This window comes from Marinactinospora rubrisoli, from assembly GCF_042664915.1.
GTDB classification, from domain to species: Bacteria; Actinomycetota; Actinomycetes; order Streptosporangiales; family Streptosporangiaceae; genus Marinitenerispora; species Marinitenerispora rubrisoli.
Genome location: NZ_JBHTBH010000013.1, coordinates 1 through 56527 on the forward strand (window position 1 = coordinate 1; position 56527 = coordinate 56527).

49 protein-coding genes and 1 riboswitch (1 of these 50 cut by a window edge) are annotated in these 56527 nt (G+C 73.2%); of the genes, 27 read left to right on the forward strand and 22 right to left on the reverse strand.

The annotated features are described in order from the left end of the window. Nucleotides 1-406 precede the first annotated feature (406 nt). A complete protein-coding gene (locus tag ACFQRF_RS22965; RefSeq protein WP_379873399.1) occupies nt 407-1168 on the forward strand; it encodes a PIG-L deacetylase family protein in 762 nt (253 codons plus the stop codon). Between the two features lie 338 nt (nt 1169-1506). Then, nucleotides 1507-2787 (forward strand): cytochrome P450 family protein, encoded by a 1281-nt coding sequence (locus ACFQRF_RS22970; RefSeq protein WP_379873244.1) that lies wholly within the window; start codon nt 1507-1509, stop codon nt 2785-2787. On the opposite strand, the gene ACFQRF_RS22975 is transcribed toward ACFQRF_RS22970, so the two are convergent. Both ACFQRF_RS22975 and ACFQRF_RS22980 read right to left on the reverse strand, forming a co-directional pair. Then, complete coding sequence (locus ACFQRF_RS22975) at nt 2750-3358, reverse strand: TetR/AcrR family transcriptional regulator (RefSeq protein WP_379873245.1); 609 nt, start codon at nt 3356-3358, stop codon at nt 2750-2752. The genes ACFQRF_RS22970 and ACFQRF_RS22975 overlap by 38 nt on opposite strands. A 350-nt stretch (nt 3359-3708) precedes the next feature. Then, the gene (locus ACFQRF_RS22980; RefSeq protein WP_379873246.1) at nt 3709-4452 is read right to left on the reverse strand and encodes a glycerophosphodiester phosphodiesterase; all 744 of its coding nucleotides are present in this window, start codon (nt 4450-4452) and stop codon (nt 3709-3711) included. Nucleotides 4453-4703: 251 nt separating this feature from the next. Here ACFQRF_RS22980 and ACFQRF_RS22985 point away from each other — a divergent pair, with 251 nt between their 5' ends. Continuing rightward, a complete protein-coding gene (locus ACFQRF_RS22985; RefSeq protein WP_379873247.1) occupies nt 4704-5474 on the forward strand; it encodes a DeoR/GlpR family DNA-binding transcription regulator in 771 nt (256 codons plus the stop codon). A gap of 65 nt (nt 5475-5539) precedes the next feature. On the opposite strand, the gene ACFQRF_RS22990 is transcribed toward ACFQRF_RS22985, so the two are convergent. After that, the gene (locus tag ACFQRF_RS22990; RefSeq protein ID WP_379873248.1) at nt 5540-5950 is read right to left on the reverse strand and encodes a VOC family protein; all 411 of its coding nucleotides are present in this window, start codon (nt 5948-5950) and stop codon (nt 5540-5542) included. Between the two features lie 325 nt (nt 5951-6275). On the opposite strand from ACFQRF_RS22990, the gene ACFQRF_RS22995 reads away from it, so the two are divergent. Then, nucleotides 6276-6680 (forward strand): hypothetical protein, encoded by a 405-nt coding sequence (locus tag ACFQRF_RS22995; RefSeq protein WP_379873249.1) that lies wholly within the window; start codon nt 6276-6278, stop codon nt 6678-6680. A 27-nt stretch (nt 6681-6707) separates the two neighbouring features. Here the strand turns inward: ACFQRF_RS22995 and ACFQRF_RS23000 are convergent, their stop codons facing one another. Together ACFQRF_RS23000 and ACFQRF_RS23005 are read right to left on the reverse strand one after the other, a co-directional pair. Beyond that, on the reverse strand, nt 6708-7109 hold the full coding sequence (locus ACFQRF_RS23000; protein WP_379873250.1) for a hypothetical protein: 402 nt from the start codon (nt 7107-7109) through the stop codon (nt 6708-6710). A 156-nt stretch (nt 7110-7265) separates the two neighbouring features. Next, nucleotides 7266-8585, reverse strand: coding sequence for a DUF418 domain-containing protein (locus ACFQRF_RS23005; RefSeq protein ID WP_379873251.1), 1320 nt, complete (start codon nt 8583-8585; stop codon nt 7266-7268). Between the two features lie 374 nt (nt 8586-8959). Between ACFQRF_RS23005 and ACFQRF_RS23010 the strand changes: the two genes are divergently transcribed. Both ACFQRF_RS23010 and ACFQRF_RS23015 read left to right on the forward strand, forming a co-directional pair. Continuing rightward, the gene (locus tag ACFQRF_RS23010; protein ID WP_379873252.1) at nt 8960-9613 is read left to right on the forward strand and encodes an HD domain-containing protein; all 654 of its coding nucleotides are present in this window, start codon (nt 8960-8962) and stop codon (nt 9611-9613) included. Between the two features lie 156 nt (nt 9614-9769). Then, on the forward strand, nt 9770-10324 hold the full coding sequence (locus ACFQRF_RS23015; protein ID WP_379873253.1) for a Uma2 family endonuclease: 555 nt from the start codon (nt 9770-9772) through the stop codon (nt 10322-10324). A gap of 22 nt (nt 10325-10346) precedes the next feature. Here the strand turns inward: ACFQRF_RS23015 and ACFQRF_RS23020 are convergent, their stop codons facing one another. From ACFQRF_RS23020 to ACFQRF_RS23035, 4 genes are all read right to left on the reverse strand, one after another. Further along, nucleotides 10347-11027: a response regulator gene (locus tag ACFQRF_RS23020; protein WP_379873254.1), complete on the reverse strand. Its 681-nt coding sequence runs from the start codon at nt 11025-11027 to the stop codon at nt 10347-10349. Then, nucleotides 11024-12697, reverse strand: coding sequence for a sensor histidine kinase (locus tag ACFQRF_RS23025; protein WP_379873255.1), 1674 nt, complete (start codon nt 12695-12697; stop codon nt 11024-11026). The genes ACFQRF_RS23020 and ACFQRF_RS23025 overlap by 4 nt, the downstream gene beginning before the upstream one ends. Before the next feature lie 247 nt (nt 12698-12944). Continuing rightward, nucleotides 12945-14303: an MFS transporter gene (locus tag ACFQRF_RS23030; RefSeq protein ID WP_379873256.1), complete on the reverse strand. Its 1359-nt coding sequence runs from the start codon at nt 14301-14303 to the stop codon at nt 12945-12947. 123 nt (nt 14304-14426) lie between these two features. Then, nucleotides 14427-14873 (reverse strand): Lrp/AsnC family transcriptional regulator, encoded by a 447-nt coding sequence (locus ACFQRF_RS23035; protein ID WP_379873257.1) that lies wholly within the window; start codon nt 14871-14873, stop codon nt 14427-14429. Nucleotides 14874-15053: 180 nt separating this feature from the next. Here ACFQRF_RS23035 and ACFQRF_RS23040 point away from each other — a divergent pair, with 180 nt between their 5' ends. Next, entirely contained in the window at nt 15054-15947 is an 894-nt protein-coding gene (locus ACFQRF_RS23040; protein ID WP_379873258.1) for a tryptophan 2,3-dioxygenase, read from the forward strand. Between the two features lie 88 nt (nt 15948-16035). Beyond that, entirely contained in the window at nt 16036-17316 is a 1281-nt protein-coding gene (gene kynU / locus ACFQRF_RS23045; RefSeq protein WP_379873259.1) for a kynureninase, read from the forward strand. Here kynU and ACFQRF_RS23050 read toward each other — a convergent pair. Further along, nucleotides 17309-17839, reverse strand: coding sequence for a CGNR zinc finger domain-containing protein (locus ACFQRF_RS23050; RefSeq protein ID WP_379873260.1), 531 nt, complete (start codon nt 17837-17839; stop codon nt 17309-17311). The genes kynU and ACFQRF_RS23050 overlap by 8 nt on opposite strands. A 25-nt stretch (nt 17840-17864) precedes the next feature. Here ACFQRF_RS23050 and ACFQRF_RS23055 point away from each other — a divergent pair, with 25 nt between their 5' ends. Both ACFQRF_RS23055 and ACFQRF_RS23060 read left to right on the forward strand, forming a co-directional pair. After that, entirely contained in the window at nt 17865-18059 is a 195-nt protein-coding gene (locus tag ACFQRF_RS23055) for a hypothetical protein (protein WP_379873261.1), read from the forward strand. A 757-nt stretch (nt 18060-18816) separates the two neighbouring features. After that, on the forward strand, nt 18817-19716 hold the full coding sequence (locus tag ACFQRF_RS23060) for a hypothetical protein (RefSeq protein WP_379873262.1): 900 nt from the start codon (nt 18817-18819) through the stop codon (nt 19714-19716). A gap of 94 nt (nt 19717-19810) precedes the next feature. Here ACFQRF_RS23060 and ACFQRF_RS23065 read toward each other — a convergent pair whose 3' ends face one another. Genes ACFQRF_RS23065 through pdhA form a run of 3 tightly spaced genes read right to left on the reverse strand, consistent with a single transcriptional unit; the run spans nt 19811 to nt 23335 of the window. Further along, nucleotides 19811-21178: a dihydrolipoamide acetyltransferase family protein gene (locus ACFQRF_RS23065; RefSeq protein ID WP_379873263.1), complete on the reverse strand. Its 1368-nt coding sequence runs from the start codon at nt 21176-21178 to the stop codon at nt 19811-19813. Further along, nucleotides 21175-22230 (reverse strand): alpha-ketoacid dehydrogenase subunit beta, encoded by a 1056-nt coding sequence (locus ACFQRF_RS23070; RefSeq protein WP_379873264.1) that lies wholly within the window; start codon nt 22228-22230, stop codon nt 21175-21177. Before ACFQRF_RS23070 ends, ACFQRF_RS23065 begins: the two co-directional genes overlap by 4 nt. 4 nt (nt 22231-22234) lie before the next feature. Then, nucleotides 22235-23335, reverse strand: coding sequence for a pyruvate dehydrogenase (acetyl-transferring) E1 component subunit alpha (gene pdhA / locus ACFQRF_RS23075; protein WP_379873265.1), 1101 nt, complete (start codon nt 23333-23335; stop codon nt 22235-22237). 134 nt (nt 23336-23469) lie between these two features. On the opposite strand from pdhA, the gene ACFQRF_RS23080 reads away from it, so the two are divergent. Beyond that, nucleotides 23470-23940 carry an Lrp/AsnC family transcriptional regulator gene (locus ACFQRF_RS23080; RefSeq protein WP_379873266.1) on the forward strand — a complete coding sequence of 157 codons (471 nt, stop codon included), beginning with the start codon at nt 23470-23472 and terminating at the stop codon, nt 23938-23940. Nucleotides 23941-24525: 585 nt separating this feature from the next. On the opposite strand, the gene cas6e is transcribed toward ACFQRF_RS23080, so the two are convergent. After that, nucleotides 24526-25212, reverse strand: coding sequence for a type I-E CRISPR-associated protein Cas6/Cse3/CasE (cas6e, locus tag ACFQRF_RS23085; protein WP_379873267.1), 687 nt, complete (start codon nt 25210-25212; stop codon nt 24526-24528). Nucleotides 25213-25474: 262 nt separating this feature from the next. On the opposite strand from cas6e, the gene ACFQRF_RS23090 reads away from it, so the two are divergent. Further along, nucleotides 25475-26581: an ADP-ribosylglycohydrolase family protein gene (locus tag ACFQRF_RS23090; protein ID WP_379873268.1), complete on the forward strand. Its 1107-nt coding sequence runs from the start codon at nt 25475-25477 to the stop codon at nt 26579-26581. A gap of 441 nt (nt 26582-27022) precedes the next feature. Here ACFQRF_RS23090 and ACFQRF_RS23095 read toward each other — a convergent pair whose 3' ends face one another. Then, a complete protein-coding gene (locus ACFQRF_RS23095; RefSeq protein ID WP_379873269.1) occupies nt 27023-27397 on the reverse strand; it encodes a hypothetical protein in 375 nt (124 codons plus the stop codon). A 687-nt stretch (nt 27398-28084) separates the two neighbouring features. On the opposite strand from ACFQRF_RS23095, the gene ACFQRF_RS23100 reads away from it, so the two are divergent. From ACFQRF_RS23100 to ACFQRF_RS23115, 4 genes are all read left to right on the forward strand, one after another. After that, nucleotides 28085-29857, forward strand: a complete 1773-nt coding sequence (locus ACFQRF_RS23100) for an ABC-ATPase domain-containing protein (protein WP_379873270.1) — start codon at nt 28085-28087, stop codon at nt 29855-29857. A 484-nt stretch (nt 29858-30341) separates the two neighbouring features. Further along, a complete protein-coding gene (locus ACFQRF_RS23105; RefSeq protein WP_379873271.1) occupies nt 30342-31262 on the forward strand; it encodes a proteasome assembly chaperone family protein in 921 nt (306 codons plus the stop codon). Further along, the gene (locus ACFQRF_RS23110) at nt 31259-32407 is read left to right on the forward strand and encodes a quinone-dependent dihydroorotate dehydrogenase (RefSeq protein ID WP_379873272.1); all 1149 of its coding nucleotides are present in this window, start codon (nt 31259-31261) and stop codon (nt 32405-32407) included. The genes ACFQRF_RS23105 and ACFQRF_RS23110 overlap by 4 nt, the downstream gene beginning before the upstream one ends. A gap of 183 nt (nt 32408-32590) precedes the next feature. Beyond that, nucleotides 32591-33790 (forward strand): UDP-N-acetylglucosamine--N-acetylmuramyl-(pentapeptide) pyrophosphoryl-undecaprenol N-acetylglucosamine transferase, encoded by a 1200-nt coding sequence (locus tag ACFQRF_RS23115; protein WP_379873273.1) that lies wholly within the window; start codon nt 32591-32593, stop codon nt 33788-33790. A 990-nt stretch (nt 33791-34780) separates the two neighbouring features. Here ACFQRF_RS23115 and ACFQRF_RS23120 read toward each other — a convergent pair. The 3 genes from ACFQRF_RS23120 to ACFQRF_RS23130 all read right to left on the reverse strand — a co-directional run bounded on the left by ACFQRF_RS23120 (nt 34781) and on the right by ACFQRF_RS23130 (nt 37747). Then, nucleotides 34781-35401, reverse strand: coding sequence for a DUF6461 domain-containing protein (locus ACFQRF_RS23120; RefSeq protein ID WP_379873274.1), 621 nt, complete (start codon nt 35399-35401; stop codon nt 34781-34783). Nucleotides 35402-35512: 111 nt separating this feature from the next. Continuing rightward, a complete protein-coding gene (locus ACFQRF_RS23125; RefSeq protein WP_379873275.1) occupies nt 35513-36067 on the reverse strand; it encodes a hypothetical protein in 555 nt (184 codons plus the stop codon). Between the two features lie 96 nt (nt 36068-36163). Continuing rightward, nucleotides 36164-37747 carry a polysaccharide deacetylase family protein gene (locus ACFQRF_RS23130; protein ID WP_379873276.1) on the reverse strand — a complete coding sequence of 528 codons (1584 nt, stop codon included), beginning with the start codon at nt 37745-37747 and terminating at the stop codon, nt 36164-36166. Nucleotides 37748-38192: 445 nt separating this feature from the next. Next, nucleotides 38193-38425, forward strand: a riboswitch (cobalamin riboswitch). A gap of 198 nt (nt 38426-38623) precedes the next feature. On the opposite strand from ACFQRF_RS23130, the gene metE reads away from it, so the two are divergent. Then, nucleotides 38624-40927 carry a 5-methyltetrahydropteroyltriglutamate--homocysteine S-methyltransferase gene (gene metE, locus ACFQRF_RS23135; RefSeq protein WP_379873277.1) on the forward strand — a complete coding sequence of 768 codons (2304 nt, stop codon included), beginning with the start codon at nt 38624-38626 and terminating at the stop codon, nt 40925-40927. A gap of 113 nt (nt 40928-41040) precedes the next feature. Here metE and ACFQRF_RS23140 read toward each other — a convergent pair whose 3' ends face one another. Together ACFQRF_RS23140 and ACFQRF_RS23145 are read right to left on the reverse strand one after the other, a co-directional pair. Next, nucleotides 41041-42120, reverse strand: coding sequence for a DUF3558 domain-containing protein (locus tag ACFQRF_RS23140; RefSeq protein ID WP_379873278.1), 1080 nt, complete (start codon nt 42118-42120; stop codon nt 41041-41043). 526 nt (nt 42121-42646) lie between these two features. After that, entirely contained in the window at nt 42647-43717 is a 1071-nt protein-coding gene (locus ACFQRF_RS23145; protein ID WP_379873279.1) for a coiled-coil domain-containing protein, read from the reverse strand. 522 nt (nt 43718-44239) lie between these two features. Between ACFQRF_RS23145 and ACFQRF_RS23150 the strand changes: the two genes are divergently transcribed. The 9 genes from ACFQRF_RS23150 (at nt 44240) to ACFQRF_RS23190 (ending at nt 54725) form a co-directional block, all read left to right on the forward strand. Then, on the forward strand, nt 44240-45466 hold the full coding sequence (locus tag ACFQRF_RS23150) for a multidrug effflux MFS transporter (RefSeq protein WP_379873280.1): 1227 nt from the start codon (nt 44240-44242) through the stop codon (nt 45464-45466). Between the two features lie 518 nt (nt 45467-45984). After that, nucleotides 45985-46938 carry a methionine ABC transporter ATP-binding protein gene (locus ACFQRF_RS23155; RefSeq protein ID WP_379873281.1) on the forward strand — a complete coding sequence of 318 codons (954 nt, stop codon included), beginning with the start codon at nt 45985-45987 and terminating at the stop codon, nt 46936-46938. Next, entirely contained in the window at nt 46938-47618 is a 681-nt protein-coding gene (locus tag ACFQRF_RS23160; protein ID WP_379873282.1) for a methionine ABC transporter permease, read from the forward strand. Before ACFQRF_RS23155 ends, ACFQRF_RS23160 begins: the two co-directional genes overlap by 1 nt. Nucleotides 47619-47702: 84 nt before the next feature. Continuing rightward, nucleotides 47703-48560: a MetQ/NlpA family ABC transporter substrate-binding protein gene (locus tag ACFQRF_RS23165; RefSeq protein ID WP_379873283.1), complete on the forward strand. Its 858-nt coding sequence runs from the start codon at nt 47703-47705 to the stop codon at nt 48558-48560. Between the two features lie 230 nt (nt 48561-48790). Further along, nucleotides 48791-50080 (forward strand): extracellular solute-binding protein, encoded by a 1290-nt coding sequence (locus ACFQRF_RS23170; protein WP_379873284.1) that lies wholly within the window; start codon nt 48791-48793, stop codon nt 50078-50080. Nucleotides 50081-50204: 124 nt separating this feature from the next. Further along, nucleotides 50205-51191 (forward strand): carbohydrate ABC transporter permease, encoded by a 987-nt coding sequence (locus ACFQRF_RS23175; protein WP_379873285.1) that lies wholly within the window; start codon nt 50205-50207, stop codon nt 51189-51191. After that, complete coding sequence (locus ACFQRF_RS23180; protein ID WP_379873286.1) at nt 51188-52096, forward strand: carbohydrate ABC transporter permease; 909 nt, start codon at nt 51188-51190, stop codon at nt 52094-52096. The genes ACFQRF_RS23175 and ACFQRF_RS23180 overlap by 4 nt, the downstream gene beginning before the upstream one ends. A 65-nt stretch (nt 52097-52161) precedes the next feature. Then, nucleotides 52162-53595 carry a GH1 family beta-glucosidase gene (locus tag ACFQRF_RS23185; protein ID WP_379873400.1) on the forward strand — a complete coding sequence of 478 codons (1434 nt, stop codon included), beginning with the start codon at nt 52162-52164 and terminating at the stop codon, nt 53593-53595. 104 nt (nt 53596-53699) lie between these two features. Next, entirely contained in the window at nt 53700-54725 is a 1026-nt protein-coding gene (locus ACFQRF_RS23190) for a LacI family DNA-binding transcriptional regulator (RefSeq protein ID WP_379873287.1), read from the forward strand. A 122-nt stretch (nt 54726-54847) separates the two neighbouring features. On the opposite strand, the gene ACFQRF_RS23195 is transcribed toward ACFQRF_RS23190, so the two are convergent. Next, on the reverse strand, nt 54848-55009 hold the full coding sequence (locus ACFQRF_RS23195) for a type II toxin -antitoxin system TacA 1-like antitoxin (RefSeq protein ID WP_379873288.1): 162 nt from the start codon (nt 55007-55009) through the stop codon (nt 54848-54850). A gap of 298 nt (nt 55010-55307) precedes the next feature. Here ACFQRF_RS23195 and ACFQRF_RS23200 point away from each other — a divergent pair, with 298 nt between their 5' ends. Further along, nucleotides 55308-55988, forward strand: coding sequence for a hypothetical protein (locus ACFQRF_RS23200; RefSeq protein ID WP_379873289.1), 681 nt, complete (start codon nt 55308-55310; stop codon nt 55986-55988). A 31-nt stretch (nt 55989-56019) separates the two neighbouring features. Here the strand turns inward: ACFQRF_RS23200 and ACFQRF_RS23205 are convergent, their stop codons facing one another. Continuing rightward, nucleotides 56020-56527, reverse strand: partial view of a D-alanyl-D-alanine carboxypeptidase family protein gene (locus tag ACFQRF_RS23205; RefSeq protein WP_379873290.1) — the end only. Its footprint extends 746 nt past the window's final position; the window shows 508 of its 1254 coding nt (coding positions 747-1254); its start codon lies off the right edge, out of view; it ends in the stop codon at nt 56020-56022.

Genomic DNA, 56527 nt, shown 5'->3' on the forward strand with positions numbered 1-56527 from the left:
GCCAGAGCACGATCCTGCTCACGCTGTTCGGCTTCATCGCCGGGTCGGTCCTGTACAGCTGGCAGTGGGAGCTGGTCGCCGACCTGCCGGCGCTCCCGCCGTTCGTGCTCGCCGACCACATCGGCTGATTCGGCCGAGTCGTGCCTGGTCAGGGCGGCCGGGGGCGGTTTCCGTGCGGTCGGGGAAGGGCACTAGTTACGGTGCTGGCCTTCCGGTGGATTCGGGGGAGTCATGCCCGGTGGTGGTGGATCGTCCCGTTCCTCGCCGTGGCGGCGGCGCCCACCGGAGCCGGCAGCGCCGTTGCGGCCGCGGTCCGGAAGGCAGCCGGGCCGCGGAATGACCCGGGGGCCGATCACCACCGGCCGCCGACATCGGCCGCCGCGCGGAGGAAGGAGAACCGGTGAGCATGATCCGGCGGACGGTGGAGCGCCCGCACCCCATCGGCGGTCTGGGGACGTCCGAAGCCGCCTGGCGGGCGTGGCCCGCGTTACGCGAGTTCCCGGCGCTGCATCTCACCGGCACCCAGAGCGCGGTCGTCATCGCACCGTACCCCGACGACGCGGTGTTCGGCTTCGGCGGCGGCATGGCGATCCTGGCGGACGCGGGGGCGCGGCTCCGGCTGGTGGCCATCAGCGAGGGCGAGGCCCGGGTGGGCCCGGGGCGGGCCGTCCCGCCCGCCGAGGAGACGCGGAACCGGCACGCGGCGACCCTGCAGGCGCTGGAGGTGCTGGGCGCCTCCGACGTCGAGACGGTCCGGCTGGAGCAGCGTGCGGGGCCGGGCGCCTACGGTGTCGACGAGCTCGCGGCGCGGCTCACCGAGGCCTGCGCCGACTTCCAGGTCTGCATCGCGCCCTGGGAGGGCGACCGGCATCCCGAGCACGAGACCGCCGGCGCGGCCGCCCGTCTGGCCGCCGAACGGACCGGCGCCGCCCTGCTGAGCTACCCGGTCTGGCTGTGGAACTGGGCCGTTCCGGAGGACCCGCGCGTGCCGTGGCGCGCCGCCCACCGCATCGTGCTGCCGGAGGAGGCGCGCGGGGCCAAGGCCGCCGCCGTCGCCTTCCTGCTGCACCGGCTGCACCCGCCGGTCCGGCACGTGCGCCGGGAGGTCGTGCTCACCTCCACCATGACGGCGCACTTCGCGCGGGAGTCCGAGCTGGTCTTCGTGTGAGCCTCCGGACCGGTTTTCGGTCACGTTGCTCAGCTCCTCAAGAAGGTCCATAACCCGACCGTGCGCCGGGATCGTGCGGTGTGCCGTCGTGCCGCGCCGTGACCGGCCGGCCGCGCACCCGCCGGTCGGGCGCGGGCGGGGGCACCATGCCGGGCTGTGCGGGGGCCTCCAGGGATTCTGTGGTGGTACGCGGCCTGGTGCGACGGTTGTTCGTTGTGTCAGTCTCAGCGGTGTGTGCGGCCATCGGCGTCCATCGTCCCTTTGTGGGCGATGCGGGACCCACGCCGTCCGGTCGCCATGCAAGCAGCCGTTGGTCCCCCCGCGCCCGGAGGCCCCCCATGCCGCAGTCCCCGTCCGAACCCTTCGAGCTCGACCCCCTCGCCCGCGACACCCAGGGCCAGGCCGCCCGGCTCCGCGAAGCCGGCCCCGTCGTGCGCGTGCGGCTGCCGGGCGGCGTGGACGCCTGGGCGGTGACCCGGCACGCCGAGGTGCAGGAGGTCCTCTCGGGACGGCGGTTCACCCGGAACTACCGGAACTGGCGCGCCTGGCAGGACGGGGAGATCCCGGACGACACCCCGATCCTGGGCATGATCCGGCTGGACAACATGCTGCAGTCCGACGGTGCCACGCACGGCCGGCTGCGCGGGCTGGTGTCGCGCGCGTTCACCCCGGCCCGGATCAACGAACTGCGCCCGTCCGTCGAGGAACTGGTCGGCGAGCTGCTGGACGACATGGACGCACCCGAGCGGGCCGGCCGCGCCGACCTGAGGGCGGCGCTGGCCACGCCGCTGCCCATGGCCGTCATCTGCCGGCTGTTCGGTGTCCCCGAGGCCGACCGGCCGGGCATCCAGCAGATGGTGACGAACGCCTTCAGCTCCCTCGTCACGCCCGAGGAGGCGCTGGCCAACCAGCGGCGGGCCGACGAGTACTTCACCGACCTCGTCCGCCGGCGGCGTGTCACGCCCGGCGACGACCTCACCACCGCGCTCATCCAGGCCCGCGACGAGGGCGGCCGGCTCTCCGACGAGGAGCTCAACGACACGCTCTGGCTGTTCATGGCCGCCGGGTTCGAGACCACGGTCGGCGTGCTCGCCAACGGCGTGCGGGCGCTGCTCACCCACCCGGACCAGCTCGATCTGCTGCGGTCCGGCGCGCGGCCGTGGAGCGCCGCGGTCGAGGAGGTGCTGCGCTGGGACAGCAGCGTGGCGACGCTCCCGTTCCGCTACCCGGTCGAGGACCTCGAACTGGGCGGCCGGCTGCTGCGGCGGGGCGACCCCGTGCTGGTCTCCTTCGCCTCGGCCAACCGGGACCCCGAGCAGCACGGGCCGGACGCGCACCTCTTCGACATCACACGGACGCAGGCCCGCAACGTCGTCTTCGGACACGGTCCGCACTTCTGCCTCGGGGCGCCGCTGGCCCGGCTGGAGTTGAACGTGGCGTTCCCGGCGCTCTTCGACCGGTTCCCCGACCTCGCGCTCGACCTGCCGCCCGGTGGGGAGGTGGTGCCCACGCCGTCGGTGTTCACCAACCTCCCCCTCACGCTTCCGGTGCGCTACACGCCGTCGTCCGGTGCGGCGGACGTCACGTCCGCGGGGCGCCCAGCTGATGGTGGACGATGAGGTCCACGTAGACGTCGCCGAGTGCGGTGAGCGTCAGGCCGCCGGCGGGTTCGTACCAGTTGAGGATTCCGTCGAGGGTTTCGAGCACCGCACCACCGGTGGGACCGGACGCGAAGATTCCGGCCTGCCGTCCCGCCGTGATGATCTCGCCGATATGTTCCCGATATCGACGCAAATGGCGGATCATTTCACGGTGGCGCTCTGGATAGACCACCCTGAGCGTCCGCAGCAGTGCCCGCCGGAGTTCTTCTTCTGTGCGGTGCTCCCAACTGAATTCGATATGTGTGCGAATGAGGGCGGAGAGTCGCCGGACCGCCGGTTCGTCCGGGCGGTCCGCGGCGATCTGCCGGGTGACCAACGTGCGGGTCGAGCGGTTGGTGACCGCGTACACCAGGTCCAGTTTGGTCGGGAAGAGGCGGCGCAGCAGGTCGGGTTCGACGGCGGCCTCCCGCGCGATCGCGGGCATGCCGACGTCACGTGCGTCGCGCCGGGCGAAGACCCGGACCGCGGCGTCCAGCACGCGTTCGGTGAGACGGATGTCCAGAGGGGAGAGGTCGGCCGTCATGATCATCTCTAGCCTGCACCGCGGTGAGCGGACCGGGGTGCGATCGAGGGGTTCGACATCGATGGGCGGCACGCCCGGCTCGTAAGGGTGTTCCCGATTCGGTGGCGAATCGGTTTCGAGGATAGCGCGAGTCTTGGCCCGATTCGGGGAAAAACACGGATGTCGGCCGCGGAATTTGGAAAATCTCTACTTTTGCAGAGTGGTACGAGAATAATGAAGTGAATTCAGTTCGCTCGCGTGGCCCGCGATCAGTGGCAGCGGAATACGGCCACGCAGCGATCCCGCCGGGGCGGCGCGCGGCGCGGCGGGCATGCCGGAATCCCCCGCGCCGACGGCGTGGGGGATGCGAGGATCGGTCAGCGGGTGAACTGCGGCTGGTTGCCCACGAGCTTGGCCAATTCGGCGGGCTGGTCGGTGATGATCGCGTCCACGCCCATGCCGATCAGGCGGGCCATCTCGGACAGGTCGTTGACCGTCCACGCCGAGACCGCGTAGCCGTGCCGGTGCACCTCTGCGACCAGTTCGCGGCTGAGCAGTGGCCAGTAGGAGTTGTAGTAGCGCGGCCGGAGCGCCTGCCAGACGTCGGCGGGCGGCAGCCCCTGCTGGTTCCAGGAGAGCGCGAGCTGGGCGCGCGGGCGGCGGCTCCGGATGGCGCGCAGCGCCTCGACCGACCCCGAGTACAGGACGCGGCCCAGCATGTCGTGCTCGGCGACGAGGTCGTCGGCCGCCAGGGCGGCGTCCACCGCGGTGACGTCCAGCATGAGCGGCGGGGCGGTGGGACGGCTGAACTCCGCCAGCACCTCCATGAGCGTGGGGATCCGGCGGTCCCGCCCGTCGCCGAGGGCCGCCAGCTCGGCGAGCGTGACCTCGGTCACCGGACGGTTCAGCCCCCAGAAGCGTTCGAGCGTGTCGTCGTGCAGCAGCACCACGTGGCCGTCGGCGGTCAGCTTGAGGTCGATCTCGATCATGTCGGCCCCGGCCGCGGCGCCGGCGCGCAGGGCCGGCAGCGTGTTCTCCCGGAACTGGATGGGGTCGCCGCGGTGGGCGATCGCCAGCGTCATGTGCTCTCCGGTGCGCGCTCTGGAATCGATGACGGTCATGCCGGGGGTTGCTGAGGTCAAGAGTGCCAAAAACCGAGCGCTGCCGCATCTGAGAGCGGCAAAAACCCCGAAATGGCCAGCCCGCCCTGGCGGTGGCGGAGCAGGAAGGTGACCCGCGTGCGATCCGGCTCACGCCCCGGGGGCGCGGCGCCGACTGTACCCACCTGGGAGACTTCTGGTAAGAGCGACGCACCGGCCCGCCGGGCCGGCCGCCGCGCGCACGACGAGTTGCCACCGAACGAAGGCGAGAGATGATTCCGGACCAGCGCCGTGAACACATCCTGAAGCTCCTGCAGGAACGGCATGTGCTGAGCATCAACGAACTCACGTCGATGCTGGCCGTCTCGCACATGACGGTGCGGCGCGACATCCAGGCGCTGGAGAACGAGGGCAAGGTGCTCTCGGTCACCGGCGGCGTCCGCCTGGCGGCCCGACTGAAGAGCGAGCCGTCCTACCTGGCGAAGGCCCAGCTGGAGGTCCCGGCCAAGCGCGCCATCGCGCGGGCCGCCGCCGACCTGGTCCGCGAGAACTTCACGGTCTTCATCGACGCCGGCACCACCACGCTGCAAATGGTGCCGTTGCTCACCGAGAAGGTCGGGCTGACCGTGGTCACCAACGACTTCAACGTGGTCGGGCACCTCATGGAGTACCCGAACATCGAGCTGATCCACACCGGCGGGCTGGTGTCGCACCCCGACCACTCCTCGGTGGGGCAGTTCGCGGCGGACTTCCTCAGCAAGGTCAATGTCGACATCGCGTTCGTGGCGAGCAGCTCCTGGGACCTGGAGCGCGGCTCGACGACGCCGTCGGAGCCCAAGGTCGTGACCAAGCAGCAACTGCTGCGCATGGCCTCCAAGAGCGTGCTGACAGTGGACAGCACCAAGTACGGCAAGTTCGGGACGTTCCGGGTGGCCCGCCTGGAGGAGTTCGACCTCATCATCACCGACGACCGGCTGCCCCGCTCCGCAGTGCGGGAGATGTCCGAGCGCGACGTGCGGCTGCAGCTCGTCACGCCCGAATAGCCCCGGGGCCGGCGCGCCCCCGACATGGGCCCGTGGCGGAAGCGTCCGCCGCGGGCCCGTCCAGGTCAGTCCTCGCCGGTGTCCGGCTCCCGGGCGCAGAACAGCTCCAGCTGGACGCCGTCGGGATCGGCGAAGCTCAGCACGGAGCCGGCCTCGCAGTGCACGATCGGCGCGTGGTCGACGTCGAGGTCGCTGAGGCGCTCCTCCCACGTCTCCAGCTCGCCGATGCCGCCCACCTCGAACGCCACGTGATCGACGCCGGCGTGCCGGTGGTCGAACCGCGCGTTGAAGTGATCCTTGTGCTCGACGATGCCGAGGACGACACCGCACGAGTGCCGGCACGTCGTGCGCAGCCAGCGCGCGTCGTCACGGGTCTCGTACTCCCGGAAGCCGAGAACCGAACGGTAGAAGTCGACGCTGACGTCGCGGTCGCGCACGGACAGCGTGATGTGGGCAAGGCCGGTCAGCTTCGGCACGGGAACCTCTCTTCGCCGCGGCTGCTGTCGAAGCCGGCGGGGAGGAAACAGCGTGAGCACGATCGCCCAGCTTACGCCGCTGTTTCCCATACGCAAGTGCTTGTTAAGAAATGTGGTGATCGGCGGGTGAACGGCCGCGGCGCCCCACGTCGTCCCCGGCCGGGATCGCGGGGCGTCACGGCTGGACAGCGGGACGATCCCGGCGCGCGGACCCGGCGGCCGGGGCGCTTGCGACGGCGAACGGCCCCCGCGAACGTGGGACCGGCGCTCCCCTGAGACCAACGCCACGCGTCCGTCCCATCCCATGACGAGAGGCAGCGCTCCGATGCCATCCCGCACCCTGCACGTCGCCACGGTCTTCCTCGGCACCGACGCGGCCGGCCGTGACACCGGCGGCAACCCTCTCGGCGTCTTTCTGGACGGCGCCGGCATCCCGGCCCCGACCCGGCAGGCCGTCGCGGCCGACCTCGGGTTCGCCGAGACGGTGTTCGTCACCGACCCGGCGGCCGGCCGGATCCGGGCGCGGGTGTTCGTCGTCGAGCACGGATCGGTGGTGGAGGACGAGGCCACGGGTTCGGCCTCGCTGCGCCTGGGAGCCCTGCTGGGCCGGCCGGTCACCATCCGCCAGGGCACGGGCTCCCGGATCGACGTCCGCCCGCGCCCGGACGGCCTCGCCGAGATCGGCGGGCGGTGCGCGCTGCTGGGGACCCGGGAGTACCGGATCGGGTGATCGGGGCCGCCCCGGCTCGGCCCCGGGTCAGCAGCCATCGGCGGCCGGCAGCGCGCGCAGTCGGCGGTGGGCGATCACCGCGGCGCCGACCGCGGTCAGCAACGCCGCGCCCGTGCTGACGGGGAGCAGGATGCGGGCCCGCTCGCAGCCCGTGCGGCGTCCTCGCTCGGCGGCCGGCGCCGACGGCCGGGGCGGGGCGGCGCAGCCGCCGAGGATGCCCGGGGCGTCAGGCGGCGGGACCGGTGGGCGCAGACAGCCGAGGTGGCCGGCCGTGGCACGGTCCCGCGGCTCCGGTGAGCAGCACGCGGTGACGGCGGCCGGCCGGCAGGGCGGGGGAACGAGCATGGCGGGCGCGGGGGTCCCGGCCGCGAGCGTGGCGGTCAGGGCGAGCGTTCCCGCGGCGAGTTCCGCCATCAGTACCGGCTTCATGCCGTTCCCCCTCCCGCCGCGCAACCCACCTCGTGCGCGTGCCGCTCGCACGCGGCACTGCAGAGAGTATCCACCTGCATTACGCTGGGTAATCTCCGATTGTTGGGTTTTTGCGGCTTCCCAGTGGACTCTTGGTGACTGGTCCGGATCGCCCGGTTATCCGTTTTGGTGGGGAAGTGCCGGTGGTGGGGTGGTACGTCGCATGGTGCGGCCGTAGACGAGCCGCCGCAGCAGCGCCTCGGCCGGGCCCGGCAGGCCGCGGCGGTCCAGCTCGGCGGCGCCGGCCACGGTGACCAGCCACACGCCGGTCGCGAACGCCGCCATGCCCGCGCTGTTCAGGTGCCCGCCAAGCCCCAGGCCCCACGCCGCCAGGACCGGAGCGAACAGCGCCGAGTGCGCCAGGTAGCACGACAGCGACCGCTGCCCCGCGGCCGCCACCGCGCGTACCACCGGCCCGCGCCGGCCGCGCACCGAAATCCACTGCGCCACCAGGGCGAACACCGCCACGTACCCCAGTCCGCCCGCCAGTCCGGTGGCCTCCTGCAGCAGCCGCAGCGCACCCTCCTCCGCGACGGCCGCGGCCGGGACCTCAAGCGCCCCGGCGTGCGCCAGCGCCGCGGGCAGCCCGCCCAGCCAGCCGGTCGCCACGCCCAGCAGCGCCGTCCGGCGCAGCAACGGCAGATACCGGTGCGGCTCCTCCAGCACGCCGTGCCGCGCAGCCAGGAAGCCGAGCAGCATCATCGAGTGGCCGCCGAACGACAGCAGCCCACCGAGGACCGTCACGAAGGACCACGTGCCCAGCCGAGTTCCGGCCGCGGCCGGCCAGTGCGGCTCACCGGAGGCGTAGACCACGGCGGTCGGCCCGGTTCCGGAGGGGTCCCCCAACTGCCCGAGGTTCCCGCCGGCGATCGCCCACACCGCCGGCGCCAGCATCGTCGCGACCACCACCCCGGAGGCCACGCACACCGCCACCACCAGCGTCCGGTCCCGGCGCCGCACGAACAGCGGCACCAGCAGCAGGCTGGCCAGCCCGTACGCGCCGACGATGTCCCCGGCCATCAGCAGCGCCGCGTGCGCGAACCCGAAGCCGACCAGCCACAGCCCGCGCCGCCGCAGCAGCGCCACCGCGTCGGCCGGTGCCGCCCCCGCCGCGATCTGGCGCTGGTACAGCCGCATCAGCCCGTAGCCGAACAGGAAGGCGAACAGCGGGTACGCCCGCAGGTCCAGCATGGTGATCATCACGAACCGGACGGCGGCGTCGAGGGCCGAGCCGCCCACCGGATGCCACCCCGACGGGCCGTACTCCGCCGCCCAGAGGTGGAAGACGGTGTTGGACAGGACGATGAGCAGCAGCATGCCGCCGCGCGCGAGGTCGGGGGCGAGCGCCCGCTCGTCGGAGCGGACACCGCCACGTGCGGGCCGGCGCCGCCGGCCGGCCGGGGAGGCGGCGGGGATCGGATCGGGGGACCGGGACATGCCACGACGTTAGGAACGGCCGGTGCCGCCGCGCATCGGGCATCGGGCCGGGGCCCGGAGACCAAGGTGCCGCATCGTGGTGCCCTCGTGGGCCGTCGGTACCGCGCGGCATGCGTTCGTCGCCCGGCCGGATCGCGCATTCCGCGCGAAATAGCGCCGAACCGGGAACGCCGCCGGTCTCCCGCGCGTCCAGACATGCACGGGATCGCACCCATCGGCGGGATGTGCGTATTTCGCGTGACCGCCCGGTAACGACTAGGTTCGGTGGCGGATAGGACGCGCTCCGTGGCGGTCGGACCGCGCGGAGGCGGAGTGACCCGACCGCGCTCATCGCGCGAACACACGCCGGACCGGGGCACAGGGAGGAAGACGGGATGTCGCGCACGCGGCCCGACCTGTTCGACGCCTGGCGAGGTCTGGCCGGATCGGGCGCCGAGTCCCTGGCCGTCGGGGCCGAGCTGATCGCCCGCTGGGCCGAACCGCACCGCCGGTACCACACCCTGGACCACCTGCGGGCGACGCTCACGGCCGTCGACGAGATCGCCGAGGCGGCCGCCGACATCGCCACCGTGCGCTACGCGGTCTGGTTCCACGACGCCGTCTACCAGGGCGAGCCGGGGGCCGACGAGGAGCGCAGCGCGCAGCTAGCCGAACTCCTGCTGCCCCGCTGCGGCCTCACCCGCGCCCGGTCCGACGAGGTCGCCCGCCTGGTCCGCGTCACCGCCCGGCACGCCCCGGAACCCGGCGACACCGACGCCGAGGTGCTCTGCGACGCCGACCTCGCCGTGCTGGCCGGAGCCCCGCACGAGTACGAGACCTACCGGATGGCCGTCCGGGAGGAGTACGGCCACATCGCCGAGAGCGACTTCCGTGCCGCCCGCGCCCGCCTGCTGCGCGGCCTGCTGGACGCGCCCGCCCTGTACCGGACCCCATGGGCGCAGGAGCGCTGGGAGACGGCCGCCCGGGCCAACGTCGAGGCCGAGCTGGCACTGCTGGAGGCGGACGCTCCACATCTGGCTGCGCAGTAGGCGGCGGCCCTTCCCGTAGTGAGACAAGCCGGAGGTCGCTCGGCCGTCCATGCTGAAAGGGCCACGGCGTGGCTTCTGATCCGCTACGTTCCGTGTCCAGGAGGTGACGTGGCATGAGCATCGCCGCGATCGAGAGCGATTCCGCCGGGGGAGCCCTTGCTGCGCGCCTGGGAAGAGCTCGATGTCCGCCCTGGATGGCGGGCCGAGATCATCGGAGAGGGGATCACTCTGCAGGCCCCGCCGAAGGACGGGCACAACGAGATCATCGAGATCATCCTGCGCCGGCTGTACACGGTGCTCCTTCGAGAGGGCAGTCCTGCGGCCGGGACAGGTGTCCATCAGAACGCGGATATCCGCGTTCCCTTGTTGGGCGAGCTCTACGTACCTGATCTGGTCGTGCTTCCGCGCCCGTTCTCCAAGTGGGGCAAGAAGCACTTGGCGGAGGATGCGCTCCTCGTCGTCGAGGTCACATCGAAGTGGAACGCCGCGACCGACCGGAAGACCAAGCGCCGGGGATACGCCCACGGTCCGGTCCCGCTGTACCTGCTCGTCGACCGGTGGGACGAGGAGGGCCCGGTGAACACCCTGTTCTCGGAGCCGGAGAACGGCGGCTACCGGCATATCCATCACACCCCGTTCGGTGCCCCCATCAAGCTGCCGGCACCGTTCGACTTCGCCCTGGACACCTCGGACTTCCCCACCGACGAGTGAGCCCCGCACCCACCGCCCGCCCTCAGCGCGCCCAGCGGTAGCGGTGCTCCGGGCGGCCGGTCGAGCCATAGCGCATCCGCAGCTCGGCGCGGCCGTCGGCGCACAGGTACTCCAGGTAGCGGCGGGCCGTCACCCGGGCGACGCCGGTGCGTTCGGCGACCTCGGCGGCCGACAGGTCGGAGTCGGCGGCGCGCAGGGTCGCCGCGATGAGTTCGGAGGTGGCCGAGGTGAGCCCCTTGGGCAGGGTCTGGGTAGGCGCGGGACGCAGCAGGCCGAACAGCCGGTCCACGTCGCCCTGGGTGGCCTCCCCGATCCGGGTGAGCCGCTGGTGCGCGGCGGCGTAGCGCTCCAGCTGGTCGCGCAGCGCGGACAGCGGGAACGGCTTGAGCAGGTAGTGCACGGCGCCGCCGTGCAGCGCGGCGCGGACCTGCTCGATGTCGCGCACCGCGGTGATCACCAGCACGTCCACCGGATGCCCGGTCGAGGCCGGCGTGCGCAACGTGCGCAGCACCGTCATCCCCGACTCGTCCGGCAGGTACAGGTCGAGCAGCACCAGGTCGGGCCGGTGCTCCTCCACCGCGCCGAGCGCGGCCGAGGCGCTGTGCACCACGTCCACCACCGTGAACCCGGGCAGACCCTCCACGACCTCGCGGTGGTTGTGCGCCACCCGCGCGTCGTCGTCCACGACCAGGACCCGGATCACCGGGCACCCGCCGGCACACCGGTCACCGGCAGGTAGGCGGTGAACCCCGAGAAGGCCGGGGTCTCCACGTCCTCCCCGCCGTCGGCGGCCCCCGCCGGGCTGTCCACCGTCACGGTGCCGCCGCGGCTCTCGCAGGTCTGGCGCACCAGCGCCAGGCCGAGCCCGCGCGGGCCGCCCGAGCGCGCCACCTTCGTGGTGAATCCCAACGTGAAGACCTCCTCCGTCAGCGCCGGATCGACCCCCGGCCCGGAGTCGATCACCCGGATCTCGATCAGGTCGTGCGGCAGTCCGCCCTCGGCTCGGCCGTGCCGGCACACCAGCAGCTCCACCCAGCCGTCCGGGTCGGAGCCCGCCACCGAGTCCAGTGCGTTGTCGACCAGGTTCCCCAGCACCAGCAGCACGTCCTGGCGCACGTCGCCGGGCAGCCGGGCGTCGATACCGGTCGTGGGGGCCAGCCGCAGCTCGGCGCCCCGCTCGGCGGCCTGCGCCGACTTCGCCAGCACCAGGGCGGCCACCGCGGGATCGGCGATCCGCGTCGCGACGTCGGCGCTGGTGCGGGTGTGCGCGGCGGACAGCTCCTCAAGGAAGGCGCGGGCGTCGGTGTAGGCACCCAGCTCCAGCATGCCGGCCACGGTGTGGATGCGGTTGGCGTACTCGTGGCTCTGCGCGCGCAGCCCGCGGGTGAGGGTGCGGGCGCCGTCCAGTTCGCCGGTCAGCCGCTCCAGCTCGGTGCGGTCCCGGAGCGTCACCACGGCGCCGGCGTCCTGGTCGTGGATGCGCACCGGCATCCGGTTGCACACCAGCACGCGGGCGCCGACCAGGACGATCCGGTCGGCGTCGGGATCCATCCCCGAGAGCACGTCGTGCAGCCGCGCGTCGAGCCGCAGCTCGTCCAGGTGCCGGCCCTCGCAGTCGGCGGGCAGCTCCAGCATCTCCCGGGCGGGGCGGTTCACGAGGATGACCCGCCCGGCGGAGTCGAGCGCCAGCACGCCCTCGCGGATCCCGTAGAGCAGGGCTTCCCGGCCCTCCAGCAGCGCGGTGATCTCCGCCGGTTCCAGGCCGTGCGTCTTGGCGCGCAGCCGCCGGGAGAGCAGGTAGGCGCCGCCCGCGCCGAGCAGCAGCGCGCCGACGACCGTCCCGACGATCAGCGGCAGCGCGGTGGCCGCGGCGGTCTCGATGTCGGAGGCCAGGATGCCCACGGACACGTAGCCGACCACGGCGCCGGCCGCGTCGCGGACCGGCACCTTCGCCCGCACGCTGCGCCCCTCGGTGCCGTTCTCGAACCCGGTCCACTCCTCGCCGTAGACCACCCGGCCCGGCGGCGTGGACACCACATCGCCGATGAGCGCGGTGTTGGGATGTGAGTAGCGGACACCGGACCGGTCGGCCACCACGATGAACTGCGCGCCGGTGGCCTCGGTCGCCGCCGCGGCGCGTGGCGCGATGACCGAGGCGGGGTCCGCCAGCTCGAAGGCCGAGCGGATCTCCGGCTGCACCGCGACGGAGCGCGCGATGGCGAGCACCCGTTCGGTGTACTGCCGGTCGACCTCGCGGTCGTTGTGCATCACCCACAGGCCGCCGGTGACGCCGAGCGCCACGGTGAGCAGCAGGACGTGCGCGATGAACAGCGACTGGGTCAGCGTGGGGCGGCGGGCCCGGCGCGCGGTCATCGGCCCTCCTTCGTGGACACTCCCGTCGGTCGGCAACGGTCCGCGGGCGGGACGTGCGAAGTGCGAGGGTGACACCTCCCGCACCGTCCGGGGCGCGGCCGGCCTCCCGCTCCGCGGCCGCCCGGTGACGGTCGTACGCCGGCGCCGCCAGGCGGACGTCGCTGGACACGGACCCGGGCGGGTCCGTGTCCCCGCGTGATGTTACCTCCCACCCGGAGGGCGCCCGGCCCCCGGACCGGCGCAGACGTCATCCCGCCGGTGCGGCTCCGGCGCGGCGCGCGCTCCGCGCGTTCACCACGGCCAGCACGGCGGACACCGCGGCCATGACCGCGGCGATCAGGTGCAGCCCACCGTCGGTGACCTCGTGGGCGAAGACCAGACCGACGACGACCGAGGCGAGGATCGACCCGACGTAGCGGGAGGTCTGGAACAGGCCGGACGCCACTCCGATCTGGTCACCAGGAGCGGCACGGTACATCGACGACTGCAACCCCAGGTTGTTGAACGCGTTCGGCAGACCGAGCAGGACCGTCAGCGAGAGCAGCAGCGCCGGCCCGCTGTCCGTCCGGGCGAACAGCAGCCCCAGCGATCCGGCCAGCAGCGCCAGGCTGCCGACCGTGAGCACCGTCCCCTCGCCGTGCCGGCGCAGCAGCCGGGTGACCAGGGGCATGGCGAGCACCCCGACCCCGGCGATCGGGAGCACCAGCAGACCGGCCAGCCCCGCGCTGTCGCCGCGTGCCTCCTGCAGCCACTGCGGCAGGCCGACGAAGCTGAGGTAGAACACGACGTTCACCGCGGCGTTCTGCGCGAACACCGCGAGCAGCGGCCGGTTCGCCGCCAGCATCCGCAGGTCGACAAAAGGCTGGACCGTGCGCAGTTCCCGCCACACGAGGGCCGCGCCGCCCGCCACGGCGAGCGGCAGCAGCAGCCATTCCGGCTCTGCGGCCACCGAGAGCAGGAACCCGACCAGTCCGCCCAGGGCGAGCACGAAGGCGGCGATCCCCGGCAGGTCGAGCCGTGCCAGTGCGCCGGGGCCGCCCGCCGCGGCGACCGGCGGTACCCGGGGCAGCAGCACCAGCGCCAGCACGATTCCGGCCAGCGTGATCGGGACGTTGACCAGCCAGATCGCCGGCCAGCCCCACGTCTGCACCAGGAACCCGCCCACGACCGGCCCGAACGCGGCGCTCGCCGAGTTGGCGGCGGCGACCATGGCCAGCGCCGACTGCGGCGGACCTCCCGGCAGCGCGGCGCGGAACACCGCCATGGCCGAGGGGAACGCCACCGAGGTGCCGACCGCCAGCAGCACCCGGGCCGCGATCAGCACCCCCATGTTCGGCGCGAGCGGGGCGAGCGCGCAGGTCACGCAGACCAGGGCCAGGCCGGACACGAAGATGCGGCGCGGTCCGAACCGGTCGGCCAGCCGCCCCATCAGCGGCAGGCAGACCGTGGCGGCGAGGTAGAAGCCTGAAATGAGCCACGAGGCGGTGGCGAGGCCGGTGCCGTAGTGGTGCGCGATCGGGACGAGGGCGAGCGCGATCATGGAGGAGTTCAACGCGTTCAGCAGCGTGCCCAGCATGACACCGGCCACCAGCCGCCGTGGTCGCACCCGGTCCGTGACGCCGCCCCCTCCCGCCGCGGTGCCGGCCGCACGCGGCTCCGCGGCCCACTATGCCACCCGGGCCGGGCGAGGTCGCGGACCGCCCACGGGGCCGCCGCGCCCGGCCGCGGGTCACGGCGCCGGCGGTCGGCCGACCGCGCGCCAGGGCACCGGACTGGACAGCACCATCGTGCTGGACGGCTGCCCGTGATCGGAGAGCTCGTCGATCACCTCCTCGAACCGGGCCATCGACTCCACCGCGATGAGCAGCACGCAGCAGGCGTCGCCGGTGACCCGGTCCACCCGCAGAATCCCGGGCCGGCGCAGGGCCGCCTCGTCGCGCAACAGGCACAGCGGCCCGTAGCACGACATACGGACCAGGGCGGTCACCGCCAGCCCGGCCGCGGCCGGATCAACGTGCGCGTGGTAGCCGGTGATGACGCCGCTCTGTTCCAGCCGGCGGACGCGTTCGGCCACCGCTGGGGCGGACAGCCGCACCCGGCGGGACAGTTCGTTGAAGGACAGCCGGCCGTCGGCCTGTAGCTCGGCCAGGAGCTGCCAGTCCAGTTTGTCGAGCATGGTTGCCGATCATAAGGGAGAACGGAGAATCGCCTCGCGATCGCCAAGTGAAATCCGGGAATCGGAGTGCGACGCCCATTCTGGTCATGCCGGGATCCGGCCATCCTGGGGAGGCGCCGCGGACGCTCCCGCCCGTGCGCATCGCCCCCCGCCCCCCAGAACGATGGAGAGTGAACGACGATGGGCACCGCATCGGCCTCGTCCCGGAAGGCGGACCCTCGCACCCCGGCCGACGTCCGCGCCGAACGCGCGGCCCGCAACGAGGGCCGCCCCACGCTCGCCTTCGACGGCGTGACCCCCTACGTGGCCTACACCGGCGTCGACGTGCTGCTCGACCTGCAGCACCCGCGCACCCGCGAGCCCGCCGAACTGTCCTTCATCGTCACGACACAGGTCATGGAGCTGCTGTTCGTCCTCATCCGCCAGCACTGGACCGCCGCCCGGGCCGCGCTGGAGGAGGACGACGTCCCCGCCGCGATCGCCGCGCTGCGCCGGAGCACGGCGGCGCAGGACGTCCTGGTCCAGAGCTGGGACCTGCTCGCGACGCTGACACCGGTGGAGTTCAACCGGTTCCGCGACGCCCTCGGCGAGTCGTCCGGTTTCCAGTCCTACACCTACCGCCACCTGGAGTTCCTGCTCGGCAACCGGTCACCGGCGCTGGCCCGCCCGCACCGCCGCATGCCCGAGGTGTACGCGGAGCTGCGGCGCGCGCTGGGCGAACCGAGCCTGTACGACGCGGCGCTGCGGCTGCTGGCCCGGCGCGGACTGCCGATCCCCGCGGACCGGGTGGAGCGCGACTGGTCGGCCCCCTACGAGCCCGACGAGCGGGTGGAGGACGCCTGGGCCGAGGTGTACGCCGACGACCGGCCCGGCAACGAGCTGTTCCTGCTGGCCGAGACGCTCCTGGACACGGCCGAGCGCGTGACACGATGGCGGGAGCGGCACCTCGCCGCCGTACGGCGGTCCATGGGAGCCAAGCCCGGCACCGGCGGGTCGCAGGGGCTCGCCTGGCTGGCGCAGAGCGTCCGCCGCGACGTGTTCCCCGAACTGTGGACCCTGCGCACCCGGCTGTGAACCTCCGGCGGCGCACCGCGCACCGGCCCCCTCCGGGCGCCCCGTGACCGGCACGGACGCCCGGCAGCAGCGACGACGGGAGAAAACCATGCCCAGCCGCCCCCGCACTTCCTCCGTCCCCACACCCACCACCCGTGAGGCGTGCGCCGAACTCGACGCCGCCGACCCGCTCGCCGCCTTCCGCGACGAGTTCGTGCTCCCCGAAGGGGTCATCTACCTCGACGGCAACTCCCTCGGCGCGCTGCCCAAAGCCACCCCCGGACGGGTCGCCGACCTGGTCGAACGCGAATGGGGACAGGGCCTGATCCGCAGCTGGAACGACGCCGGCTGGTGGGACAAGCCCCGGACCCTGGGCGCCGCCCTCGCACCGCTGGTCGGGGCGGCGCCGCACGAGGTGGTGGTCGGCGACGGCACGTCGGCCAACCTGTTCAAGACCCTCGTCGCCGCGCTGCGCCTCAACCCGGGCCGCCGGGTCGTTCTGGGAGAGCCCGGCAACTTCCCGACCGACCTGTACGTGACCCAGGGCGTCGCCGGCCTGGTCGACGGGGTCGAGCACCGTCTGGCCGACCCCGACGACCCCGAACGGATCGCGGCGGCTCTCGCGGCGGGCGACGTCGCCGTCGTGCTGCTCAGCCACGTCGACTACCGCACCGGCGCGCTCCGGGACATGGCCGGGATCACCGCGGCCGCGCACGCCCATGGCGCGCTGGCCGTCTGGGACCTGTGCCACAGCGTCGGCGCGGTCCCGATCGACCTGACCGGCTGCCAGGTGGACTTCGCCGTCGGCTGCACGTACAAGTACCTGAACGGCGGGCCGGGCGGTCCGGCGTTCACCTACGTCGCCGAGCGGCACCACGCGGACGCCCGGCAGCCGATCACCGGCTGGCACGGGCACGCCCGCCCATTCGACTTCACCGGTGAGTACGTTCCGGCGGCCGGCGCGAGCCGGTTCCTCAGCGGATCACAGCCGCTGGTGGCGGCCGCCGCGCTGGAGGCGAGCCTGGAGATGTGGAGCCGGGTGGACCTGCGGCAGGTGCGGGCCAAGAGCCTGGTGCTCACCGACCTGTTCCGTTCGATGGCCGAGGCGGCGGGGCTTGCGGCGCTGACCCCGCGCGCCGCGGAACGGCGCGGAAGCCAAGTGGCGCTGCGCCACCCCGACGGGTACGCCATCGTGCGCGCGCTGATCGAGCGCGGCGTGATCGGCGACTTCCGCGCCCCCGACGTACTGCGGTTCGGGTTCGCGCCGCTGTACCTGCGCCATGTGGACGTGTTCGACGCCGCGACCGCGCTGGCCGAAGTGGTGGAGTCGGGGGAGTGGCGGCAGCCGCGGTTCGCCGAGCGGGCGACCGCCTCCGGGCCGGTCACCTGAGCCCGGTTCCGCCCGACCGGGAGCGGTGCGCCGCGACGTTGAACCGGTTGGCGCAGGTGAGGGTGCAGAAGCGGCGGCGGCCGTTGCGCGAGGTGTCCACGAAGACCTCGCCGCATCCCGGGCGCGCGCACCGTCCGAGCCGCTGCCCGCCCGCGCCGCAGATGGCCACGGCCAGCCCGCCGGCGGTGGCGGCGCGCACCCGCTCGACCGGGTCGCAGGTGTCGCTGATGTAGTGCAGATGCGGTGCGTGGCCGTCGTGCATGCTGACCCGGATGCCGGTGGCGGCGCTGTCCAGCAGGCCGTTGACGAGATCGATCTGGCGCTGCCGGTCGGTCTCGCCGAAGACCGGGTCGAGCCGGGCGGCCCAGCCGAGCAGCCGGTGCACCTGGTCGGTGTCGACCAGGAGGTACTGCATCTCGGCGCGGCGCAGGATCGCGTTCAGGCGGTCCAGGCTCCGGTCGTGGACGTTGACGAGGTCGGCTGCCAGGAACGCTCCCGTGCCGCCGTAAGTATTGAACTGCACAAGGCCATTACAGCAGGCTTGCGGTATGAGCAGCGAGCAGTGCACGTCGTGCCACCGGTCCGTGGCCATCGCCGGCGTCGAGTCGTCGCACGTCACCTCCGAGGGGCTGGTCCGCTACCTCCGGTGCCCCTGCGGCCGGCGGTGGGTCGACGTGGCGCGATTCCTCACCATCGTCGGCGTCGGCGGCGCGCACTGGGGAGACGCCGACCCGGGCGAGTGACGGCGGGCGGCGCGGACCGCTCCGCAGCGGCTCGGTCGGTTCTGCCCGCTCCGCAGCCGGTCGGACGGTTCTCCCCGCTCCGCAGCGGCTCGGTCGGTTCTGCCCGCTCCGCAGCCGCTCGGGCTGGACCTCCCGCCGTCCCTCAGGCGGGCGGAAACGCGGTGCCGCGGCGCGGGAATTTCCGGTGGAATGGCACGCCCGGCTGTGGCTGATGTGTTCTGTGGTGTTCGGCCGCACGTTCGGTGAACCCGTCGACACGCATGCTGACCTGCGCGTTCTGTGAAGTGGACCTCGATGTGGCGTGTTCGTGACCGCTCGATGGGATCTTTTTGGCGGGGCGGTTGACAGCGCTTTGCCCTTGTGTGGCAGGGGAATTCGCGGTTATCCGGAGAACGGCGGACCGCTTCGCCGGGATCTTTTACCTTTTGCGCTTGACCACTTTGCTTTTCTGTGGGTTAGAGTCCTCGTGACCGGTTCGAAACCGGGCATTTGCTCAGGTCAGAGCCGGTGTCGAGCCCCGGGTGCGCGAGGCGCCCCGGGATGAGAGACCCCCAATAGAGCGCGGCCCGTTGTGCCCCCGCCGGAGACACGAACCCGTGTCCCGGGGTCTGCCGATCCACCATCGGTGGTCGCGTTTCGCCCCTGGTGACTCCGTTCGACAGCGGTGATCCCGGACCACGGCGTGCCGAACCCTGCCCCTTTTGTTCGGTATGTCGCGTCTCTGCTCGACCCTCCGTTGCCGACAGATCTCACTCTCATGAACCCAATCACTGCCCCCGCCACCGACGAAGTCCTGCTGCAAGGCGAGACCAAGGCGTCCTACTTCTGGGACGACGGGTCCGGCATCAACGGCGACACCGGCGCCCCCGCGTCGGGAGAGCCCATGCAGGAGGGACTGTTCGCCAGCCCGAGCTGGCCGCTGGGAACCAAGGGATACATCGAGTACGAGGGCCAGACCCGCGAGTTCTTCATTGGCGACCGCGGCCCCGGTGATCCGTCCTCCAACTGCAACGTGATGCTCGACCTGGACGGCAAGACGTTCGCCGACCTGGTCGGCGGAACCTGGAACGAGTCCGGGCTGTACGTCGAGGGGACCGACCTCGGTCACATCAACGTCACCTACCACATCACCGAATGGGGCGACGGCCCCGGCACGCCGGGCGCACCGCACCCCATGAACGACCCGTCGCAGAAGTGCGAGTCCTTCGTTCCGGAGAGCTCCGACGCCGGAGAGGACGAGGCCGCCACGTCGACGGACGAGGAGCAGCAGGCCACCGACGCCACCGACCCGGAGGCCGAGGCGGACCAGCAGGCCATCGAGGAGCAGCAGGACGGGCTCCAGGAGATGGCCGCCCAGCAGCAGGTGACGGCCAAGGACCAGGGCAACCCCGCCCAGGAGTCCCCGCTGCTCAGCAGCACGACGGCCAGCACCAACGCCCCGCAGATGGCCACCGTCGCCCAGGAGCTGCCGATGGCCTCGGGCGCGCTGCCCATCCTGATGCTGCTGCCGGTGCTCCTCGCGATCGCGATCGTCACCAAGCGCAAGGCGATCGGCCTGGCCATGGCCCGCTACGGACAGCAGTACCGCCCGGCGCACGCCCGGGAGCTGTTCAGCAAGGAGAACCTGCGCCGTATCAACCCGTTCGCGCGGGACTGATCGCGGGACTCACGCGGAGTCGACCCGCACAGGACGCGCCCCCGCCCGCCGGCGGGGGCGCGTCCGCGTTCGTTGCGGCGGCCGGCACAGGCCGTCACAGATCGCCGAGCAGCAGTTCCGGGCGTTCGACGCAGTCCGCGACGAACCGCAGGAACCCGCCGGCCTCCGCGCCGTCGCAGACCCGGTGGTCGAAGGTCAGCGTCAGCTCGGTGACCAGGCGCGCCCGCACCGCGTCCTCGGTGTCCGGGGCGTCCGCCGGGACCCACGGGCGCCGCACGATGCGCCCCATGCCCAGGATCGCCGCCTCCGGGTGGTTGATGATGGCGGCGGAGCCGTCCACGCCGAACACGCCGTAGTTGTTGACCGTGAAGGTGCCGCCCGTGAGCCGTCCGGGGGGCAGCGTGCCGGCGCGGGCCGCGTCGGTCAGCGCGGTCAGCTCGGCCGACAGCTCCCGCGCGGACATCCGGTGGGCGTCGTGCACCACCGGCACGAGCAGCCCGCGCGGTGTCTGCGCGGCGAAGCCCAGGTTCACGTGGGCGAACCGGACCACCTCCGCGCGGTCGGCGTCCACCTGGGAGTTCAGCGCCGGGAACCGGGCCAGCCCCAGCACGCAGAACCTCGCCAGCAGCGCCAGCAGGCTCACCGGGCGGTCCGGGGCCGCCTCGTTCAGGGCGGACCGCAGCCGCAGCAGGCCGGTGGCGTCGGCGTCCACCCAGACCGTCGCCTCGGGGATCTCCCGGCGGGAGCGGGACAGCCGTTCCACCATCGTCCGGCGTGCCCCGCGCAGCGGGATTCGCTCGACGCCCGGGCGCTCGGCGTCCGCCGCCGCCCCGGCCGGCGTGGCCCGCTCCCCGGCCACGGCGATCGCGCTCTCCACGTCGCGCCGCAGGACCAGACCGCCCTCGCCGCTGCCGGCGATCGCGGCCACGTCGAGCCCATGCTCCCGGGCCAGGCGCCGCACCAGCGGCGAGACGACCGGGACACGGCCGCGGGGCGCCGCACCGGCGCCCGGCCGGGGCGGGCGTGGCGCACGGCGGGCGCCACGGGACCGCCGGGGGCGCTCCTCGGCCGTGCCGTACCCCACGAGGACCGCACCGGATCCCGTCCCTTCCGGCGCGGCCCCGCCCACGGGCCCGCCGCCCTCCGCCGAACCGCGGGCCTCCGGCACCGCCACGCCCGGCTCGGCGAACCCCGTGGCCGGCCGCGCGGGCGCGGTGTCGACACTGATCAGCGGCGCGCCGACGGCGACGGTCTCGCCAGGGGCGCCGTGCAGCGCGGTCACGGTGCCATGGAAGGGGCAGGGAACCTCGACCACCGCCTTGGCGGTCTCCACCTCCGCCACCGGCTGGTCCACGTGCACGGTGTCGCCCACGGCGACCAGCCAGGTGAGCACCTCCGCTTCGGTCAGCCCCTCGCCCAGGTCGGGCAGCGGGAACTCCCGCACGGCGGACGGGCCGGTCACGAGCCGACCCCCGTCCGCTGCCGAAGCGTGCCCTCGGCCGCCCCCGGCGCTCGGGTGCCGGTGGGCGGCACCCACTCGGCCTCCCACTGCAGGCGGCTGATGGCGTCCAGCAGCCGGTCCACGCCGGGCAGGTGCAGATGCTCCAGCTTCGGCGGCGGGTAGGGGATGTCGAACCCGCCGACCCGCAGCACCGGTGCCTCCAGGTAGTGGAAGCAGTGCTCGGTGACCCGGGCCGCCACCTCCGCGCCGTAGCCGGCGAACGTCGCGGCCTCGTGGGTGACCACCGCGCGCCCGGTCTTCAGCACGGAGGCGGTGACGGTGGCGTCGTCGAACGGGGCGAGGCTGCGCAGGTCGACGACCTCCACGTCCCAGCCCTCCTCGCGCGCGGCGTCGGCGGCGTCCAGCGCGGTCTGCACCGTCGGGCCGTAGGCGATCAGCGTCACGTCGGCTCCGGGACGGCGCACCACCGCGCGGTCCATGGGCTCGGTGCGCACCGGGGTGCCGACCTCGGCCTTGCTCCAGTAACGGCGCTTGGGCTCCAGGAAGATCACCGGGTCGGGGCAGGCGATCGCCTCGCGCAGCATCGAGTAGGCGTCGGCCGGAGTGGCCGGGGTGACGACCTGCAGGCCGGGGGTGTGCGCGTAGTAGGCCTCGGAGGAGTCGCTGTGGTGCTCGACGCCGCCGATCCCGCCGCCGTAGGGGATGCGAACGACCAGCGGCAGCTCCAGTCGGCCCCGGGTCCGGTTGCGGGTCTTGGCCACGTGTGAGACCACCTGCTGGAAGGCGGGGTAGCCGAAGGCGTCGAACTGCATCTCGACCACCGGGCGCAGGCCGCGCATGGCCATGCCGATGGCGGTGCCCACGATCCCGGACTCGGCGAGCGGGGAGTCGAAGCAGCGGTCCTCGCCGAACTCGGCGGTCAGGCCGTCCGTCACCCGGAAGACGCCGCCGAGCGGGCCGACGTCCTCGCCGTAGACGACGACGTCGGGGTCTTCGGCGAGCGCGTCCCGCAGCGCGAGGTTGAGCGCCCGCGCCATGGACATCTCGGTCATGGCCTCAGCCCTCCCGGAGTTCGTCGCGCAGGTCGGCGCGCTGGTGGGCGAGTGAGGGCGGGATGCTCGCGTAGACGTGCGCGAACAGGTCCTCGGGGTCCGGGTCGTCCGCCTCGGCGAGCCGCTTGCGGACGTCGGCGGCGACCCGCTCGGCCTCGTCGGCGAAGCGGGCCAGGTCCGCGTCGCCGGCCGCGCCTTCGGCGCGCAGCAGCGCCTCCAGCCGGCTGACGGGGTCGCGGTCCCGCCAGTACGCCACCTCGGCGTCCCGGCGGTAACGCTGCGGGGCGTCGGAGTTGGTGTGCGGGTCGAGCCGGTAGGTCCGCGCCTCGATGAGCACCGGCCCGCCACCGGACCGCGCCTCGGCCAGCGCGCGGGAGACCACCGCGTACACGGCGGCGGCGTCATTGCCGTCCACGTGGTAGCCGGGCATGCCGTACCCGACGGCCTTGTGCGCGAGCGTGGGCGCCCGGGTCTGCTTCTCCACGGGGACGCTGATGGCCCACCCGTTGTTCTGCACCAGGAAGACCACGGGGGCGTTCCAGACGGCGGCGAAGTTGTACGCCTCATGCGCGTCGCCCTCGCTGGTCGCGCCGTCGCCCATGAGCACGAGCGCGGCCGTCTCCTCGCCCTTGCGGCGCGCCGCGTAGGTGAGGCCCACCGCGTGCGAGGCGTTGCTGGCCAGCGGGGTGCACTGCGGGGCGCAGCGGTGCGGCCGGGGGTCGTAGCCGCTGTGCCAGTCGCCGCGCAGCAGCGTCAGCACCTCGATCGGGTCGACGCCGCGGGTGAGCAGCGCGACGCTGTCGCGGTAGGTGGGGAACAGCCAGTCCTGTTCCGCCAGTGCCAGCGCGCCCGCGACCTGGCACGCCTCCTGTCCGTAGGAGGAGGGGTAGACGGCGAGGCCGCCCTGTCGCGCCAGCGCGCTGGCCTGCCGGTCGAAGCGCCGCCCGATGACCATGCCGCGCAGCAGCGCCATGAGCGTGTCGTGGTCGGGGGATGGGACCACGGGCTCCGCGGTGCGCCGGCCGTGCCGGTCGACGAGCCGGATCGGCTCCAGGGAGGGAAGTGCCGGAACGGTCACGGGGCCGTTGCTCTCGGTGCGCTCCATGTCTTGAATATGTGTCGATTTGCCGCATAGTGTCCATAGCGCCGGGCGAAACCTGGGCAGATGGCCCCAAGGGCGGCTCAGGGCGCGCCGAACGTCCACCCGGTCCGCGACGCGAACGGTGTGAGGTGAGACACATGGTCGTCGATCTCGACGACGTGGACCGCCGGATCATCGCGCTGCTGCGCGCCGACGGCCGCATGTCCATCCGCGCCGTGGCCGAACGGACGCACATCTCCCGCGCCAACGCCTATGCGCGCCTCGACCGGTTGCACGGCGAGGGGGTGATCCGCGGGTACACCGCGGTCATCGACCCGGAGAAGTACGGGACCGGGCTCGCCGCCTACGTGTCCGTCAAGATCCAGCAGCATTCCTGGGAACGGTTCCGTGACTATCTGCGTGACATTCCCGAGGTGGACCACGCGGCACTGGTGTCGGGCGACGTGGACCTGCTGCTGCTCGTCCGGGTGGCGGACGCCTCGGCGCTGCGCACCTTCGTCCTGGAGCGCCTGCAGCGCATCCCCGAGGTGCGGTCCACCCAGACGATGTTCATCCTCGACGAACCGCATCTGGGCGAGGGCGAACGCGGCGCGGACACGGGGAGGTGACGGCCGGTTCGGTGCCGCTTCCGGGGGCATTCGCCGCCCGGGCCGGTCCGGGGTGGTGCCGGGTGGTAGCGTCCAGCGCCGAACGTGTCGCCGTCCGGACCGGGCGCCGCGACCTCCACCCGCGCGAGACGAGATCGGTGCGAAGAGATGGCCGAGCATGACGACGTCGTGAGACGCCGAACACTCCTTCGCGGCGGCTTGGGCGCCGCGCTGGGCGTCTCGGCGCTGTTCGGCGCCGCCGCCTGTTCGAACGCCCGGCAGGAGCCCAGCGGGCCGGCCATCGAGGTCGGCGACCCCGCCCGGACCGGCCCGGCTCCGTCCACCACGGAACCCTGTGCGGAGACCACTCCGGCCGGCGGCACTGCCCCGGGCGACGGCGCCACTCCCACGCCCACCCGGGAGCAGTGCGCGGAGACCGCCCGACACCCGTACGCGCCCACGGCCCCCGTGAGTCCCCGGACGCCTACGACACCCATGGCCCCCATGACTCCCCGGCAGCCAGCGGCCCCCCGGCCGTCGGCCGCGACCGGCCGGCCGAGCGCCCCGAGGCCCCGGCGGTGACCGGAACGCCCGCGAGCGCGCCCCTCAGCGCGCCCGGCCCAGGCTGAGCAGCCCGCAGCCGTACCCCCGCGCCCGCCCGATCCCGCTCGTCAGCGTCTGGCGGAGCCGCTCGGCGTCGGTCACCTCCAGCAGGCCCTCGAACATCGTGGTGTGCAGCGTCACCGGCGGCTGCCCGCGTCCGCGGCGGAACCGGAGCTTGCGCGCGTCACGGATCAGTACCGCGGGCCGCCCCTGCGGCCCGTCGCCGTCGGCCCTGGGCACGATGAAGCCCCACTTCGGCGTCCGGTCGACCAGCCACTCCACCTGCGCGCCGGGGTCGACGACCGGCGCGACCACGCTGCGCCCCCGCTCCTCGGCGAACCGGGCCCGGGCCGGATTCAGGGTGACGCGGAACGCCCAGCGCTGCCCGTCCGCCAGCTCGTCCAGCAGCGTCTTGTACTCGCGCGACTCGAACGGGGTGCCGGCCGCCGGCCAGCCGTACGGCTCCACCACGTGGTGCAGGTCCGGCCGGTCCGGCGACACGACCCACAGCACGGGCCGCCGCGGGTCGTCGCGGTCCAGCCGCCACAGCACCCGCGGTCCCTCGCCGCCGTTCGTGGGCGGGTCGGTGGGGAACGCCTGGAGTACGGCCGCGTGCACCTTCTGCGGGGCGTCGAGGAAGGCCGGCGCGCCCCTGCGGCGCGGATTGATGAAGGCCCGCGTCAGATACACGATCCACCCCCGATTCCTCACGGTCCCTCGGCCGCGTACCGCCCGGCTCCGGCCGGCACGCCGCCCTTCGGCTGCGCGGGACGATACTCCGAGTCCCGACCCATCGTGGCGCGGCCGTGGCGCGCGCGGCCCGGGAACACGCGTGCGCGCCGCCCGTGTGGCCGGGACCGGCCAGGGCGGCGGCGGACCGCCGTCGGGCGCGGTCCGGCGCGACGGTACGGTACGGCCATACCGCGGGCCGCCGACACGTGATGGAGACCTCATGGACCTTGTGGAGTATCGGTCGCGGGTACGCGGGTGCCTGCTGGGCGGGGCGGTCGGCGACGCCCTCGGCGCCCCGGTCGAGTTCACCGGTCTCGCCGCCATCCGGGAGCGGTTCGGCGCCGCCGGAGTCCGGGAGTTCACCGGCGGAGTCCACGGCGCGATCACCGACGACACCCAGATGACCCTGTGGACCGTGGAGGGCCTCATCCGCGCCGGGGTGCGCCGGGACCGCGGTCTGGGGTTCAACCCGGTGGGACCGGTCCACCACGCCTACTTCCGGTGGTACGACACCCAGGTCCTCGCCGGGCCGCCGGCTCGCGGTGGCGGCTGGCTGCAGGACGAGCGGTGGCTGTACGCGCGCCGGGCGCCCGGCAACACCTGCATGGGCGCGCTGGGGCGGGACGCGCCGCACTTCGGCGCCGCTGCCGCCAACGACTCCAAAGGGTGCGGCGGCGTGATGCGGAGCGCCCCGTTCGGCCTGCTGCCCTACTGGCGCAACAGCGGACCCGCAGAGCCCGACCGGCTGGCCTTCCAGTGGGCGGCCGACGCCGCCGGGCTCACGCACGGCCACCCCACCGGCAAACTCGCCTCCGGCGCGCTCGCGGTGCTGATCGCTCGGCTCGTGGCCGGCGCCGGGCTTGAGGCGGCCCTGGACGCCGCCATGACCGAGCTGGCCGCCCACGAGCACCACGAGGAGACCACCCGCGCCCTGCGCCATGCCCGTGCCGCCGCCGCCGACCGGCCGGCGACCGCGGAGACCGTCGAGGAGCTCGGCGGCGGCTGGATCGCCGAGGAGGCGCTGGCCATCGCGGTGTTCGCGGCGCTCAAGCACCCCGAACCGGGCCCGGACGCGTTCCTGAACGCGCTCGCCCTGGCCGTCTCGCACTCCGGCGACAGCGACTCCACCGGCGCGATCTGCGGGAACATCCTGGGCGCGCTCCACGGCGAGCCGGCGGTTCCGCCGGAACTCGCCTTCGAGGTCGAGGGGCGCGCCACCATCCTCGTGCTCGCCGACGACTTCGTCTACGAGTTCACCAGTCCGCAGCGCCTGCACGACGAGTCGCGTCTCGACGGCCGCTGGCGGCGCCGCTACCCCGGGGGCTGAGCGGGGCCGGCCGCGGCGGCCGTCGCGGCACCGGCGAGGTGCACGCGGCATCCGGCGCCGCAGTGGGCGCCGCGCGGGGAGTTTCGGCCGTGTCCCGAAGGCCGTCACCTCGGTCAGGCGCGCGGGCCCGGTCCCCGTTGCGAGCAGCGCCGTCCACCGGCTCGGTGCGCCGGGGCGGCCATCGGCATGTCGCGGACCGGGGGTGGCGTTGAGTGAGGCTCGCCGGCTCCGCTTCACCGGGGTGCGGCGCCTGCACGATGAGTCGCCTCCCAAGAGCCGCTGGCGCCAGCGCTACCCCGGGGGGGAAGACCGTGGCGGCAAGGGGCGGTCATCGACGGCGCGAGGCCGGCGGCCGTGGTCGGCCCGATGGGACACACGTGGGTGAACACCCCGGCGGAGTCACCCCCCGCGTCGTGTTATCCGCCTTCGCGGCCGGCGCGGTCACCCGGACCGCGCGCGTCCCGTGGCGTCCCACCTCGCACGCCGTGCCCGGCACGCCCGTGACGGCGGACGCCGTCGCTCCCGCGAGGTGCAGTGCGGCACCCAGCGCCGCCACCGGCGTCTCGCCGGCGGGTGCGCCCACGACCCGCCGGCCACCGCCTCGACCAGGAAGACCAGCCCCGGCCCGGTGGCGAGCAGCGCCGTCCACCGGCCCGGTACGAAGGCGACCACGATGGTCACCGCCACGGCGTAGTACAGCCCGTACGGCACCGGCGTGCCGGGGAGCCGGTCCAGGTCCTGCGGGCCGATGCCCGCCGCCGTCAGGGCCAGCGCCGTCACTGGCAGGTCGCGGACAGGCGGCGTTCGATGGCGCATCGCCGTCTCCTCAGCCGCGCGGCGTCCCGGTCGGCCGGTCGCCGTCCGGCCGCTCGCTCCCCGCCAGGCTGTCGCGGCGGCGGCGGCTCCGTCATCCGCCCAGGAGCGACTTCCGGCCACGCCTCTCGTCGTAGCCCGCGTCGCCCCGGCGGGCCATGGTCACGGCGCGCCCGCGCGCCGAAACGGAACGGTGAGCCGCCGAGCGAGCGCAGCCGGTGCCGCCTCTGGCCGTAGGCCCTGTTGCGGGGCCGGTGGAGTGGAGCGAGGTGGGGAGCGTGACCGGGGGTGCGGAGCGGTGAGTCGCCGAGTGAGCGCAGCCGGCGTCGCCTCTGGCCGTAGGCCCTGTTGCGGGGCCGGTGGAGTGGAGCGAGGTGGGGAGCGTGACCGGGGGTGCGGAACGGTGAGCCGCTGAGCGAGCGCAGCCGGCGCCGCCACCGGCCGTAGGCCCCTGCCGCGGGGCCGGTGGAGCCGAGCGAGGTGGGGAGCGTGACCGGAAGCACGGAGCGGTGAGCCGCCGAGGTAGCGCAGCCGGTGTCGCTTCTGGCCGTAGGCCCTCTTGCGGGGCCGGTGGAGTGGAGCGAGGAGGTGAACGCGGCCTGTGGACAACGACCGCGTTCCGCGCGGTCGGCCGCGTAGCATCCGGAAAGAGGGGAACCGACACGCTCGATAGCACAAGGGGGCACACATATGCCGGCAGGAGACGGCGGCCGGGGACGGCGGTACGGAGGCGGGCGCCCCGATCGGGGGCCGCGCCGTGAACAGCCCGAGATCGCCGGGCGCCGCGATGCCGAGCGGCTGGCGGCGGAACTGCGCCGCATGGCCGGTTCCTCCTACGGCCGGTACAAGGCGCTCGTCGGCGACTGGGACTTCGGCGACTTCACGCTGACCGTGCGGCGGGTCCAGGCCGATCCGTTCGCGCCGCCCTCCCGCATCGAGGTGCGCGTTCCCGCCCGCGTCGCCGAGCTTCCCGGGGACGCCTGGCGCACCCCGGTCCGGCGCCGCGCCACCGCCGACTACCTCGCACGGCACGCCCACCGGGTGCTGCGGGGCTCGCGGCTGCGCATCGACGCCGGCGGGCAGGAGGTCATCGAACGCGCCTCCTGCCGGATCGCCGAGGGCGCGGTGGAACTGCGCCTGGGCATCGACCTGCCCGGCCACGGCCGCCGCATCGACGCGCGCGCCGCCGAGCACGAGCTGTGCGAGCGGCTGCCCGGCCTCGTGGCGGCGCTGCCCTGGCCCGCCCTGGACACCGCCGAGGCCACCGCGTTCGCCGACACCGTCGAGGACGCCGTCGCGCTGCGCGACCGGCTGCCCGAGCTCGGCCTGGTGGCCTTCGTCGCCGATGCCTCGATGCTGCCGCGCCGCAGCGGCGTCAGCGACCTGCCCATGATCGGCGACGCGGTGCCGTTCCGGTCGCCCGAGAGCCTGCGCGTCACGGTCAAGCTGCCGCACAGCGGCGAGATCAGCGGGCTGGGCGTTCCCGAGGGCATCACGCTCATCGTCGGCGGCGGATTCCACGGCAAGTCCACCCTGCTGCACGCGCTGGAGCGCGGGGTGTACGACCACGTGCCCGGCGATGGCCGCGAGTTCGTGGTCACCCGAGCCGACGCGGTGAAGATCCGCGCCGAGGAAGGCCGCAGGGTGGAGCGCACCGACGTCAGCGCGTTCGTCCGCAACCTGCCCACCGGCGCCGACACCGTTGACTTCCGTACCGAGAACGCCTCGGGTTCCACCTCGCAGGCCGCCAACATCGCCGAGGCCCTGGAGGCGGGCGCCGGCACCCTGCTCGTGGACGAGGACACCACGGCCACCAACCTGATGATCCGCGACGCGCGGATGCAGGCCCTCGTGCACGGCGACAGAGAGCCGCTCACCCCGTTCGTCGACCTGGTCCGTCCGCTGCACCGGCGGTTCGGGGTCTCCACGGTGCTGGTCATGGGCGGCAGCGGCGACTACTTCGATGTCGCCGACCAGGTCGTCATGCTGGACGAGTACCGGCCCTACGACGTCACCGACGGCGCCCGGAAGCTGGCCGCCGACCGTACCGACGCCGAGTTCCGGATGCCCACTCCCCGCGTGGTCGACCCTCGGTCGGTCGACGCCCACGACCGCGGCCGCCCCCGGGTCAAGCGCCGCGATATGGACGTGCTCACGTTCGGCTCCTCCGACATCGACGTCCGCGGCCTCGTCCAGCTCGTCGACCCCAGCCAGGTCATCGGCGTCGGCCTCGCCCTGCGCACCCTCGCCGAAGAGGGCCTGCTCGACGGGGAGCGCACGCTGGCCGACGCGCTCGACGCGCTGGACGCCCGGGTGGCCGAGTCCGGGGTCACCGCCATCGGCCGCGGCCACGCCGGCGACTACGCGCTGCCCCGCCGGTTCGAGGTCGCCGCGGCCCTCAACCGGCTGCGCACCCTGCGCGTACTGCGGCGGACCGCCCGGCCCGCCGCCGACGGCGACTGACGGTGGACGCGGGCGGGTGCGGCTCCGGCGGCCCGGGCGGCTGGTTCCAGGGGGAGCCCAGCGAGGGCGGTGAACGGCGAGGACGCGGACACGGCACGTGCGCCCGCCCACGGCGAGGCACCCGTACGCATGGGCGCTCTCTTCGTCGAAGGACGCGCTCCGGCGGCGCGCGGTCGGCGGCACGCGCGCCCGGCGTGCGCAGCGCTCAACGATCCACCCGCGTCCGCCGGGCGGCGTTCGGCACGCGCCGTCAGTGAGCCGCGCCCTCCGCGCGCCCGCGCCCCGGCGTCCGTCGGCGGTCCGGCGGAGAACCCCGGTCGGCGGCCGAAACGTCGCCCATGCGGGCGGGTCGGTGCAGGTCGGTATTCTTGAGGGTGAATTCCGGGCGAGGCGGACGCCCCGCCGCGTCCGTGGACGTCGAGCCGCCCTCCGGCCGGCGAGCCGCCCCCGAGATCGCTCCGCGTGAGAATGGAGAGCCTTCCAGGTGCGAGATCCCGCAGATCTCTACGAGTTGCGCCCTGATGTCCCGGACATCTCCGGGGCCGTCCTGCTGGTCAACCTGGACGGGTACATCGACGCCGGCGCCGCGGGTCGGCAGGCGGTCCAGAGCCTCCTCGCCGGTGGCGACGCGACCGAGGTGGCCGTCTTCGACATCGACCGGCTGCTCGACTACCGGTCCCGGCGCCCGGTCATGACCTTCGACGGACGGAGCTGGAGCGGCTACGCCGACCCCGCCCTGACCCTGCACCTCCTCCACGACGCCGAGGACACCCCCTACCTGCTCCTGGCCGGCCTGGAGCCGGACCGCGAGTGGGAGCTGTTCGCCGCCGCCGTGCGCCAGCTCATCGACCGCTTCTCGGTGAGCCTCACGGTCGCGTTCCACGGCATCCCCATGGCGGTGCCGCACACCCGTCCGGCCACGGTGACGGCGCACGCCACCAACACCGACCTCATCTCCGACCACACCCCGTGGACCGGCGAACTCCAGGTGCCGGGCAGCGCGGTCAATCTGCTGGAGTACCGGCTCGGCCAGGCCGGGCACGACTTCATCGGCTTCGCGGTGCACGTGCCCAGCTACCTCGCCCAGTCCGAGTACCCGCGCGCCGCCATGACCGCGCTGGAGTTCGTCTCCGGGGCCACCGGGCTCGCGCTGTCCACCCACCCCCTGGAGGACGCCGCCCAGGCCACCGACACCGAGATCGAGCAGCAGGTCGAGGCGTCCGAGGAGGTGCAGCGGGTCGTGCGCAACCTGGAGCAGCAGTACGACGAGTTCATGGCCTCGCACGGCAACCCGGCCGGCGACCCCCTGCTGGCCGCCGACGAGTCGGCCCTGCCCACCGCCGAGGAACTCGGCGCCGAACTCGAACGCTTCCTCGCCGAGCGCGATCGCGGGGCGGAGGGATGACCGGGACGGCGGGCCCCGTGCTCTACCAGATGCTGTTCCACGCCGTTCTGCGGCACACCGACGCCGAGCGCGTCCACGGCCTGAGCGCCGCCGCGCTGCGCGGCGCCACGGCGGTCCCCGGTGTGGCGTCCGTCATGTCGCGGCTGCTCGGCGCACGGGAGCCGGAGCTGCGGGTGCGCGCGCTCGGCCGCGAGTTCGCGGGTCCGCTCGGCATGGCCGCCGGGTTCGACAAGAACGCGCGTCTCGTGGACGGCCTCGCGGCCCTGGGCTTCGGCCACGTCGAGATCGGCACCGTTACCGGACGGCCGCAGCCCGGCAACCCCCGCCCGCGGCTGTTCCGGCTGACGGCCGACCGTGCCATCGTCAACCGGATGGGCTTCAACAACGAGGGCTCCGCGGTCGTGGCCGAGCGGCTGCGTGCCCGGGGCCGGCGCCGCCGGTCCGGCCCGCCCGTGGTCGTCGGCGCCAACATCGGCAAGACCAAGGCGGTCCCGGAGGAGCAGGCGGTCGAGGACTACGTCGCCAGCGCCCGCCGGCTCGCCGACGTCGCCGACTACGTGGCCGTCAACGTCAGCTCGCCCAATACTCCCGGCCTGCGCGACCTGCAGGCCGTGCACCACCTGCGCCCGCTGCTGACCGCCGTGCGCGCCGCCCTGGACGAGGCCGGGCGTCCGGACCTGCCGCTGCTGGTGAAGATCGCCCCGGACCTGGCCGACACCGACGTCGACGCCGTCGCCGACCTCGCCCTGGAGCTCGGGCTGCACGGCATCATCGCGACGAACACCACCATCGCCCGCGAGGGCCTGGTCACCCCGCCCGAGGAGGTGGCCGCGGCCGGTGCGGGCGGTCTGTCCGGCGCACCGCTGAAGGCCCGTGCCCTGGAGGTCCTCACCCGGCTGCGCGCCCGGGTGGGCGACCGCCTGGTGCTGGTCGCCGTCGGCGGAATCGAGACGCCGGAGGACGCCTGGGAGCGCATTCGGGCCGGCGCCACGCTGGTGCAGGGATACACCGGTCTCGTCTACGGCGGTCCGCTCTGGCCGCGCCGCATGCACCGGGGCATCGCCCGCCTCGCCCGCGCCGCCGGATACGCGTCGGTCACCGACGCGGTGGGCAGCGCCGTCGCCGAGGACCGCGCGGCGTCCTGACCGCCGGGCGTCGGCCCGCGCACCCGCGACCGCAGGTGGGTCCCGCTTGGGGCGCGGGCCGCGCGGTGCTGTTGATGGGACTCATGGGACAAGTGGGTTAATTGTGGCGAAAGTGGCCATCCGGCGGTACCGGAAGGACTACCATCGCGGCGGAACGTCCGCCCTTCGTCTGATGGGGAGCCTGTGAACGACCTCGACCCTGCGGCGGCCGAGCGGGCCTTCCGCCTGATCGTGACGGGCGGCGGAACGGGCGGCCACACCTACCCCGCCCTCACCGCCGTACGGACGCTGTGGGCGCGGCTCGCGGCGCGTGGGCAGCCGCTCGACGTGCTCTGGGTGGGCGCGGCCGGGAGCCTGGAGTCGCGCGTCGCCGCGAGCGAGGGGATCGCCTTCTCCGCCGTCGCGACCGGCAAGATCCGCCGCGCGAAGAACCCCGTCAAGATGCTCACGCCCGAGAACGTGCGCGACATGACCAACGTGCCGCGCGGCGTGCTCCAGGCGCGGGAGCTGGTGTCGGACTTCCGGCCGGACGTGGTGCTGGCGACCGGCGGCTACGTCGCGGTCCCGGTGGGCGTGGCCGCGTGGCTGTGCGGCCGCCCGCTGGTGGTGCACGAGCAGACGGTCCGCCTGGGCCTGGCCAACCGGGTGCTCGCGCGGGCCGCGGCGCGGGTCGCGGTGTCCTCGGACTCCACCGTGCCGCTGCTGCCGGAGTCCGCCCGCTCGTCGGCGGTGGTGACCGGAAACCCGGTGCGCCCGGAGGTGCGGACGGGCGTGGCGGAGAAGGCCGTCCACGCGCTGGGCTTCCACGGCCACGATCCGGCGCTGCCCACCGTCTACGTCACCGGCGGCGCACAGGGCGCGGTGCAGATCAACGAGACGGTCGGGGCGATCCTGCCGTGGCTGCTCGGCCACGCCAACGTCGTCCACCAGTGCGGCGAGGCGAACGTGGCCGCCCTGCGCGAGCGGGCCGCGTCCCTGCCGGCCGACATCGCCGGCCGCTACCACGTGACCGGGTTCGTCGGCGGCGAACTGCCCCATGTGCTGGCACTGGCCGACGTGGTCATCTCCCGCAGCGGCGCCGGAACCATCGCCGAGCTGACCGCCCTGGGCAAGGCGTCCGTCCTGATCCCGCTCGCCTCTTCGGCCGGCAACGAGCAGGCCCACAACGCCCGCCACCTGCAGGAGACCGGGGCCGCGGTCGCGCTCGTGGACGAGGTGACCCCCGACACCCTGCGCGCGGCGGTCACCCCGCTCCTGACGGACCCGGCCCGCCGCGAGGCCATGGCCGACCGGGCGCGCGCCCACGGCAGACCCGACGCGGCGGAGCGGCTGGTCGACTTGCTGCTGTCGGTGACGGGGGAAGCGAACGGACCCGTCGGCTAGGGCGTGTCTGGGAAGTCGGAGCCATTCGTCGATGACCGCGATCAGGGCGGTGGCCTCGTAGCTTGAGGCGAGCTTGTCGTAGCGGGTCGCGACCGCCCGGTCACGCTTGAGCTGGTTGATCCCGCGTTCCACCGTGTTGCGGTGGCGGTAATCGGCCTTGTCGAAGGCAGGCGGGCGGCCGCCGCGGCTTCCCTTGCGCTTGCGGGCGGCGATCCGGTCGGCGGGCTCGGGGATGGTCGCCTTGATCCTGTGCCTGCGCAGGTAGGAGCGGATCACGCGGGAGCTGCAGGCCATTTGCGGTGCACCGGTGGCCGGTCGGTGGCCGCCGGTTCGCGGCGGGCCGGGCGCATGAGCGTGTGCTCCGGGCTGCCGTGGCCCTCTCCACTCCGGTCCCGGCGGAGCCGTTGCCGCAGCCAATGGGGAGCGGTCGCGGCGCGCACGGCCGCGTGCGGAGCAGGTGCGCCGTTCGCCGAGTTCGTTTCGGCAGGTTGCGGCGAGCCGGAGAGACCGCGCATGCGGCGCTCTCCGTGGTGGTGAGCGCGAGCCGGGCGGTCCGGCAGAAGGAGCGGTGGGAGGTGTCCGCGCCGTGCCCGGCGGTCTCGCCCGGGCCGGAGCGGTTCACCGTCATGGGGAGGCCGCACGGCGCGTCGGGGCGTTCAGCAGCCGCGGCTTCTCGTGCCACGTCGGAACGGCCGGGCCGGTCGCACACGGTGGCGGTGAGCTGCGGACCGGACGCGACAACCGGCGTTCGGGTCCGCGTGTTCGCACCGGCCGGGCCGAAGGCGGGACATGGCGGTCCGGACCATACGGGAGCGCGGCGCGAAGGGCGTACCGGCCGGTCATCAGCACGCCGGCCGTGGGCGCCCTTCGCCATGCCCGCGGCCGGTTCGGCGAACTCCCGTCAAGGTAGGGGGACGCTCGTTCCGGTGCGCGGCGGGAGTGCCGCCCGGCCGGGAATCGCGGCGGGCTCGCGGTCCCGCCTGCGGCCGCTCAGCGCGTCGCGAGCGGCACCGCGCGGTCCAGCTCCGCGCCCAGCAGTGGGCCCGTCAGGTGCGCCGGGCGGACCCGGACGCCCGTGACGCGGTCCGCGATGGCCAGGACGGCCGCTCCCGGCTCGGGGCCGTCGCCGGGCTCCGGGGGCGCGGGCAGCACGCCGACGGCCGTCATGTGCTCGACGAGGGCGTCCGGGCGGGTGCCGCGGCGGATCTCGGGGGAGCGGGCGTCGAAGCAGGTCTGCAGGACGCCGTCGATCACCCAGCGGAACTCGTAGCGGTGCTCCATCACGACGCGCACCGACACCATCTCGGTTTCGGCCGACAGTGTGCGGTACACGTCGGGGCGCGCGGCACGGCAGCCGGTCGGTTCGATCACCAGCGCCCAGCCGGCCAGGCTGAGCACGTGGGCGGTGCACGGGGGAGCGAACTGCGAGCACAGGTCCGCCTCGACCGCTTCGGCGATCGGCAGGCAGCGCATGTCCCGATCGTCGGCGCCGAGGCGCCGCAGTGCCTCCGTCTTGCTGAGACCGCGGACATAGGACAGGCAGTACGCCTCGGCCAGATCGGGCTGGGCTTCCTGCAGCCACGCGTAGTCGCGGGCGTACGCCACGGACATCGGTCCGTCCCTTCGCAAATCCGTGAGTCGTGCCGGCGGGGCGCCGTCGGCTGGGGTCGATGTGCCGGCACTGGCCGGATTCCCGCCGTGCGGGGAGACAAGCGGGCCGGTTCAGGACACCGCCCGGTGGTTTGAGTCCCGATGGGAGGGTATCCCCGGCGGCGCGGGCGACGCCACCATCACCAGGATGCGCCGCAGCAGCTCAGTGGGCGTGGCGCCGGCGTCGATGACGACCCCCGCCTCGTCGTCGTGCAGCGGCTCCAGCCGGGCGAGCTGGGACTCCAGCAGCCGGGAGGCGCGGGCGGTCCCGGGCCGCTCCCGGATCCGGCGGGACAGCAGCTCCCGTCCGGCCGAGAGGTGCACCACGTACAGCCCCGGGTCGCCGCGGCGCAGCACGTCGCGCTGGGCGCGGGCCAGGGCGGGGCAGACCAGGACGACGGGCGTTCCGCCGCTGCGCTGGTCGGCGAGCCAGTCGGCGATCCGGCTGATCCGCGCCCCGTGGCCGGCGCCCGTGGGATCGGCCGCGTCCTCCAGGTAGGCGGCGGCGAGCGACCGCGCGACCAGGCGGGCCACGTTCGCCGCTCCGGTGCCGGTGACGCCCATCACCACCAGGGCCCGGCGTGACCGGAACGCCCGCCAGCCAGCGCCGTCAGTACTACCACCCACGCCGCCCCACCCTACGCGGGTTGCGGGGACGGTCCCGAATCCGGGCCGTCCCCGGCAAGGTCGTCTTCGCCACACCACGGCGGGCGGGGCCGCAGGTCAGTTGCCTGCGGCCGCCGACGGGTCGGGCGACGGCGTGGCGCCCCCGCGCGCCTCGGCCGCGGCCTCCTCCTCCGGGTGGGCGTGCCGGTAGCTCTGCCCGGGCTCCGTCGCGCCGAGCAGCTGGCTGACCGTGACAAGGGTGTAGCCCTTCTCCCGGAGCCGCCGGATGATGTCGGGAACCGCGTCGATCGTCGTCGAGTGGATGTCGTGCATGAGGATGATCGCCCCCGGCTCGGCGTGCTTGACCGCCCGGTCCGCGACGATCTGCGCCTTGCGGTCCTTCCAGTCGTTGGTGTCGACGCTCCACAGGATTTCGGCGAGGCCGTGCTCGCCGCTGACGGTGCGGACCCCCTCGCTGGTGGATCCGTAGGGCGGGCGCATCAGGACCGGCCGGAAACCGGTCTCGCGCCGGATCAGCGCGTTGACGGCGCCCAGCTCGCTGGCGATCTGCTGCGCGGACGCGGCGGCGAGGTCGGGATGGTGCACGGTGTGGTTGGCGAGTTCGTGGCCCTCGGCGTACTCGCGGCGCACCATCGGACCGTACTCGCGGATCGGGCCGCCGGTGAGGAAGAACGTCGCGCGCACATCGTTCTCGCGCAGCACGTCGAGCAGTTCCGCGGTGCGGGCGCCCGGACCGTCGTCGAAGGTGAGGGCGAGGCACTTGGACTCGGGCTTGGAGCAGTCCACCGAATCGTCGGAGGCCGGTATGACGCCCGGCACCGCCTCCGGTGCCGGGATGTCGTCCGGTGCCGGCGGCGCGGCGAGGGCGAAGCCGGTCTCGACCACCGTGGCGGCGGCCTGCGCCCGGCGGCCGAAGTCGGAGAGCAGCGGGTCCGCCTGCTCGCGCGGCACCACCGCGACGATCCGCCCGGATTTCACCGGTGCCACCTGACCGGCGTCGAACTCGACCACGAGGTCGCCGGCGGGGTTGAAGCCCATGGAGTCGTACACCCGCAGGATCGGCTGCAGTGACGCGGGAGCGACATCGTCGTCGCCCTTCAGGGCCTCTCGAACGGTGGTGTTCAGCTCCGCCAGCTCGGCCTGCCCGGCCAGGAGCTCGGTGGAGAAGGCGGTGCGCCCGCTCAGCGCGTCGTACCAGTACGTGGCATAACCGGCACGCGGTCCCTCGGAGTCCTTCTCCTCCTGGGTGAACCGGACGCCGACCACGTCGTCCGCCGCGGCGGTGAGCGCTCCGCTGATCGAGATGCCCTTCGCGCCCGGGTTGGCGGCGGCGAAGTCTTCGACCTCCTGCTCGGCGATCTCGGCGAGCCGTTCGGTGAACGGGTCGGCGTTGGGAACCGTGGGATAACTCACCTCGACGCGGACGGGGTCGTTCTCCGTCGTTCGTTGCTCGCCGAGGTCCTGCACCAGCGCCGGGTCGACCACGGTCAGCTGGTCCGGTTCGCCCTCGGGTCTGGGCCGTGGGTCCTCCTGCTCGCTTCCGGCGTGCTCGGCCCGGTCGCCCCCCGCCGCGCACCCGGCGGCCAGCAGGACGACCGCGGCCACCGCGGCCAGGAGTCTTCCGGCGAGCGGAAGACCCGGCGCGGCGAAGCCGGAGGCGTCGGGTCTGCGGGATGCCATGTCGATCTCACCAGGGTCTCTCAAGGGACAGGACGTCTTTCGCACTCGTGGGTGTCCGTGCTCGATTGCGGCTGTTTGACATGAAAGGTGGCGCGTTCGGGTCGGATGTACCGGCAAACGAGACGCAATCGTCACAACCACCCTTGAACGAGATTAGGTTGCAAACAGTCACGAGTTAACTCCATAGCGTAATAACGGCCTCAAGAAACGTCACACAGGTGACAATCCGTCAAAGCACTACCACTCCCCATAAAACGGACTTATGGCGGCATGCGGATGTGCCGGGCGTTCGGTGAACACCGGGTCCGCAGGGGGTTCTCCACCCGTCTCCGCAGGACACGGCCGCGAACGGCGGACGCCGGAACCGCGCCGCCGAGCCCCCGATTCCCCCGAATCCGCACGCGGCTTCGACCGGCACTTCAGGACGTCCGCGACAGGCCGGTCCTATACTCCCACTCGCGGTTGGTTCATGTGTCGCGAGATGCGGCATGTGTCGTAAGAGGGAACCCGGTGCGAATCCGGGACTGCCCCGCAGCGGTGAGTGGGAACGAGAGCCGTCACCCAGCACTGGGCGCCCACCAGGGCGCCCGGGAAGCGACGGCCGGTAGGAGACGGGACGGCGAGCGCCGCCCCGCCGCGCCCACGAGTCCGAAGACCTGCCACCGCCCGCGGACGCGTCCGGCGCCCGCGGTGGTCCGCGGCCCCGAGGGAGGGCACGGGCGACGGCGGGCGCCGCGCGACGGCAGGCCACGCCGTCCTCGGCAACCCTCGTGCCCGGACTCCGGCTTGTTCGACGAGGGAGAGAGAAGCTGTGCCGACCATGATCCGCTCCACGGCCGCTCGGGCCGACCACGGCACCCGGGGCGGTGGCGCCCGGTGACCACCGTTTCCACGGCCGTCCACGGCTACCCGCGCATCGGCCCCGACCGCGAGCTCAAGCGCGCCTGCGAGGACTACTGGGCGGGACGCGCCGACGCCGACCGGCTCGACGCCGTCGGCGCCCGTCTCCGGCGTTCCGTGTGGGAGACGCTGCGCGACGCCGGCGTCGACCACATCCCCTCCAACACGTTCTCCTACTACGACCACGTCCTGGACACCGCGGTGCTCTTCGGCGCCGTGCCGCCGAGGTTCGCCGCGCCGGCCGACGGCGGCGACGGGCGGACCGGCCGGGAGGCGGAACTCCGGCACTACTTCGCCATGGCGCGCGGTGTGCCCGACGCGCCGCCGCTGGAGATGACCAAGTGGTTCGACACCAACTACCACTACCTGGTCCCCGAACTCGGCCCCGATACCCGGCTCCACCTGGCCGGCGGCAAACCGCTCTCGGAGTACACCCAGGCCCGGGGGCTCGGCATCGAGACGCGGCCGGTCCTGCTCGGCCCGCTCACCTTCCTGCTGCTCGCCAAAGCGGCCGACGGCGCCCCCGAGGGCTGGCGTCCCCTGGACCTGCTCGACGACCTCCTCGCGGGCTACGCCGAACTCCTGGGCGCGCTCTCCCGCGCCGGCGCCCGGTGGGTCCAGCTGGACGAACCCATCCTCGCCACCGACGCGGGCCGGGCCGAGCCCGAGGCGCTGCGGCGGATCGTGACGCGACTCGGCGACCTCACCGAGCGCCCGCGGCTGCTCGTCTCGACCTACTTCGGTTCCGTCGGGCGCCAGGCGCTGGACATCCTGCGCGGCAGCCGCATCGACGGCGTCGGCCTGGACCTGGTCAGCGGCCCGGAGTCGGTCACCGAACTCGCGGCCGTGTCCGGGCTGCCCGGCAAGACGCTGGCCGCGGGCGTGGTCGACGGCCGGAACGTGTGGCGGACCGACATCCCGGCCGCGCTGTCCACGCTCGGCTCGCTGCTCGGCCTGGCCGACGAACTCGTCGTCAGCACCTCCTGCTCGCTACTGCACGTCCCGATCGACCTGGCCGCCGAGACCGGCCTCGACCCGCTGCTGCGCGACCGGCTCGCGTTCGCCCGGCAGAAGGTCGACGAGGTCGTGCTGCTCGGGCGGGCGCTCTCCGGCGGCCACGACGCGGTCGCCGGGGAACTGGCGCGCGCCCGCGCCGCCACCGCCGAACGCACCCCGGCCGCCTTCCGCGACCAGCGGGTCCGCGCCCGGCTGGACGCGCTCGGCCCCGAGCCGGCCCGGCGGCGGATCGCCGCCCCGGACACCGGCGCCCTGCCGCCGCTGCCCACCACCACGATCGGCTCGTTCCCGCAGACCGACGACGTGCGCCGCGCCCGCGCCGACCTGCGGGCCGGGCGCATAGACCAGGCCGAGTACGAGCGGCGGATGCGCGCCGAGATCGACCGGGTCATCGCGCTGCAGGAGGACATCGGCCTCGACGTCCTCGTGCACGGCGAACCCGAGCGCAACGACATGGTGCAGTACTTCGCCGAACAGCTCGACGGCTACGCCGTGACCCGCGCCGGCTGGGTGCAGTCCTACGGGTCCCGCTGCGTCCGGCCGCCGATCCTGTACGGCGACGTGCACCGCCCCGCGCCCATGACCGTGGACTGGATCACCTACGCCCAGTCCCGCACCGGCAAGCCGGTCAAGGGCATGCTCACCGGCCCCGTCACCATGCTCGCCTGGTCGTTCGTCCGCGACGACCAGCCGCTCGCCGAGACCGCCCGCCAGGTGGCGCTGGCCCTGCGGGACGAGATCGCCGACCTGGAACGGGCCGGCATCCGGCACGTCCAGGTCGACGAGGCGGCGCTGCGCGAGCTGCTGCCGCTGCGGGCGGAGCGGCGCGCCGAGTACCTGGCGTGGGCGGTCGGCGCGTTCCGGCTGGCCACGTCCGGGGCGGCACCGAGTACCCGGATCCACTCGCACATGTGCTACTCGGAGTTCGGCGACATCGTCGGCGCGATCGAGGCGCTGGACGCCGACGTCACCAGCGTCGAGGCGGCGCGCTCGCGGATGGAACTGGTCGACGACCTCGCCGCCGCCGGCTACGCGCGCGGCATCGGGCCGGGCGTGTACGACATCCACGCGCCCCGGGTGCCGTCGGTGGCCGAGATCGAATCCGGCCTGCGCGCCGCATTGCGGGCCGTGCCTCCCGAGCGGCTGTGGGTCAACCCCGACTGCGGCCTGAAGACCCGAGGGTACGCCGAAGTGGAGCCGGCGCTGCGCAACATGGTCGAGGCCGCCCGGCGGATCAGGGCCGAGCTGGACGCGGGCCGGTAGCCGCGCCGGACCGGTAGCCGCGAAACGGGGGCGTACGGACATCCGTACGCCCCCGTCTCATGCGCACCGCCGGCCGGCGCCGCCTCGGAGGGGAGGGAGGCGGTGGCCGCCGGTCAGCTTCCCACGATGTTCAGCGACTGCCGGCCGAGGCTGGGCAGCAGCTCCTCGACGTCGGAGAACTCCAGCGGAGCCGGCGCGTCCTCCTCCAGCAGGTCCGGGCTCATCCGGTACTGGATGCTGATGTTGATGTTGGCCTCACGAATGAGCAGCGTGCCGACCGAGTAGTTCGCGACGGTCGACTCGGTCGCGAAGATCAGCTTGCTCTCGTCCCCCAGGTTCATGTCCTGGTTCTCGTGGACCTCGGTGTCGATGAACTCGCTGCTCTCGTCGGTCGCGTACTCCACGTTCGACTGGAACAGCTCCTGGGCGCTCTCGACCGAGTCCGAGCCGCCGTAGGGGTAGTCGTAGCTGACGCTGAGGGTGCCGTAGCTGTTGCCGTCCTCGACCGACCACGTGCAGTAGGCGCGGGTGTCGTCGGAGCTGCGGCTGGGGTCGGTCAGCCCCAGCTCGCTGATCGTCTCCTCGCTGAGGGCGGTGCAGGGGTCCTCGGGCAGCGTGTACGGCGGCTCGCCGTTGGCCTGGTCGGTACCCTCGTTGCTCTGGCCCTGGCCGCCGGTCTGGTCCTGCTGCTGGGACCCGTCGTCGGCGACCGGCGGCGGGGTCTCCTCACCGCCGCCGCGCAGCAGCATCACCACCACCGCGATGACGAGGACGAGGATGACGCCGCCGCCCGCGATCACGACCCACAGGCCGGCGTTGCTCTTGCGCGGGGCCGCCGGATAGGCCGGCATCTCCCCGCCCGGACCCGCCGGGCCGCCCGGGCCGTAGGGCGGCTGGCCACCCTGGAACATCTGCTGTTCCTGGGGCGCCTGGAACTGCGGACCGCCCGGTCCCGGCTGGCCGCCGTAGGGGTTGCCGGGGTACGGCGCCTGCCCCCCGGTGCCGGACTCGCCGCCATAGGGGTTCTGGTACGGCCCGCTCGGGTACTGCGGCTGGCCGGCGCCGGGCGCGCCCTGTCCCGGGCCCGGCTGGCCGTATCCACCACCGTAGGGCGACGGCGGCTGCCCTCCCGGGTTGCCCTCACCGCCCTGCGGGTACTGCGGTGGCTGTGTGTAGGGTCCGTTGTCGCTCATGACTCCCCTCGCGCCAGCTGCGTGTCTCAGTGGTCGGACGCGCGTCGGCGCGTTTGTGGTTCCATCCCGTTCGCCGTCCGGCCCGTCCCGCGTGCCGTCGCCGACTCGATCCCCCTGGGGCGTTCGGACGCTCCGGGGGTGCCGTCGACCGCGCTCGTCCCCGGCGATCACCGGGTCCGCCGGGCCGCTCACCGCGCGGAGGCGGGCACGGGCCCACGGCGTTGCGCTCGGTGATTGGCCGCCGGCGGGCGGAAGACCTCTGGGGGCGTCCCCGGCCGGTCCGCGACCGAGGAGCGCGGTGCTGGAATCCTAACCGGAGTGGCCGAGCCCTCGGCAGCCGAATGGGCGCGGAACGCGGCCGAACATACGGGATTGTCACCGTTTCGTGCCGGGACCGTGCCGTTGGTGGCCGCTCCCGGCGGCGCCGCTCGCCGCGGGGACGACCGAAGCGTAGTGGGACCGCCCACGCGGCCACAACCGGCCGCGGCCCGGCGGTGCTCCGGCGGCCCCGGCGGGCGCGGAGGGCTCAGAACATCGAGATGTGGACGTGGTCGTAGTGGTTCTCGGTGATGCTGCCGCGGTCGGACATCTGCCGCCATCCCTCATCGCCGCGCCGGATGTCCCAGATGCGCTGCCGGTAGATGATGTACATGATCCCGAGGCGCTCGGCGTTCTCCTGCGCCCACTCCGCGATCGCGTACCCGTGCTCCATCTGTTCCTGGGTGGGCATCTGGCCGTTGGGATTGACCATGAAGTCGCAGGCCCGCCCGAGCGGGTGCTCGCCCACGACCCAGCCGCCGTCGGGCCGGTAGCAGCCGACTCCACCGTCGTCGCGGTTCTCGCCGAACTCCTCGACGATGAGCTCCCGCATCTGCCGGGTGCGCGGCGTGAGGTTGTCCGGGCCGCCCATCTCCTGCACCGGGTAGTCCGCGATCAGCGCCTGGACCTCCTCGCGCTGCCCCTCCAGCTCCTCAAGGTCCTCCTGGACCTGCTCGACCTTCTCCTGGGCGCTCTCCTGCGCCTTGTCGTCCCGCGCGATCGCCTGCTGCAGCTGCTCGATCCGGTCGTTGTTCCCGGCGGCCAGGTGGTCGACCAGCATGGCGCGGTCGATGATGTCCTGCGGCTCCTCCTCCACGAAGAGCGTCAGCGCCGGTTCCAGGCCGCCGGTCTGGTAGCTGGCGACCGCGAGCTGCTGCACCTGCTCCCGGGCCGCCTCCACCTCCTGCCGGGTACGGTCGGCGCGTTCCTCGGCCTTCTCGGCGTCGGCGATCACGGCCTCCATGTCGCGCAGTTCGCCGTTGTACTCGTCGCCGAGCGCCTCGGCGCGGGAGAGCAGGTCGTCCAGGTTCTCGGCGGGAGCCATGGGCGCGCCCGGGGCGGCCGCGGCCGTGTCCGGCCGGGCGGGGGCGAACACGCACGCGGCGGCCAGCACGGCCGCCATCGCCGCGCCGCCGGCGCGGCGCCCGCGGTGGCCTCGATGGCCGGCGGCCGGTCCTGCGGGGCGCCAGGCCAGCAGGTCCCGCCAGGTCCACGTCGGGGGGTCAGGCGCCCAGAAGTCCGCGTGGTCCGCGACGCGGGTCGAACGGGTGGGCTCCACTTCGTCGCTCCTCAGTTGGCGCAGCCGTCCCCGCGTTCGGTGGGATGCCCGTGGCGGGGTCGGTGTCGCTCGTATCGTCGAGCCGCTCGGCACGCACTCGCCTCGACCGGAGGGGGAGGCGCGGGGGCTGGTGATGCGCCCGAACTTCGAGCACTTTAGGTAAAGATCCGCGGTGGTGCCAACATCGGCAGCCGGAACCGGCCGCCGCGACCGGGCGGGATCCGGCCGGAACGCCGGGGTGACCCGGTCCGAAACGCGTGGCCGGTCATGATTCCGATCACAGGCCCGGCGCGCGGCCGGCGGCGCGCGGTGACCGTCCGCCGCCGAGGGGCCGGTGTGACCGCCCGTGCGGCGCGCGACGTCACGCTCCGCGGTCGCTGAGTGGTCGAACGTCCGCATGTGGTCGGGAATCATCGCACATCAGGAGGCTTAGGGTGTTGGGCGATCACAGGAGCGGTGCGCGAGGGGAGCAGAGATGGGATCTTCGGATGCTTGTCGGCGGCGGGCGTCGGGAGGATCCCGGTGAGCGGGGCGGATGACGCGAAGGCGCACGGCCGCGGTCCACGGACCGGCGCCGTGCTCGTCATCGGACTCGGCGCGCTGACCGCGGTCGGCCCGCTGTCGATCGACATGTACCTGCCCGCCTTCCCCGAGATGGCGGGCGAGCTGCGGACCGGCGCGGCCCAGATTCAACTCACCCTCACCGCGTGCCTCGTGGGGCTCGCCCTCGGGCAGTTGGTGCTCGGTCCGCTCAGCGACGCCATCGGCCGGCGGAACCCGCTGCTGGTGGGCACCGCCGCCTACACGGTGATCTCGCTGCTGTGCGCGGCGGCGCCCAACGCCGAGGCGCTGGCCGGGCTGCGATTCCTGCAGGGCGTGGCCGGCGCGGCCGGCATGGTGATCTCACGCGCCATGGTCCGCGACATCTACTCCGGCCCGGCCGCCACCCGGCTGTTCTCGCGGCTGATGCTCATCATCGGCCTGGCGCCGATCCTCGCCCCCGTCTTCGGCGGGCAGCTCATGCTGGTGACGTCCTGGCGCGGGATCTTCGTGACGCTGGCGATCCTGGGGGCGGGGCTGTTCGCGGTCGCCTGGTTCGTCCTCCGCGAGTCGCTGCCGCCCGAGAAGCGGCGCACGGACGGGCCCCTGGCGGTGATCGGGGTGTTCGCCCGGCTGTTCCGCGATCGCGTCTTCCTGGCCCTGATGCTCACCCAGGGGTTGGCCTCGGCCGGGCTGTTCGGTTACGTCTCGGGCTTCTCCTTCGTCGCGCAGAACGTCTACGACACGTCGGCGCAGACGTTCAGCCTGCTGTTCGGGCTGAACGGTATCGGCATGGTGGTGTTCAGCCAGGTCAACGCCTATCTCGCCGGCCGGGTGACCGAACGCGTGGTGCTCATGGGCGCGCTGTCGGTCGCCGCGGTGGCGAGCGTCGGGCTGGTCGTCGCCACGCTGGCGGGCCTGCCGTTCGCGGTGACCTGCGTCCTGCTCTTCGTGATCATGTGCAGCATGAGCTTCAGCATGCCGACCACGACCTCCCTGGCACTGGGGCGCTACCCGCTCAACGCGGGCAGCGCCTCGGCTCTGCTGGGCACCGTGCAGTTCCTGGTGGGCGCCAGCGCCTCACCGCTGGTCGGGCTCGCCGGCGAGGACAGCGCCCTCGGCATGGTCACGGTCATTATGGCCGGACTGGTGGGGGCGTTCTTGGTGAACCTGATGGCGAGGGGGAGCGACGGAGCGGCGAGCCGTTGAGCGTCCGGAGCCGTCAACGCCGATTGCCGGAGGCCGGTCATGTTGGCGGTGGAGGTGAGCGAGACGGTGAGCGCGACCGGAAGTGCTCCACGGAAGCACCCCACCAACGGTGGACCCTGCGAGGGAGTGACCTCGGTGGGCATCGGGCGCGGCTCTGGCCCCCGCCGACCGTTTTCCAAATTCCCTACTGATAAAGTAGATTTTGTGGTCAAGATTACCGGGTCCTTCCGCTATGGAAACCTGCCGGAAATGGTTGTGTAGAGGGGTGGAGATCCAGTTCAGCGACGGCGCCGGGTGCGCCGTGGGTCCCGGCGCGGCCAGGCCGCTCGCCGCGGGGCGCCGTCCCGGCCGGTGCTGTCGTCCCCGTCCCGGCTGCTGAACGGCGGCGTCCACCCCCGCCGGCCGGCTCCCGGCCGCGTCGCTCCACCACCCGCCGGTCCGTCCCCAACGGATTCGCGTCCGGCCCGATCCGAGCTGCAGAGCACTGAGGAAACGTCGAGGAAACTGTGATAGAGGCTGTGGGCCTGCGTAAGGTCTACCGGTTGAAAGGCCGCGAGGTGCTCGCCCTCGATGGTGTCGACCTGCACGTGCGGCAGGGCGAGATCTTCGGTGTGGTCGGGCAGAGCGGGGCCGGAAAGAGCACCCTGCTGCGGTGTGTGAACCTGCTGGAGCGGCCCACGGAGGGCCGTGTCACCGTCGACGGCGCGGAACTCACCGCCCTGGGCGGGGCCCGGCTGCGCGCGGCGCGGCGCGGGATCGGCATGGTGCACCAGCACTTCGCACTGCTGTCGTCGCGCACCGTCGCCGGCAACGTGGCCTTCCCGCTGGAGATCGCCGGTGTGCCGCGGTCCGAGCGCCGCACCCGCGTCGGCGAGCTGCTGGAGCTGGTGGGGCTCGCCGACAAGGCCGCGGCGCACCCGGCGCAGCTTTCGGGTGGCCAGAAGCAGCGCGTCGGCATCGCGCGTGCGCTGGCCTCGCGCCCCAGGGTGCTGCTCTCCGATGAGGCCACCTCGGCGCTGGACCCGCGGACCACCGAGTCGATCCTGGACCTGCTGCGGCGGCTGAACCGGGAGCTCGGGCTCACCATCCTGCTCATCACGCACGAGATGGACGTCATCAAGCGGATCTGCGACTCCGCCGCGATCATGGCCGACGGCTCCTTCCAGGAGTCCGGCCGGGTGCTCGACCTGCTCGCCACCCCGGGTTCGCGGCTGGCCAGGTCGCTGTTCCCGCTGCCGCCCACCGACGCCCCCGACGTCGTCACGCTCACCTACACCGGCAAGCCCGACGAACCGCTCATGTCCGAACTCACCCGGCGCTTCGACGTCGACGTCAACATCCTCGGCGGTGCCGTGGAGCAGGTGTCCGACCAGTCCGTCGGCCGCCTCAGCATCCAGATCCAGGGGGAGCGCCGCGACGCGGCCCTGACCTACCTGCACGGCAAGGGCCTGCTGGTGGAGGTGGCGGGCTGATGGGGTGGCTGACCGAGCTCGGCGAGCGCTGGCCCGACATGTGGCCGGTGCTCTGGCTGGGCACCCTCGATACGCTCTACATGGTGCTGTGGGCGACCGTGTTCACCGTCCTGTTCGGCCTGCCGCTGGGCGTGCTGCTGGTGACCACCGACCGCGGCGGGCTGACTCCGGCGCCGGTGGTCAAGGCGGCGCTCGGCGCGATCGTCAACATCGGGCGGTCGCTGCCGTTCATCGTGCTGATGGTCGCGGTGCTCTCGCTGACCCGGCTCCTCACCGGCACCACCCTGGGCCCGACCGCCGCCATCGTGCCGCTCAGCATCGGCGCGATCCCGTTCTTCGCGCGGCTGGTGGAGACCGCGCTGCGCGAGGTGGACCGCGGTGTCATCGAGGCGTCGCACGCCATGGGGGCGCGCCGGATCACCATCGTCGCCAAGGTGCTGCTGCCCGAGGCGCTGCCCGGCCTGATCGCCGGGCTGGTCATGACGGTCGTCGCCCTCATCTCCTACTCCGCGATGGCCGGCGCCATCGGCGGCGGCGGACTCGGCGACATCGCCATCCGCTACGGCTACCAGCGGTTCGACGACTACTACCTGTGGGCCACGGTCGTCCTGCTGGTCATCGTGGTCCAGGCCGCGCAGAGCCTCGGCGACGTGCTGGTGCGCCGGCTCTCCCACCGCTGAACCCCCGCCTGTCCAGGCATCCCCGTTTCCCCCGGGTACGTCCGGTGACCCCGGACGGCCCGACCGACCGTGAGGAGCACACACGTGCGCAAGACATGGGCCATCATCGGCGCCGCTACCCTGACGGCCGCGCTGGCGGCCTGCGGCAGCCCGAGCGAGAACGCCGCGCAGGAGGACGCCGGCGGCGACGACCTCGTGACGCTGCGGGTCGGCGTCAACCCGGTCCCGCACGGCGACATCCTGAACTTCGTCCAGGAGAACCTGGCCGCCGAGGCCGGCCTGAACCTGGAGATCGTCGAGATCGCCGACTACAACCAGCCCAACCCGCAACTGGCCGAGGGCGAGCTGGACGCGAACTACTTCCAGCACCGCACCTTCCTGGGCGAGTGGCAGGACGCCAACCCCGACGACGAGCTCGTCTACGTCAGCGACGTGCACGTGGAGCGCCTGGGGCTGTACTCCAGCGAGCACGAGGACGTGGCCGACCTGCCCGACGGCGCCGAGATCGCGGTGCCCAACGACGCCGCGAACCTGGACCGGGCGCTGCGGACCCTGGAGGCCGAGGGCCTGTTCACGATGGACGCCGACGCCGGTGCGCTGGCCACCGAGAACGACATCGCGGACAACCCGCAGGACATCACGGTCACTCCGCTGGAGGCGGCCCAGTTGCCGCGCTCGCTGGGCGACGTCGACGCCGCGGTGGTGAACGGCAACTACGCGATCGAGGCCGACCTCGCCGCCAGCGCCAACGTGCTCGCCTGGGAGCCCGACGACGCCGAGGACTACATCGAGAACTACGCCAACGGCCTGGTGGTCCGCGCCGAGGACGAGGGCGACCCCGACATCGCGCGGCTGGCCGAACTGCTGCACAGTGACGAGGTGCGGCAGTACATCGAGGACACCTGGCAGGGCGTGGTCTTCCCGGTGGACGAGCAGGCGTGACCGGGCGCCGGCCGCACCGGCCGGTCCGTGCCGCCCTCCGGGGGCCGGCGGCCGAACCGCCGCCGCCCCCGGGCGTTTCCCGGCCCTCGGGCGGGTAACGGTTGCGTTGCGTCGGTAGAGTAGGGGATTGATTTTAGATGTGGCGCCCATCACTCTGTGTTGGGAGCGCTCCCAGAATCCCGGGTTGCGGGAGCTGCACGTCGTCCACCATGTCTGGAACAGGGGTCGAGATGCAGAACCAGCCACGTCCCGCCTGGCGGGCCGCCATAGCCGCGGCCGGCGCCGCGGCGCTGCTCGCCACCACCGCGTGCGGCGGATCCGGCGACTCCGATGGCGAGGTCACCCTCGTCGTCGACACCTTCGGAGTGTTCGGGTACGAGGAGCTGTACCGGCAGTTCGAGGAGGACAACCCGGGCGTCACCATCGAAGAGCGCAACATCACCGAACTCGCCGACTACACGCCGCAACTCCAGCAGAACATCGCCGCCGGCAGCGGCGCCGGAGACGTCGTCGCGGTCGAGGAGGCCATCCTCGTCCAGTTCCTGGAGCAGGCCGACCGCTTCGTCGACCTCAACGAGTACGGCGGCGCCGAACTGGAGGCGGACTACCTTCCCTGGAAGTGGGAGCAGGGGCACACCCCCGACGGGCGGCTGATCGGCCTGGGCACCGACATCGGCAGCATGGCGATGTGCTACAACATCGAACTCTTCCGCGACGCCGGGCTGCCCACCGACCGCGAAGAGGTCGGCGCGCTGTGGCCAACCTGGGACGAGTTCATCGAGACCGGCCGCGACTTCCAGGAGGCCGAAACCGGGGCCTCGTTCGTCTCCACCATCTCGCCCTACTACGACCTGCTGAAGGTCCAGCCGGGCGGCCACACCTACCAGGACCGCGACGGCAACCTGGTCGTCGACAGCAACCCGAACGTCCGGGACGCCTGGGAGACGGCCACCGAGATGGCGGAGGCCGGGCTCTCGGCCAACCTGCCCCTCTGGTCCGACGAGTGGAACGCCGGCATCCAGAACAACACCTTCGCGACGCTGCCCTGCCCCGCCTGGATGCTCGGCCACATCGAGAGCACCGCCGGTGAGGCCGGCAACGGCAGATGGGACGTCACGACCGTTCCCGGCGGGGGAGGCAACCGGGGCGGCTCCTTCCTCGCCGTCCCCGCCCAGAGCGAGCAGCCCGAGCTCGCCGCGGAGCTGGCGATGCTGCTGAGCAGCCCCGAGGGCCAGCTCGCCGCCTGGGAGGCCGCCAACAACCTGCCGTCCTCGGAGGAGGCCATCGACAGCCCCGAGGTCCAGGAGTTCACCCGCCCCTACTTCAACGACGCCCCCGTGGGTGAGATCTACGGGACGAGCGCCAAGGACCTGGAGCCCGTCTACTTCGGCCCGGACACCCAGGCGATCGACGACTCCTTCCGCGCCGCGCTGGAGGCGGTCGAGCAGGGTCAGGCGAGCCCCGACGAGGGGTGGCAGCGCGTCCTCGACGAAGCCGAGCGCGCCGCCGGCGAAGGCTGACCTCCGGCGACCCGACCGGCGGCCCGGCCCCGCCCTCCCCATCCCCATCACCGCGGCCCCGCGCCGCGCACCGGGGCCGGGCCGCCCTCCTCCCCTGTCCCACCTCCCACCAGGAGCGCGTGACGTGACCCCACCCGCCCGCGGCGGCACCGCGGCACCCGATGCCGCGCCGCCCGACACCGATGAGGCGGCGCGCCGCCGGGAGCGTCGCCGCACCCGGCTCGCCCATCTGGACGTCAAGGGATCCCCCTACCTCTTCATCTCCCCGTTCTTCCTGCTGTTCGGCGTCTTCGGCCTGTTCCCGCTGCTGTACACGGTGTGGGTCTCCCTGCACGAGTGGAGCCTCATCGGCGGGAACGAAGGTTTCGTCGGGCTCGCCAACTACGAGCGGCTCATCACCGACGGCAAGTTCTGGAACGCGCTGTACAACACGCTCGGCATCTTCGTCATCGCCGTCGTGCCGCAGCTGCTCGTGGCGCTGTTCCTCGCCGACCTGCTCAACCGCCGGCTGCGGTGGAGCGGATTCTTCCGGATCGGGCTGATCCTGCCCTATGTCACCTCGATCGCGGCCGTGGCCATCGTGTTCGGCCAGTTGTTCGGGCCGCAGTTCGGAATGGTCAACTATGTGCTGGAGCTCGCCGGGATCGACCCGGTGGACTGGCGCGGCGAGAAGTACGCCTCCTGGGTGGCGATCGCCGTCATGATCGACTGGCGGTGGACCGGCTACAACGCGCTGATCTACCTCGCCGCCATGCAGGCGGTTTCGCGCGACCTGTACGAGGCGGCGGCCCTCGACGGCGCCGGCCGGCTCCGCCAGTTCTGGCAGATCACCATCCCGATGCTGCGCCCGACGATCATCTTCACCGTCATCATCTCCACCATCGGGCAGATGCAGCTGTTCACCGAACCTGCGGTCTTCGGCACCGACGGCGCCATGAACGGCGGCACCGAGAGCCAATTCCAGACCGTGATGATGCTCGTCTACCAGGAGGCGTTCCGCTACGGCAACTACGGCTACGGCTCGGCCGTCGCCTGGATGCTGTTCCTGCTGATCGTGCTGTTCTCCCTCCTCAACGTCCTGGTCACCAGCCGCATCCGGAGCGCCACATGACCGCCACCGCCACCACCACCGCGCGGTCCGCCGCGCGCCGCCCGGCGCGGGGGCGCCCCCGCCGCCGCACCACCGTTGGCATCCGCCAGGCCACCCCGCTCACCTACGTCGCGCTGGTGCTCACCCTGGTGGCGTCGGTGTTCCCGCTGTGGTGGATGTTCGTGGTGGCCACCCGCGACTCGGCCGCCGCCTCCGCCCGCCCACCGTCGCTGCTGCCCGGCCCGAACCTCTCGCTCAACCTGGAGCGGCTGTTCGCCAATAGCACCGCCAACTTCGGCACCGGCCTGATGAACTCGCTGATCGCCGCCACCACCGTGGCGGTGTCGGTGGTGCTGTTCTGCTCGCTGGCCGGGTTCGCCCTGGGCAAGCTGCGGTTCCGCGGCCGGACCGGCTTCACGGTCGCGGTCGTGGCGACGATGGCGGTCCCCGTCCAGGTCGGCGTCATCCCGCTGCTCATGCTGATGGAATGGCTGGGGTGGCGGGGCGAACTGCAGGCGGTGATCGTCCCCTTCATGGTGAGCGGGTTCGGGGTGTTCATGATGCGGCAGTACGTGCAGCAGACCATCCCCGACGAACTGATGGAGGCGGCGCGGATCGACGGGTGCTCCACGTTCCGCATCTACCTCAGTGTGGTACTGCCCGCGCTGCGGCCGGCCATGGTCGTCCTGGGGCTGCTCACCTTCATGACCGTGTGGAACGAGTTCATCTGGGCGCTCGCCGTCCTCACCCCGGCCAACCCGACCGTGCAGTACTCCATCAACCAGCTCAACCTGTCGGCGTTCTCCCGCGACTTCGCGCTGATGTTCACCGGCGCGGCGGTCGCCACCCTGCCGTTGCTGCTCATTTTCATCGTCCTCGGCCGCCAGCTCGTCGGCCGCATCATGGAAGGTGCGATCAAAGCGTGACTCGACGACAGCCCACCCCGTCCGCCGATGGCACCGCGACCGGCGCGGCCCCCGGGGAGCGCCCGGTGCAGGACGCGCCCGTGCGGTTCCCGGCCGGATTCGTCTGGGGCGCCGCCACCGCGTCGTTCCAGATCGAGGGCGCCACCACCGCCGACGGCCGTGGCCCGAGCATCTGGGACACGTTCGCGGCCACCCCGGGCGCGGTGGCCGGCGGCGACACCGGGGAACCGGCCACCGACCACTACCGGCGCTACCCCGAGGACATCGCCCTCATGCGGGAGCTCGGGCTCGGCGCCTACCGCTTCTCGATCGCGTGGCCGCGGGTGCTGCCCGGCGGCGCGGGGGCCGTCAACCGGGCCGGCCTGGACTTCTACGACCGGCTGGTGGACGCGCTGCTCGCCGCCGGCATCGAACCCTGGCCCACCCTCTACCACTGGGATCTGCCGCAGCCGCTGGAGGACGCCGGCGGCTGGCCCGTCCGTGACACCGCCCTGCGGTTCGCCGAGTACGCCGCCGTGGTCCACGACGCCCTTGGGGACCGGGTGGCCAACTGGACCACGCTGAACGAGCCGTGGTGCTCGGCCTTCCTCGGCTACGCCCAAGGCGTGCACGCCCCCGGACGGCGGGAGCCCGCCGCCGCGCTGGCCGCCGTCCACCACCTGCTGCTCGCGCACGGCCTGGCGGCCGAACGGATCCGCGGCGGGCGCACCGCCGACGGCCGAGCGCACCGCGTGGGGCTCGTCCACAACCAGACCGTGCTGCGCCCGCACACCGGCAGCCCGGCCGACCTCGACGCGGCCCGGCGGGTCGACGGGCTGCGGAACCGGATCTTCACCGACCCGGTACTGCACGGCCGCTACCCGGACGACGTGCTGGCCGACGTCGCCGCGGTCAGCGACTTCGGATTCGTGCGCGACGGCGACCTCGCCACCGTCTCCACGCCGATCGACCTGCTCGGCGTCAACTTCTACAACCCGCAGTGGGTCGCGGGCGACGTGCGCGGCGTCGACCCGGCCGCGGTCGAGCAAGGCGACGGCGCCACCTGGGTCGGCAGCGAGGACGTCCGGTTCGTCCTGCAGGGGCTGCCGCAAACCGCCATGGGGTGGGAGGTCGACGCCAGCGGGCTGTACGACGTCCTCGTCCGGCTCGCCGCGGAGAAACCCGGACTGGAGCTGTACGTCACCGAGAACGGCGCCGCCTACGACGACGAGGTGGCCGCCGACGGCGCGGTGCACGACCCCCAGCGGATCGGCTACCTGGACCAGCACCTGCGCGCCGCCCACCGCGCCATCGCCGACGGCGTCCCGCTGCGCGGCTATTTCGCCTGGTCACTGCTGGACAACTTCGAATGGGCGCTCGGTTACAGCCGGCGCTTCGGGCTGGTGCACGTCGATTACCCGACCCAGCACCGGGTGATCAAGGACAGCGGACGGTGGTACGCGCGGGTGGTCCGGAGCGGCGAGGTGCCGCCGCCTGGATCCGGCTCCGACCCCCTCTGACCACCCCCGACGGAGATCGGCGGCCGTTGCGGGTGTACCACAATTGGTGGCAGCCCGAGGGCCGCCGAACAGCGGCCGCGAAGCGCGACGGGGGTGGGCTGAGGATGAACGGTCGGCGGCAGCGGCCGACGCTGGAGATGGTGGCCGAGTACGCGGGCGTGGGCCGCGGCACGGTCTCGCGGGTGATCAACGGATCGGAGCAGGTCAGCCCGGCCACGCGGGACGCGGTGCTGAACGCGGTGCGGGAGCTGGGGTACGTGCCCAACCACGCGGCGCGCACCCTGGTCACCCAGCGCACGGACACCGTCGCGCTGGTGGTGTCGGAGTCCGACGAGCGGCTGTTCGAGCAGCCGTTCTTCGCCGACATCGTGCGCGGCGTCAGCGCGGTGCTGAACGAGCGCGGCCTGCAGTTGATGCTCACCATGGCCCGCTCGGCGGGCGAACACGAGCGGCTGGGCGAGTACCTCACCGGCCAGCACGTCGACGGCGTCCTGATCGTCTCACAGCACTCCGATGACACGCTGCCGGACCGGCTCGCCGAGGCGGGGGTGCTGTGCGTGTACGGCGGCCGGCCGCTGATCGAGAGCCGGCACCCGGTGCACTACGTCGACATCGACAACGTGGGCGGCGCCTACGCCGCCACCCGCCACCTGATCGCCGCGGGGCGCCGACGGGTGGGGCTGGTCGCCGGCCCGCAGGACATGGCGGCGGGGGTGGACCGGCTGCGCGGCTACCAGGAGGCACTGCGCGACGCCGGGCGCCCGCCGGCGCCGGAACTGGTGGCGGTCGGCGACTTCAGCTACGAGGGCGGCGCCGAGGCCACCCGCGAACTGCTGCGGGCCGCGCCGGACGTCGACGCGGTGTTCGCCGCGTCCGACCCCATGGCGCTGGCGGCCCTCCGGGTGCTGCGCGCGGCCGGCCGCCGCGTGCCCGAGGACGTGGCGGTGGTGGGCTACGACGACTCCGGTCTGGCCCGGCACGCCGACCCGCCGCTCACCACCGTGCACCAGCCCACCGAGCGGATGGGGCGGGAGATGACCCGGCTGCTGGTCGACGCCATGGCGGCCGGCACCCCGCCGTCGGAGAACGTCGTCCTGGACGCCCACCTGGTCGTCCGGGAGTCGGCGTGACAGGAGTGGAGCGGGGGCGGGCCTGCCAGACGCGAGACCTCGTCAGACGCCTCGGCCGAGGGTCTTGGCGATATCGCTGGTCTTGATCGCTCGTCTTGCGGAAGAGCGCGTACCGTGCGTTATCAGCGCGGGTGCGCAGCGCGCTGGTACGCAACGGCCGCGTTCTGGGCCGCTCGCACCATGAATCCGGACGCGGACTCGTGGCTGAGCCGGGCGGCGTGCGGGAGAAATGCCTTCTCCGCAGAGGTGAGGCGGACCTCCATCCGTTCTGTGGCAGCGCTCACGTGGACTCCCTTGGCCGCCGGGGTGCTGAGCGTGCGGGCGGCCGAAGGCGGCACCCGCTCAGCTGGAATTCCTGCTGACACTCCGTAGTGTGCGGCACTTGTACGGTAGATCTGGGTCCGAAGGCGCTCGCTGTGTTCTTGCTGTGCTGTGCTGTTCGTTCGGCCGGCGACCGTCCCGTTGGGCGCCCCCGGGCGACATGTGCGGGATCGATGGCGGCGGCTCGTACGTTTCCTCCCTGGGAGGTCGCCGTCGGGACGATAATCGTCGCGCACGGTTCGTCTCGGGGAGGGAAGTCATATGCGCTGGGTCACCTATCTGTCGCCCAGTGGGGGAGCGGAGCGGCCCGGCGTCGTCGATGACGGTTGCGTGTTCGGGTATCCGGGGCACGAGAGCGTGCCCGCCCTGCTGGCCGAGAACCGCGACGCGCTCGCCGACGCCTACCAGCGTGCCCTCGCGGCGCCCGTCGAGATCATCGTGGAGTTCGAGACACGGCTGTGCGCACCGGTGCGGCCGGCCACCCCGCTGACGCTGATGGTCGGCGAGGAGGAGCAGCGCGAGATCGCCCCGGAACTGGTGCGGGGGACCGACGACGGCATGGTGCTGCCGTCGGGTGTGGCCTCGGTCTCCGCGGCGCCGGGGGTGGCCGCGGTGTTCGGCGGCGGCCACCGGCACGCCGGGTACTGCCTGGCCTGCCTGTGGCAGACGCCACAGGGCGCCGACGTCGCGCTCACGCTGGGACCGGCGATCGTGACGGGGGACGAGTTCGACGGTTCCGACCTCACCGTGACGGCCGCGATTGAGGGCACCGTCCTCGCCGAGACCGTCCTGGACGGCAAACTCGCCTGGACCGAGGGGCTGCGGGGCGACGTCGTGGCGGCCCTTCCGGCCCGCACCCGGCCACTGGAGCCGGGGGAGGAGCTGCACGTCGACGGCGGGGTTCTCGGCGAGTTCGAACTGCGCGTGGGCTCGGGCGCCTAGAGGCGGACCGCCGCGCCCGTCGGCGGGGCGGTCACACCGCCGGGTCGAACTCCCAGTGCCACGGCTCGAACCCGCCGCGGGCCCAGGGCGGGTTGTGCCAGCCGTAGGCGGGCGCGTTCGCCATCATCCAGGTGTACTCCGGCGAGCCGTACCGGTTGACGCCGCCGCACAGGTCCACCGCGACGCCCAGGCCGTGCCGGCTGGTCCCCGGACGGGCGGCCATGCCCGGCTGCTTCTCCAGGAAGAGCACCATTTGCTCGTCCAGCGGCCGGTAGGAGTCCGTGACGCACATCGGTCGGCCGAACCGCTTCCGGAACGCGCCGTCCAGCCGGATGAACGCGGCGGCGGCGTCGGCGCGCAGCATCTCGCCCGCCTGGGGGAGGGCGCACAGCGCCGACTCCGGGATGCGGCCGTTGGGGTGCCCGTGCGCGACGCCGGTGCAGCCCGGCAGCGGGGCGTCGGAGGCCACGGCGCCCCCGGTCGCCCCAGTGCGGCTGCCGGCCGCGCGCTCGGCGCGCCGGAGCGCGCGTTCGCGCCGC

What these genes read in the sequence shown, in the direction of transcription:
- ACFQRF_RS23080 (WP_379873266.1), top strand. Translation starts at nt 23,470, where the DNA reads ATGGTCGTCGATCTCGACGACGTGGACCGCCGGATCATCGCGCTGCTG.
- ACFQRF_RS23060 (WP_379873262.1), top strand. Translation starts at nt 18,817, where the DNA reads ATGAACCCAATCACTGCCCCCGCCACCGACGAAGTCCTGCTGCAAGGC.
- pdhA (WP_379873265.1), bottom strand. Translation starts at nt 23,335, where the DNA reads ATGGAGCGCACCGAGAGCAACGGCCCCGTGACCGTTCCGGCACTTCCC.
- ACFQRF_RS22965 (WP_379873399.1), top strand. Translation starts at nt 407, where the DNA reads ATGATCCGGCGGACGGTGGAGCGCCCGCACCCCATCGGCGGTCTGGGG.
- ACFQRF_RS23090 (WP_379873268.1), top strand. Translation starts at nt 25,475, where the DNA reads ATGGACCTTGTGGAGTATCGGTCGCGGGTACGCGGGTGCCTGCTGGGC.
- ACFQRF_RS23070 (WP_379873264.1), bottom strand. Translation starts at nt 22,230, where the DNA reads ATGACCGAGATGTCCATGGCGCGGGCGCTCAACCTCGCGCTGCGGGAC.
- kynU (WP_379873259.1), top strand. Translation starts at nt 16,036, where the DNA reads ATGCCCAGCCGCCCCCGCACTTCCTCCGTCCCCACACCCACCACCCGT.
- ACFQRF_RS23025 (WP_379873255.1), bottom strand. Translation starts at nt 12,697, where the DNA reads ATGACCGCGCGCCGGGCCCGCCGCCCCACGCTGACCCAGTCGCTGTTC.
- ACFQRF_RS22970 (WP_379873244.1), top strand. Translation starts at nt 1,507, where the DNA reads ATGCCGCAGTCCCCGTCCGAACCCTTCGAGCTCGACCCCCTCGCCCGC.
- ACFQRF_RS23005 (WP_379873251.1), bottom strand. Translation starts at nt 8,585, where the DNA reads ATGTCCCGGTCCCCCGATCCGATCCCCGCCGCCTCCCCGGCCGGCCGG.
- ACFQRF_RS23040 (WP_379873258.1), top strand. Translation starts at nt 15,054, where the DNA reads ATGGGCACCGCATCGGCCTCGTCCCGGAAGGCGGACCCTCGCACCCCG.
- ACFQRF_RS23130 (WP_379873276.1), bottom strand. Translation starts at nt 37,747, where the DNA reads ATGGCATCCCGCAGACCCGACGCCTCCGGCTTCGCCGCGCCGGGTCTT.
- ACFQRF_RS23100 (WP_379873270.1), top strand. Translation starts at nt 28,085, where the DNA reads ATGCCGGCAGGAGACGGCGGCCGGGGACGGCGGTACGGAGGCGGGCGC.
- ACFQRF_RS23110 (WP_379873272.1), top strand. Translation starts at nt 31,259, where the DNA reads ATGACCGGGACGGCGGGCCCCGTGCTCTACCAGATGCTGTTCCACGCC.
- ACFQRF_RS23180 (WP_379873286.1), top strand. Translation starts at nt 51,188, where the DNA reads ATGACCGCCACCGCCACCACCACCGCGCGGTCCGCCGCGCGCCGCCCG.
- ACFQRF_RS23160 (WP_379873282.1), top strand. Translation starts at nt 46,938, where the DNA reads ATGGGGTGGCTGACCGAGCTCGGCGAGCGCTGGCCCGACATGTGGCCG.
- ACFQRF_RS22980 (WP_379873246.1), bottom strand. Translation starts at nt 4,452, where the DNA reads ATGACCGTCATCGATTCCAGAGCGCGCACCGGAGAGCACATGACGCTG.
- ACFQRF_RS22975 (WP_379873245.1), bottom strand. Translation starts at nt 3,358, where the DNA reads ATGATCATGACGGCCGACCTCTCCCCTCTGGACATCCGTCTCACCGAA.
- ACFQRF_RS23190 (WP_379873287.1), top strand. Translation starts at nt 53,700, where the DNA reads ATGAACGGTCGGCGGCAGCGGCCGACGCTGGAGATGGTGGCCGAGTAC.
- ACFQRF_RS23095 (WP_379873269.1), bottom strand. Translation starts at nt 27,397, where the DNA reads ATGCGCCATCGAACGCCGCCTGTCCGCGACCTGCCAGTGACGGCGCTG.
- ACFQRF_RS23120 (WP_379873274.1), bottom strand. Translation starts at nt 35,401, where the DNA reads ATGTCCGTGGCGTACGCCCGCGACTACGCGTGGCTGCAGGAAGCCCAG.
- ACFQRF_RS22985 (WP_379873247.1), top strand. Translation starts at nt 4,704, where the DNA reads ATGATTCCGGACCAGCGCCGTGAACACATCCTGAAGCTCCTGCAGGAA.
- ACFQRF_RS23140 (WP_379873278.1), bottom strand. Translation starts at nt 42,120, where the DNA reads ATGAGCGACAACGGACCCTACACACAGCCACCGCAGTACCCGCAGGGC.
- ACFQRF_RS23200 (WP_379873289.1), top strand. Translation starts at nt 55,308, where the DNA reads ATGCGCTGGGTCACCTATCTGTCGCCCAGTGGGGGAGCGGAGCGGCCC.
- ACFQRF_RS23055 (WP_379873261.1), top strand. Translation starts at nt 17,865, where the DNA reads ATGAGCAGCGAGCAGTGCACGTCGTGCCACCGGTCCGTGGCCATCGCC.
- ACFQRF_RS23010 (WP_379873252.1), top strand. Translation starts at nt 8,960, where the DNA reads ATGTCGCGCACGCGGCCCGACCTGTTCGACGCCTGGCGAGGTCTGGCC.
- ACFQRF_RS23000 (WP_379873250.1), bottom strand. Translation starts at nt 7,109, where the DNA reads ATGAAGCCGGTACTGATGGCGGAACTCGCCGCGGGAACGCTCGCCCTG.
- ACFQRF_RS22995 (WP_379873249.1), top strand. Translation starts at nt 6,276, where the DNA reads ATGCCATCCCGCACCCTGCACGTCGCCACGGTCTTCCTCGGCACCGAC.
- ACFQRF_RS23170 (WP_379873284.1), top strand. Translation starts at nt 48,791, where the DNA reads ATGCAGAACCAGCCACGTCCCGCCTGGCGGGCCGCCATAGCCGCGGCC.
- ACFQRF_RS23035 (WP_379873257.1), bottom strand. Translation starts at nt 14,873, where the DNA reads ATGCTCGACAAACTGGACTGGCAGCTCCTGGCCGAGCTACAGGCCGAC.